The sequence below is a fragment of the Nocardia arthritidis NBRC 100137 genome (assembly GCF_001612765.1).
Classification (GTDB): domain Bacteria; phylum Actinomycetota; class Actinomycetes; order Mycobacteriales; family Mycobacteriaceae; genus Nocardia; species Nocardia arthritidis.
Genome location: NZ_BDBB01000007.1, coordinates 1 through 56683, shown reverse-complemented (window position 1 = coordinate 56683; position 56683 = coordinate 1). Strand labels below are relative to the sequence as shown.

The 56683-nt window shown below is 69.1% G+C and carries 56 protein-coding genes (1 of these 56 cut by a window edge); 36 read left to right on the top strand and 20 right to left on the bottom strand.

Going from position 1 to position 56683, the window contains the following annotated elements:
• On the top strand, positions 1 to 591 hold the 3' portion of the coding sequence (locus NA8_RS06925) for a TetR/AcrR family transcriptional regulator (protein WP_063049671.1). It extends 192 nt beyond the left edge of the window; the window shows 591 of its 783 coding nt (coding positions 193-783); its start codon lies beyond the left edge, outside the window; the stop codon is at positions 589 to 591.
• On the opposite strand, the gene NA8_RS06920 is transcribed toward NA8_RS06925, so the two are convergent.
• Positions 588 to 1121 carry a carboxymuconolactone decarboxylase family protein gene (locus NA8_RS06920; RefSeq protein ID WP_084466593.1) on the bottom strand — a complete coding sequence of 178 codons (534 nt, stop codon included), beginning with the start codon at positions 1119 to 1121 and terminating at the stop codon, positions 588 to 590. The two genes, NA8_RS06925 and NA8_RS06920, sit on opposite strands and share 4 nt — an antisense overlap.
• A 227-nt stretch (positions 1122 to 1348) precedes the next feature.
• Between NA8_RS06920 and NA8_RS06915 the strand changes: the two genes are divergently transcribed.
• Positions 1349 to 2221, top strand: coding sequence for a hypothetical protein (locus NA8_RS06915; RefSeq protein WP_063049516.1), 873 nt, complete (start codon positions 1349 to 1351; stop codon positions 2219 to 2221).
• A gap of 4 nt (positions 2222 to 2225) precedes the next feature.
• Here the strand turns inward: NA8_RS06915 and NA8_RS06910 are convergent, their stop codons facing one another.
• The 6 genes from NA8_RS06910 to urtA all read right to left on the bottom strand — a co-directional run bounded on the left by NA8_RS06910 (position 2226) and on the right by urtA (position 7958).
• Positions 2226 to 2927, bottom strand: coding sequence for a GntR family transcriptional regulator (locus NA8_RS06910; RefSeq protein ID WP_063049515.1), 702 nt, complete (start codon positions 2925 to 2927; stop codon positions 2226 to 2228).
• Between the two features lie 5 nt (positions 2928 to 2932).
• Positions 2933 to 3625: an urea ABC transporter ATP-binding subunit UrtE gene (urtE, locus tag NA8_RS06905; RefSeq protein ID WP_063049514.1), complete on the bottom strand. Its 693-nt coding sequence runs from the start codon at positions 3623 to 3625 to the stop codon at positions 2933 to 2935.
• The gene (gene urtD / locus NA8_RS06900) at positions 3618 to 4472 is read right to left on the bottom strand and encodes an urea ABC transporter ATP-binding protein UrtD (protein ID WP_063049513.1); all 855 of its coding nucleotides are present in this window, start codon (positions 4470 to 4472) and stop codon (positions 3618 to 3620) included. The genes urtE and urtD overlap by 8 nt, the downstream gene beginning before the upstream one ends.
• A complete protein-coding gene (gene urtC, locus NA8_RS06895; protein ID WP_063049512.1) occupies positions 4469 to 5614 on the bottom strand; it encodes an urea ABC transporter permease subunit UrtC in 1146 nt (381 codons plus the stop codon). The genes urtD and urtC overlap by 4 nt, the downstream gene beginning before the upstream one ends.
• Entirely contained in the window at positions 5611 to 6495 is an 885-nt protein-coding gene (gene urtB / locus NA8_RS06890; protein WP_063049511.1) for an urea ABC transporter permease subunit UrtB, read from the bottom strand. The genes urtC and urtB overlap by 4 nt, the downstream gene beginning before the upstream one ends.
• 188 nt (positions 6496 to 6683) lie before the next feature.
• Positions 6684 to 7958, bottom strand: a complete 1275-nt coding sequence (gene urtA / locus NA8_RS06885) for an urea ABC transporter substrate-binding protein (protein WP_063049510.1) — start codon at positions 7956 to 7958, stop codon at positions 6684 to 6686.
• Positions 7959 to 8332: 374 nt separating this feature from the next.
• On the opposite strand from urtA, the gene NA8_RS06880 reads away from it, so the two are divergent.
• Positions 8333 to 10162 carry an acyl-CoA dehydrogenase gene (locus NA8_RS06880; RefSeq protein ID WP_063049509.1) on the top strand — a complete coding sequence of 610 codons (1830 nt, stop codon included), beginning with the start codon at positions 8333 to 8335 and terminating at the stop codon, positions 10160 to 10162.
• Between the two features lie 308 nt (positions 10163 to 10470).
• Here NA8_RS06880 and NA8_RS06875 read toward each other — a convergent pair whose 3' ends face one another.
• Positions 10471 to 11316 carry a TetR/AcrR family transcriptional regulator gene (locus NA8_RS06875; protein ID WP_245663696.1) on the bottom strand — a complete coding sequence of 282 codons (846 nt, stop codon included), beginning with the start codon at positions 11314 to 11316 and terminating at the stop codon, positions 10471 to 10473.
• 74 nt (positions 11317 to 11390) lie between these two features.
• Here NA8_RS06875 and NA8_RS06870 point away from each other — a divergent pair, with 74 nt between their 5' ends.
• Entirely contained in the window at positions 11391 to 12617 is a 1227-nt protein-coding gene (locus NA8_RS06870) for an MFS transporter (protein WP_063049508.1), read from the top strand.
• Positions 12618 to 12835: 218 nt separating this feature from the next.
• On the opposite strand, the gene ramB is transcribed toward NA8_RS06870, so the two are convergent.
• Positions 12836 to 14242 (bottom strand): acetate metabolism transcriptional regulator RamB, encoded by a 1407-nt coding sequence (ramB, locus tag NA8_RS06865; RefSeq protein ID WP_063049507.1) that lies wholly within the window; start codon positions 14240 to 14242, stop codon positions 12836 to 12838.
• Between the two features lie 93 nt (positions 14243 to 14335).
• On the opposite strand from ramB, the gene NA8_RS06860 reads away from it, so the two are divergent.
• From NA8_RS06860 to NA8_RS06835, 6 genes are all read left to right on the top strand, one after another.
• Positions 14336 to 15853: an ATP-dependent DNA ligase gene (locus NA8_RS06860; protein WP_063049506.1), complete on the top strand. Its 1518-nt coding sequence runs from the start codon at positions 14336 to 14338 to the stop codon at positions 15851 to 15853.
• A gap of 164 nt (positions 15854 to 16017) precedes the next feature.
• Positions 16018 to 17271 (top strand): lipase family protein, encoded by a 1254-nt coding sequence (locus NA8_RS06855; RefSeq protein WP_063049505.1) that lies wholly within the window; start codon positions 16018 to 16020, stop codon positions 17269 to 17271.
• A gap of 90 nt (positions 17272 to 17361) precedes the next feature.
• On the top strand, positions 17362 to 18564 hold the full coding sequence (locus NA8_RS06850; protein WP_063049668.1) for an inorganic phosphate transporter: 1203 nt from the start codon (positions 17362 to 17364) through the stop codon (positions 18562 to 18564).
• 11 nt (positions 18565 to 18575) lie between these two features.
• On the top strand, positions 18576 to 18860 hold the full coding sequence (locus NA8_RS06845; protein WP_063049504.1) for a hypothetical protein: 285 nt from the start codon (positions 18576 to 18578) through the stop codon (positions 18858 to 18860).
• Between the two features lie 11 nt (positions 18861 to 18871).
• Positions 18872 to 19207 (top strand): DUF3349 domain-containing protein, encoded by a 336-nt coding sequence (locus NA8_RS06840; protein ID WP_063049503.1) that lies wholly within the window; start codon positions 18872 to 18874, stop codon positions 19205 to 19207.
• A 14-nt stretch (positions 19208 to 19221) separates the two neighbouring features.
• Entirely contained in the window at positions 19222 to 19524 is a 303-nt protein-coding gene (locus NA8_RS06835) for a DUF3349 domain-containing protein (protein ID WP_063049502.1), read from the top strand.
• Here NA8_RS06835 and NA8_RS06830 read toward each other — a convergent pair.
• Positions 19515 to 19955: a DUF4254 domain-containing protein gene (locus NA8_RS06830; protein WP_063049501.1), complete on the bottom strand. Its 441-nt coding sequence runs from the start codon at positions 19953 to 19955 to the stop codon at positions 19515 to 19517. The two genes, NA8_RS06835 and NA8_RS06830, sit on opposite strands and share 10 nt — an antisense overlap.
• A 56-nt stretch (positions 19956 to 20011) precedes the next feature.
• Positions 20012 to 20314: a hypothetical protein gene (locus tag NA8_RS06825; protein ID WP_063049500.1), complete on the bottom strand. Its 303-nt coding sequence runs from the start codon at positions 20312 to 20314 to the stop codon at positions 20012 to 20014.
• A gap of 181 nt (positions 20315 to 20495) precedes the next feature.
• Between NA8_RS06825 and NA8_RS06820 the strand changes: the two genes are divergently transcribed.
• Both NA8_RS06820 and NA8_RS06815 read left to right on the top strand, forming a co-directional pair.
• Positions 20496 to 21356, top strand: a complete 861-nt coding sequence (locus NA8_RS06820) for a helix-turn-helix domain-containing protein (protein WP_063049499.1) — start codon at positions 20496 to 20498, stop codon at positions 21354 to 21356.
• Positions 21357 to 21366: 10 nt separating this feature from the next.
• A complete protein-coding gene (locus tag NA8_RS06815) occupies positions 21367 to 21564 on the top strand; it encodes a DUF397 domain-containing protein (protein WP_063049667.1) in 198 nt (65 codons plus the stop codon).
• A gap of 196 nt (positions 21565 to 21760) precedes the next feature.
• Here NA8_RS06815 and NA8_RS06810 read toward each other — a convergent pair whose 3' ends face one another.
• From NA8_RS06810 to NA8_RS06795, 4 genes are all read right to left on the bottom strand, one after another.
• The gene (locus tag NA8_RS06810) at positions 21761 to 22726 is read right to left on the bottom strand and encodes a class II fructose-bisphosphate aldolase (RefSeq protein ID WP_245663695.1); all 966 of its coding nucleotides are present in this window, start codon (positions 22724 to 22726) and stop codon (positions 21761 to 21763) included.
• 127 nt (positions 22727 to 22853) lie between these two features.
• Positions 22854 to 23795 (bottom strand): hexose kinase, encoded by a 942-nt coding sequence (locus NA8_RS06805; RefSeq protein WP_281198974.1) that lies wholly within the window; start codon positions 23793 to 23795, stop codon positions 22854 to 22856.
• An 8-nt stretch (positions 23796 to 23803) separates the two neighbouring features.
• Entirely contained in the window at positions 23804 to 24955 is a 1152-nt protein-coding gene (locus tag NA8_RS06800) for an N-acetylglucosamine-6-phosphate deacetylase (protein WP_245663694.1), read from the bottom strand.
• Positions 24956 to 25256: 301 nt separating this feature from the next.
• Positions 25257 to 26333 carry an ROK family protein gene (locus NA8_RS06795; RefSeq protein ID WP_084466581.1) on the bottom strand — a complete coding sequence of 359 codons (1077 nt, stop codon included), beginning with the start codon at positions 26331 to 26333 and terminating at the stop codon, positions 25257 to 25259.
• A 187-nt stretch (positions 26334 to 26520) separates the two neighbouring features.
• On the opposite strand from NA8_RS06795, the gene NA8_RS33520 reads away from it, so the two are divergent.
• Positions 26521 to 26673: a hypothetical protein gene (locus NA8_RS33520; protein WP_157106563.1), complete on the top strand. Its 153-nt coding sequence runs from the start codon at positions 26521 to 26523 to the stop codon at positions 26671 to 26673.
• Positions 26674 to 26717: 44 nt separating this feature from the next.
• On the opposite strand, the gene NA8_RS06790 is transcribed toward NA8_RS33520, so the two are convergent.
• A complete protein-coding gene (locus tag NA8_RS06790) occupies positions 26718 to 27626 on the bottom strand; it encodes an SIS domain-containing protein (protein WP_245663693.1) in 909 nt (302 codons plus the stop codon).
• Between the two features lie 159 nt (positions 27627 to 27785).
• Between NA8_RS06790 and NA8_RS06785 the strand changes: the two genes are divergently transcribed.
• From NA8_RS06785 to NA8_RS06765, 5 genes are all read left to right on the top strand, one after another.
• The gene (locus tag NA8_RS06785) at positions 27786 to 29036 is read left to right on the top strand and encodes an extracellular solute-binding protein (protein WP_245663692.1); all 1251 of its coding nucleotides are present in this window, start codon (positions 27786 to 27788) and stop codon (positions 29034 to 29036) included.
• Between the two features lies 1 nt (position 29037).
• The gene (locus NA8_RS06780; protein WP_063049495.1) at positions 29038 to 29919 is read left to right on the top strand and encodes a carbohydrate ABC transporter permease; all 882 of its coding nucleotides are present in this window, start codon (positions 29038 to 29040) and stop codon (positions 29917 to 29919) included.
• The gene (locus NA8_RS06775; RefSeq protein ID WP_084466580.1) at positions 29916 to 30791 is read left to right on the top strand and encodes a carbohydrate ABC transporter permease; all 876 of its coding nucleotides are present in this window, start codon (positions 29916 to 29918) and stop codon (positions 30789 to 30791) included. The genes NA8_RS06780 and NA8_RS06775 overlap by 4 nt, the downstream gene beginning before the upstream one ends.
• A 92-nt stretch (positions 30792 to 30883) precedes the next feature.
• Positions 30884 to 31621: a TetR/AcrR family transcriptional regulator gene (locus tag NA8_RS06770; protein WP_084466579.1), complete on the top strand. Its 738-nt coding sequence runs from the start codon at positions 30884 to 30886 to the stop codon at positions 31619 to 31621.
• A gap of 108 nt (positions 31622 to 31729) precedes the next feature.
• Positions 31730 to 32521, top strand: a complete 792-nt coding sequence (locus NA8_RS06765) for a DeoR/GlpR family DNA-binding transcription regulator (RefSeq protein ID WP_063049494.1) — start codon at positions 31730 to 31732, stop codon at positions 32519 to 32521.
• Positions 32522 to 32528: 7 nt separating this feature from the next.
• Here NA8_RS06765 and pnuC read toward each other — a convergent pair whose 3' ends face one another.
• A complete protein-coding gene (pnuC, locus tag NA8_RS06760) occupies positions 32529 to 33218 on the bottom strand; it encodes a nicotinamide riboside transporter PnuC (protein ID WP_174550053.1) in 690 nt (229 codons plus the stop codon).
• A 154-nt stretch (positions 33219 to 33372) separates the two neighbouring features.
• Between pnuC and NA8_RS06755 the strand changes: the two genes are divergently transcribed.
• The 4 genes from NA8_RS06755 (at position 33373) to NA8_RS06740 (ending at position 37058) form a co-directional block, all read left to right on the top strand.
• Complete coding sequence (locus NA8_RS06755; RefSeq protein ID WP_063049662.1) at positions 33373 to 34176, top strand: ABC transporter ATP-binding protein; 804 nt, start codon at positions 33373 to 33375, stop codon at positions 34174 to 34176.
• A 124-nt stretch (positions 34177 to 34300) separates the two neighbouring features.
• The gene (locus NA8_RS06750) at positions 34301 to 35047 is read left to right on the top strand and encodes an ABC transporter permease (RefSeq protein WP_063049492.1); all 747 of its coding nucleotides are present in this window, start codon (positions 34301 to 34303) and stop codon (positions 35045 to 35047) included.
• 34 nt (positions 35048 to 35081) lie between these two features.
• Complete coding sequence (locus NA8_RS06745) at positions 35082 to 35879, top strand: ABC transporter permease (protein WP_063049491.1); 798 nt, start codon at positions 35082 to 35084, stop codon at positions 35877 to 35879.
• A 90-nt stretch (positions 35880 to 35969) separates the two neighbouring features.
• Positions 35970 to 37058 carry an ABC transporter substrate-binding protein gene (locus tag NA8_RS06740; protein WP_157106562.1) on the top strand — a complete coding sequence of 363 codons (1089 nt, stop codon included), beginning with the start codon at positions 35970 to 35972 and terminating at the stop codon, positions 37056 to 37058.
• Here the strand turns inward: NA8_RS06740 and NA8_RS06735 are convergent, their stop codons facing one another.
• Together NA8_RS06735 and NA8_RS06730 are read right to left on the bottom strand one after the other, a co-directional pair.
• Complete coding sequence (locus tag NA8_RS06735; protein ID WP_063049489.1) at positions 37059 to 38090, bottom strand: XdhC family protein; 1032 nt, start codon at positions 38088 to 38090, stop codon at positions 37059 to 37061.
• Positions 38091 to 38103: 13 nt separating this feature from the next.
• Positions 38104 to 38700, bottom strand: a complete 597-nt coding sequence (locus tag NA8_RS06730) for a nucleotidyltransferase family protein (protein ID WP_063049488.1) — start codon at positions 38698 to 38700, stop codon at positions 38104 to 38106.
• A gap of 140 nt (positions 38701 to 38840) precedes the next feature.
• Between NA8_RS06730 and uraD the strand changes: the two genes are divergently transcribed.
• From uraD to puuE, 9 genes are all read left to right on the top strand, one after another.
• A complete protein-coding gene (gene uraD / locus NA8_RS06725; RefSeq protein WP_157106568.1) occupies positions 38841 to 39341 on the top strand; it encodes a 2-oxo-4-hydroxy-4-carboxy-5-ureidoimidazoline decarboxylase in 501 nt (166 codons plus the stop codon).
• A 76-nt stretch (positions 39342 to 39417) separates the two neighbouring features.
• Positions 39418 to 39735, top strand: a complete 318-nt coding sequence (uraH, locus tag NA8_RS06720; RefSeq protein ID WP_063049487.1) for a hydroxyisourate hydrolase — start codon at positions 39418 to 39420, stop codon at positions 39733 to 39735.
• 7 nt (positions 39736 to 39742) lie between these two features.
• Complete coding sequence (gene pucL / locus NA8_RS06715) at positions 39743 to 40648, top strand: factor-independent urate hydroxylase (RefSeq protein WP_063049486.1); 906 nt, start codon at positions 39743 to 39745, stop codon at positions 40646 to 40648.
• Positions 40636 to 41994, top strand: coding sequence for an 8-oxoguanine deaminase (locus NA8_RS06710; RefSeq protein WP_063049485.1), 1359 nt, complete (start codon positions 40636 to 40638; stop codon positions 41992 to 41994). Before pucL ends, NA8_RS06710 begins: the two co-directional genes overlap by 13 nt.
• 423 nt (positions 41995 to 42417) lie before the next feature.
• Entirely contained in the window at positions 42418 to 43260 is an 843-nt protein-coding gene (locus tag NA8_RS06705) for an FAD binding domain-containing protein (protein ID WP_063049484.1), read from the top strand.
• On the top strand, positions 43260 to 46175 hold the full coding sequence (locus NA8_RS06700) for a molybdopterin-dependent oxidoreductase (RefSeq protein ID WP_063049483.1): 2916 nt from the start codon (positions 43260 to 43262) through the stop codon (positions 46173 to 46175). The genes NA8_RS06705 and NA8_RS06700 overlap by 1 nt, the downstream gene beginning before the upstream one ends.
• Positions 46172 to 47389 (top strand): DUF6986 family protein, encoded by a 1218-nt coding sequence (locus NA8_RS06695; protein ID WP_245663691.1) that lies wholly within the window; start codon positions 46172 to 46174, stop codon positions 47387 to 47389. The genes NA8_RS06700 and NA8_RS06695 overlap by 4 nt, the downstream gene beginning before the upstream one ends.
• Positions 47390 to 47433: 44 nt before the next feature.
• Positions 47434 to 48405: an allantoicase gene (gene alc / locus NA8_RS06690; RefSeq protein ID WP_063049659.1), complete on the top strand. Its 972-nt coding sequence runs from the start codon at positions 47434 to 47436 to the stop codon at positions 48403 to 48405.
• Positions 48406 to 48595: 190 nt separating this feature from the next.
• Positions 48596 to 49513 carry an allantoinase PuuE gene (gene puuE / locus NA8_RS06685; RefSeq protein WP_063049482.1) on the top strand — a complete coding sequence of 306 codons (918 nt, stop codon included), beginning with the start codon at positions 48596 to 48598 and terminating at the stop codon, positions 49511 to 49513.
• 76 nt (positions 49514 to 49589) lie between these two features.
• On the opposite strand, the gene NA8_RS06680 is transcribed toward puuE, so the two are convergent.
• Positions 49590 to 50030 carry a MarR family winged helix-turn-helix transcriptional regulator gene (locus tag NA8_RS06680; RefSeq protein WP_218019412.1) on the bottom strand — a complete coding sequence of 147 codons (441 nt, stop codon included), beginning with the start codon at positions 50028 to 50030 and terminating at the stop codon, positions 49590 to 49592.
• 72 nt (positions 50031 to 50102) lie between these two features.
• Between NA8_RS06680 and NA8_RS06675 the strand changes: the two genes are divergently transcribed.
• From NA8_RS06675 to NA8_RS32500, 5 genes are all read left to right on the top strand, one after another.
• Positions 50103 to 50939, top strand: a complete 837-nt coding sequence (locus NA8_RS06675) for an alpha/beta fold hydrolase (protein ID WP_218019411.1) — start codon at positions 50103 to 50105, stop codon at positions 50937 to 50939.
• Between the two features lie 435 nt (positions 50940 to 51374).
• Positions 51375 to 52664, top strand: coding sequence for an isocitrate lyase (aceA, locus tag NA8_RS06670; RefSeq protein ID WP_062968103.1), 1290 nt, complete (start codon positions 51375 to 51377; stop codon positions 52662 to 52664).
• Between the two features lie 273 nt (positions 52665 to 52937).
• Complete coding sequence (locus NA8_RS06665) at positions 52938 to 53807, top strand: 3-hydroxybutyryl-CoA dehydrogenase (RefSeq protein WP_063049481.1); 870 nt, start codon at positions 52938 to 52940, stop codon at positions 53805 to 53807.
• Between the two features lie 227 nt (positions 53808 to 54034).
• On the top strand, positions 54035 to 56341 hold the full coding sequence (gene metE, locus NA8_RS06660) for a 5-methyltetrahydropteroyltriglutamate--homocysteine S-methyltransferase (RefSeq protein ID WP_063049480.1): 2307 nt from the start codon (positions 54035 to 54037) through the stop codon (positions 56339 to 56341).
• Positions 56342 to 56404: 63 nt separating this feature from the next.
• Positions 56405 to 56608, top strand: a complete 204-nt coding sequence (locus NA8_RS32500; RefSeq protein ID WP_084466578.1) for a TetR-like C-terminal domain-containing protein — start codon at positions 56405 to 56407, stop codon at positions 56606 to 56608.
• The last annotated feature ends 75 nt before the right edge of the window (positions 56609 to 56683 follow it).

Genomic DNA, 56683 nt, shown 5'->3' with positions numbered 1-56683 from the left:
AACCGGCTCGGCCTGACCCCCATGGCCACCTACACCTACGTGCCGGGCAAAGCCGAGCTGATCGACTTGATGCTGGATACGGTGTACGCGCGGATGGAGCGCGCGGACCTCACCGGTCTGCCCTGGCGCGAGCGGGTCGTCCGGATCGCGGCCGAGAACCACGCCATGCTGGCCCGCCATCCGTGGGTGGCGTATCTGCCGACCACCCGGCCGCCACTCGGACCTGGCCTCGCCGCCAAGTACGACCACGAGCTGAGGGCCTTCGCGGACCTCGGACTCGACGACGTCGCGATGGACGCCGCGCTGACGTTCGTGCTCGGGTTCGTCACCTCCGTCGCCCGTATCGCCATCGACAGCGCGCGGGCGGCGGCGGACAGCGCGCTGTCCGACGGGCAGTGGTGGGAACGGGCCGCGCCCGTGCTGGCGCAGGTGTTCGACGCGGAGCGCTACCCGCTCGCCGCCCGCGTCGGCACGGCCGCGGGCCAGGCGCACGACGCCGCCTACAGCGCCGACCATGCCTACGAGTTCGGGCTGACGCTGGTGCTCGACGGCCTGGCGCGCCGCATCGAGGGGCCGCCCGCGGGGGCCTAGACGCCGTCGCGCTGGATGCGCAGGGCGGCGATCGTCACGGCCAGGCCGTCGTATTGGTTGATCAGCAGCACGATTTCGATGAGGCTGCGCTCGTCGTAGTGCTTGGCGAGCTCGGCCCATGTGTCGTCGTCGAGGTCGCGCGTCTCGACCAACCGGTCCACCGCGGCCAGCAGCGCGCGGTGCTTGTCCGACCAACCTGCCGCTTCGGGGCCCTTGCGCAGCCGATCGAGGATTTCGGTCGTCACCCCCGCGCGGCGACCGAGCCGGATGTGATGATCCATCTCGTATTCGCAGCCGCGCAGATGCGCGACCCGGATGATCACCAGCTCCGACTCGTGGCGCGGTAGCCGCCCGCCCGGCATGAGTTTGCCCGAGTAGTGCAGCCAGCCGCGGAACAGTCCGCGGGTGCGGCCGAGGGTGCTGAACAAGTGGGCGTCACCGGTGCCCGCGGCGCGGGAAAGCACCTGCCAGACAACCCAGTTGAGCGGGCCGAGTTCCCGCAGCCGTCCGGGCGAGATGCGTGGTTGCAGCGCTGAAACCATCGTGGTTGCCACCTCCGCGTGGTCTGTGCGGCCGGCGTCGGTGCCGACCGAGAAAAAGCCTACTCGGCAGTATCCCGCGCAACGCCCGCCATTCTTTTGCTTTCGGAGTGGTTTTCGGCCGGGTACCCCGTCATCATCAGTACCGGTGCGGGTCACCGCGGCCGCAGTGAGTTGGCGCGGCGTCAGGTGTGGACAACAGGTCGGCAGGGGAACAGATGCTGGTGAGGATCAGGCCCGGAGCGGAGCTTTCCGGCGCCGAGCGGGAATTCGTCGCGTGCCTTCGGTCGTATCCGACCACCGGTTTCGCCGTGATCGATCTCGAGGCGGACAACCGGCGCGTCGACGCGGTGGTGTGCACCCCGCGGGGCCTGACCGTGCTCGAGGTGCACGGATTCCAGCGCAGGCAGAGCGGCATTCTGAGCACACCGGCCGAAGGGCCGTGGAAGATCAGCGACGCGCCGGTGGAACTGGACGACCCGGAATCCGGGAGCCCCGCCGAGCGCGTGGAACACGGCATCTACGCGGTCAAGCACATGCTCCAGCGGGCGCTGCAGGACCCGGGGCACATCAGCGGCGCCGTGGTGCTCGTCCCGTTCCGCGGTGCCGTGGTGCGTCCGGCGCGCACGAATCTGCGCCCGGGGTTGGACGTGGTGGTCGGCAACGTCACCGACGCGACCGAGCTGCGCATCTACCTGGAGGGATTCTCCGCGGGTCCGCGCGACTGGACCGCGGACCGGGTGATCGGCGCGTGCGGTGCGCTCGGGCTGGCGGAGATCGCACCGACCCGTGCGGAACTTCTCGAAGCGGGCTTCGAGGAGAACGCGCCGGAACCGGTCACGACCGTTCCGCGCACACCGAAACCGCGAGTCGAGCCGAAGCCCGGCGCCGCGACGAAGAGCCAGGCCTATGCGGGCTGGTCGGTCGTCGTGATCGCCGTGGTCGGGGTCCTGTTCGTGCTCGGCGTGATCGCCACCGCGCTGGCGCACGACTCGGCGCAACCGATTCCGGCGACCGGTACGACGAGCCCGACTCCCTCGCCGCCGTCGCACCGGCCCGCCGAATGCTTCCCCTTCCAGCAGAACTGCTGATCCCTCAATCCCGCACGGCGCGGCCCAGTTTGGTCAGGCGCAGTGCGTGCTGCGCGCGGGCCAGCACGTGCGTTCGGGAGGTGTCGATATGGGCGGTGAGGGTCTGCGCCGCCGCGTCCACCGCACCGGACACCAGGAGTTCGGCGACCGCGATGTGCTCGGCGGTCATGGTGGCGATCCGCTGCGGAGTCGGCATGTCCAGCGTGCGCACCGGGCGCACCCGGATGTGCACGGCGGTGAGCGCCTCGGCGAGTGCGGCGTTGCCCGCGGCGGCGAGCAAGCTGGTGTGGAACCGTTCGTCGGCGGCCACCAGCGCCGGTCCAGGTTCGGGCGGGTCGTCGCGCAGCGCACGCCAGGCGTCGAGTTCCGCGCGCACGAGATCCAGATTGTGCGCGGGCGCCTCACCGGGCGCGCGCACGCGTTGCATGCCCCTGGCTTCCAGCACCAGCCGCAACTCGTAGAGGTGATCGAGTTCGTCGAGCCGGGGCCGGTACGGGTAGAGGCCGTCGGCGAGCCGCTCGACCAGGCCGTCGGCCTGTAACCGGGCCAGCGCCTCGCGCACCGGGGTGCGCGACACCCCGTATGCCTCGGCGAGGCGTTCCTCGCCGAGCCGTTCGGTCGGCACGATCGCTCCGGTGGCCAGATCCCGCCGCAGCGAGTCGTACACCTGCTCGCGCAATGGAATCCGACCCCTGTCGCGGGTCATGGCGCTCAGATCGCCATCGCCGAGCGGACTTCGCTCTCGGCGCCCGCGCCACCCGCGCCCGTGGAGGTCACCCGGCCGGATCGCAGCACGTAGTAACGCTGCGCCGCCTGCAGCGCGAAGCCGATGTGCTGCTCGACCAGCAGCACGCTCAGTCCGCCGCGGCGGGTGAGATCGATGATGGTGCGCTCGATCTCGGCGACCACCGACGGCTGGATGCCCTCGGTCGGCTCGTCCAGGATGAGCAGCTTCGGCTCGGTGATCAGCGCCCGCGCGATGGCCAGTTGCTGGCGCTGGCCGCCGGACAGCAGGCCCGCCTTCCGCGCGAGCAGTTCGCGCAGCGCGGGAAACAGATCGAGTGATTCGTCGATCAGCGCCTTGCCGCGTTTGCGGCCGTCCGCGACCACCTGCAGATTCTCCGCGGTGGTCAGTTGGGGGAAACTCTGCTGTCCCTGCGGCACGTAGGCGATCCCGCGGCGCACCCGCCGCGAGGGCGACAGTTCGGTGATGGTCTCCCCGTCGAACTCGATCCGGCCCGACTTCGTGCCGATCAGGCCGACTGCCGTGCGCAGCAGCGTGGTCTTCCCCGCGCCGTTGTGCCCCATGACGGCGACCACGCTGTCGTCCGGGACGGTCACCGAGACTCCGTGGATGACTTCGGTGCGGCCGTAACCGGAGCGGATATCGGTGAGTTCAAGCATCGCTGTCCCCTTTCCGGGGTGAGTCCGGGCTCGGCGCGGTCGAGGCGTCCTCCAGTTCGGTGCCGACGGCCGCGGCGGTGCCGAGGTAGACCTCCTGGACTTTCGGGTCCGCCTGTACCTGTTCGACGGTCCCCTCGCTGAGCACCTTGCCGCCCGCGAGAACGGTGACCGAGGTGGCGAAGGCGCGCATGAAATCCATGTCGTGCTCGACCACCACGACCACCCGGTCGCCGCCGATGCGGCGCAACAGGTTTCCGGTCTCCTCACGTTCCTCGGCGCTCATGCCGGCCACCGGCTCGTCCAGCAGCAGCACCGACGCGTTCTGCACCAGGAGCATGCCGATCTCGAGCCATTGCTTCTGCCCGTGCGCGAGTACCCCGGCGGGCTCGTCGCGCAGGCCGGTCAGACCGGTGGTCTCCAGCGCCTCCTCGATCGCGGGGAGCACCGATTTGCGGCGGCGCAGCATGGTGAGCGCCGAGCGGCCGGCGCCCGCGGCGATGTCGAGATTTTGCAGCACGCTGAGCTGCTCGAACACGCTCGCGGTCTGGAACGTCCTTCCGACGCCGAGCCGGGCGATCCGGTGCACCTTCTTGCCGAGCAGTTCCACGCCGGTCTTCTGCGCGGACCCGGTCGCCGGGACCAGACCGGTGATCGCGTCGATGAGCGTCGTCTTGCCCGCGCCGTTGGGACCGATGAGGAAGCGCAGATCGCCCTGCAACACCGTCAGATCGACATCGGTGACGGCCTTGAAACCGTCGAAACTCACCGACAGGCCACGGATCTCCAGGTACTCGCTGGACATTCCCGCGTTGCCGCCGAGCTTCGGTTCGTGCGTCGTCTCGGTCATCGCGATTGCACCTTCTCCGTCGCGGGTTGCGGCAGCGCCTCGACCACCACGGCCGCAGGCGGGTCCGCGGGCCGCCGGGACCGGTTGCCCAGCAGACCTTGCAGCAAGGGCCACAATCCGGCGATGCCCGCGGGCACGAAACCGACCACCACGATGAACAGCACGCCTTGCAGGTACGTCCACCCCGAGGGGAACTGCTCGGACAGCGCCGTCTGCGCCCACGCCACGCCGATCGCGCCGAGCACCGGCCCGAGCAAGGTGGTCCGGCCGCCGATCGCGACGCCGATGAGAAACGCGATGGACGGAACGACGCCGATGTCGGCGGGGGAGATGATGCCGACGATCGGAGTGAACAGCGCACCGGCGACGCCGGCGAAGAACGCCGCGACCACGTAGGCGACGATCTTCACGTTCGCCGGGTCGTATCCCAGGAAACGCACCCGCTCCTCCTGGTCGCGCACCGCGACGAGCAACTCGCCGTATCTGCTGTGCATCAGCTGCCGCACCAGCGCGACCACCACCAGCAGCGTGCCCGCCGCGATGAAGAACAGCATCTGCCGGTTGACCGGGTCGGACAGCTTGAACCCGAAGAACGCGCGGAAATCCGACAGACCGGTGAATCCGCCGATGGCCTGCTGGCCGGTCAGCAGGATGGCCAGCGCTGCGGCGAGCGCCTGACTGAGGATGGCGAAATACGCGCCCTTCACGCGGCGCTTGAACACGCCGTAACCGAGCGCCGCCGCGATCAGCGCGGGCAGCACGAGGATGCCGAGCAGCGCCACCGGAGCCGACGCGAACGGCGTCCAGAACGACGGCAGTTCGCGGATGCCCGCGATCTCCATGAACTCCGGCACGTCGTTGCCGAGCCGGGCGGCGTCGGCCATCTGCAGATGCATGGCCATGATGTAGGCGCCGATGCCGAAGAACACGCCCTGCCCGAGGGTGAGCATTCCGCCTCGTCCCCAGGCCAACCCGATGCCCACCGCGACGATCGCGAAGCACAAGAACTTCGCCAGCAGGTTGAGCCGGAAATCGCTGAGCACCGCGGGCGCGACCGCGAACAACAGGACGGCGGCGACGGCGAACCCGGCCAACGCGGTGAGCGAGGAATGCGCGCGCCACCGTTGTACGAGTGTGGTCATGCCAAACTCCTTGTCCGGACGGTGAACAGGCCCTGTGGACGGACCTGCAGGAAGATCACGATGACGACGAAGACGACGACTTTCGCGATGGACGCGGTGGTCGAGTATTCGATGTAGGAATTGAGCAGGCCCAGCGCGAAAGCCGCGATCACCGTGCCCTTGATCTGGCCCAGCCCGCCGATGACCACCACGAGGAACGCATCGATCAAGTAGCTCTGGCCGATGGTCGGGCTGGTCGAGCCGATCAGGGTGAGCGCGACACCGGCCACGCCCGCCAGACCCGAGCCGATGAAGAACGTGCTGATGTCGGTGAAACGGCTGGACACGCCCGAGGTTTCGGCCAGGCCGCGGTTCTGCACGACCGCGCGGATACGGCGGCCCAGCGGAGTCGCCTGGAGCACCGCGGCCAGTGCGATCACCGCGACCACCGCCAAGACGAGGATGAAGATGCGCGTCTTCGGCACCACCGCGCCCAGGATCGTGACGCCGCCGCTGAGCCACTCCGGCGCGATGACGTTCTTGGCGGGGGCGCCGAAGATGTCGCGGGCCAGCTGTTGCAGCACCAGCCCGACGCCGAAGGTGACCAGCAACGTGTCCAGCGGCCGGTCGTACATCCAGCGGATCAGGCCCATCTCCAGCGCGGCGCCGAGCAGGCCCCCGACCAGAAAACCGATCAGCAGGGAGACGACGAGCGAGACGCCCGCCGACGAGATGACCTTCTGCACAACGTAGGTCGTGTAACAACCGGCCATGATGAACTCGCCGTGCGCCATGTTGATCACGCCCATCTGCCCGAAGGTCAGTGAGAGGCCGAGCGCGGCGAGCAAGAGAATCGATCCCAGACTCAGCCCGGTGAAGAGCTGTCCGATCACAACGTCCATGCGAGCTCCTGTGTTCGATTTGCTCGGTCTCGCTTCGCTCGAAACCGGGAGTTGAGCGCTCGGGGGCGCGTCGGGTGCCTTGATGTCCGGTGCTGTCCGCGGCCCCCCTCATTACGCGCTCCGCGTGCTCGCCGCGGCGACTGGGTCGCCGGGCGGGCACCGGTAGCTGGGCCGCGGACAGCCGCGGACTACTTCAGGCCCTTGGCCCAGTCGTAGGACTTCAGGTAGGGGTCCGGCGTCACGGCCTTGCCGGAGTCCCACACGGTGTAGATGAGTCCGTCGGGACGGATCTCGCCGATGCGGGCGGTCTTGGTGATGTGGTGGTTGGAGCCGTCGATGGTGACCAGGCCCTCTGGCGCCTCGAAGCTGACGCCGTCGGCGGCGGCCTGGATGTCCTCCACCTTGAACGACTTCGCCTTCTCGACGGTGTTCTTCCACAGGTAGACCGACGCGTAGGCGGCTTCCATCGGGTCCGAGGTCGGCTTGTCGGCGCCGAAGGCGGCCTTGTAGTCGGCGACGAACTTCTTGTTCACCGGGGTGTCCACGGTCTGGTAGTAGTTCCACGCGGTGAGCTGCCCGGCGATGTGCTGCGCGCCGATGCCCGCGACCTCTTCCTCGGCGATGGACACCGAGATCACCGGCATTTCGGCGGCTTTGAGGCCCGCGTTGCTGTACTCGCGGAAGAACGCGACGTTGGAGTCGCCGTTGAGGGTGTTGAACACCGCGCCCGCCTTGGCCGAGCGGACCTTGTTCACGATGGTGGAGAAGTCGGTGGAGCCGAGCGGGGTGTAGTCCTCGCCCTTGATCTCGATGCCGTTGGCGGCGGCGTACGCCTTGATCTCGCGATTGGCGGTCTGCGGGAAGACGTAGTCGCTGCCGACCAGGTAGAGGGAGGTGATGCCCTTCTGCTTCAGGTAGTCCAGTGCCGGAACGATCTGCTGGTTGGTGGTCGCGCCGGTGTAGAAGATGTTCTTGCTGTCCTCCAGGCCCTCGTACTGGACCGGGTAGTAGAGCAGCGAGTTCAGGCTCTCGAACTTCGGCTTCATGGCCTTGCGGCTCGACGAGGTCCAGCCGCCGAACACCGCGGCGACACAGTCGGAGCTGATCAGCTTCTCCGCCTTCTCCGCGAAGGTCTTCGGGTCCGAGGCGCCGTCCTCGAGCACCAGATCGATCTTCTTGCCGAGCACGCCGCCCGCGGCGTTGATCTGGTCGACGGCCAGCTTGGTCGAGTTGGCGACGGTGACCTCGGAGATGGCCATCGTGCCGGACAGCGAGTGCAGCGAACCGACCTTGATCGTGTCCTTCGAGGTGTCGACGCAGGAGGCGGCGCCGGAGCCGGTGGTCGAGGCGTCGTCCTTGGCGCCGCAGGCGGTCAGCAACAGGCCGGCGAGCGCGACCGCGGTGGGCACCGCCACCGCTCGGACCAACCGCCTGGAGTGATAGGTGGCACGGGAATCTGGCATGGGGCGAACCCTCTCCTCATCAGGTGTTGCCGCGGCGTCGGCAGGGCGCCGCATCGAATACCGCCGTCTTCGCCCCGCTCACGGCTGTAGACGGGGCTGTATACAACGGCTGTATTCGTGATGCGAACGGTAGACAGAACTTGTTGCGCCGGAATATCTCTCGATGACAAGTCCGTTTCGTCTGTTTCGCTCGTGTGAACCTTTCCCGTAACCGGATGGTGAACGGTTGTGAGATCCGGGCAAACCCGCTGGCCGGGGCGGATGTGGCTACGGTTGCGTAGCGTCGCCGCGATGCGGCACGCTTCGATTCGTACGACATCTGAACCGTCCCAAGCCGCGGCGGCGGGCCGCGGACTCGAGTCGAGGAGGACCAGATGGGCCACTACAAGGCGAACTTGCGGGACATCGAGTTCAACCTGTTCGAAGTGCTCGAGCTGGACAAACTCCTCGATACCGGCGCCTACGGCGACCTCGATTCCGACACCGCCCGGGAGATCCTCTCGGAGGTTCGGCGACTGGCCGAGGGGCCGGTGGCGGACTCCTTCGCGGCGGCCGATCGCGATCCGGTGACCTATGACGCGACCACCTTCTCGGTCTCTGTTCCGGAGCCGCTCCGTAGGACCGTCGCCGCGGTGCGCGACGCGGGCTGGAGCAGGCTGGGCATGCCGGAGGGCATGGGCGGTACCCCGGCGCCCGCGGCGCTGGTCTGGGCCGTCGCCGAGATGATCACCTGCGCCAACCCCTCGGCGTCGTTCTTCGCCATGGGGCCGGTCATGGCGTCCGTGCTGTACAACGTCGGCACCGAGCAGCAGCGGCACTGGGCCACGCTCGGCTTCGAGAAGGGCTGGCAGGGCACCATGGTGCTGACCGAGCCCGACGCCGGATCCGACGTCGGCGCGGGACGTACCAAGGCGATCGCGCAAGAAGACGGCTCCTGGCACATCGAGGGCGTCAAGCGGTTCATCTCCGGCGCGGAGGTCGGCGACACCGCCGAGAACGTCTTCCACCTGGTGCTGGCGCGGCCGGAGGGCGCCGGACCGGGTACCAAGGGCCTGTCGCTGTTCTACGTGCCGAAGTTCCTCTTCGACCCCGAGACCTTGGAACTCGGCGAGCGCAACGGCGTGTACGTCACCGGGGTCGAGCACAAGATGGGCCTGAAATCCTCGCCCACCTGCGAGCTGACCTTCGGCGGCCACGGCGTCCCGGCCAAGGGTTGGCTGGTCGGCGACGTGCACAACGGCATCGCGCAGATGTTCCAGGTAATCGAGAACGCGCGCATGATGGTCGGCGTCAAATCCTCCGGCACCTTGTCGACCGGTTATCTCAACGCGCTCGACTACGCCAGAGAACGTGTCCAGGGCGCGGATCTGACTCAGATGACCGACAAGGCCGCGCCCCGCGTGTCCATCACCCGGCATCCGGACGTGCGCCGTTCACTGGCGATGCAGAAGGCGTACGCCGAGGGCCTGCGCGCGGTGTACCTGTACACCGCCGCCCACCAGAACGCCGATGTGGCCCAGCTCGTTTCGGGCGCCGACGCCGATCTGGCGCACCGGGTGGATGATCTGCTGCTGCCGATCGTCAAAGGGGTCGGTTCCGAGCGGGCCTACCAGTACCTGACCGAGTCGTTACAGACCTTGGGCGGTTCCGGATATCTGCAGGACTACCCGGTCGAGCAATACATCCGCGACGCGAAGATCGACTCGCTCTACGAAGGCACCACCGCCATCCAGGCGCAGGACTTCTTCTTCCGCAAGATCATTCGCGACAAAGGTGCGGCGCTCGGTCACGTCAGCGCGCGGATCGCGGCATTCCTCGACGCGAAGACCGGACGGTTCGACACCGAGCGCGACCTGCTGCGCACGGCCGCGGAGGACGTGCAGGCGATGGCCGCCTCGCTCACCGGCTTCCTGATGGCCGCGCAGCAGAAACCCACCGAGCTGTACAAGGTCGGGCTCGGCTCGGTGCGCTTCCTGCTCGCCGTCGGCGACCTGCTCATCGGCTGGCGCCTGCTGGTGCAGGCGGAGATCGCGGCCGCCGCACTGGCCACCGACGCGCCGGAGAAGGATCGCGCCTTCTACGCCGGAAAGGTCGCCGTAGCAAGCTTCTTCGCCAAGAACGTGCTGCCGACTCTTGCCGCGGTGCGCGGGATAATCGCCGCACTCGACGACGACATCATGAACCTGGACGAAGGCGCGTTTTGAGTCCGATTGCCGCGACGTCCTATTGCCGCGACTTCGTCGCGAACGGCGCGTGCTCGGTCTCGCTTCGCTCGAAAGACGTGGTGGCGGTGCGCCGGGCGCTTCGGCCTTCGAGGTCCGGATGAAGTGCGCGCGCCCTGGCGGATGAAGGTCGACTCGACCGGTAGCGAGCGCGGGGCGGATGGTTGTGTGCCGCGTGTGCCGCCTGCTCTCGACCGCGTGCAACGCTGACTATCCGGGTTGATGGTTGCGGTGACAGGTGGTCGGCGGCCGATTCGAGTGACGTTGCCGCGCCACGTGCGGTCGTCGTCTCAGCTCTCGGACTGGGAGAGCAGTTTGAGCACGACCGGGCGGGACAGGGTGCCCGATACCTGTCTGGCGAGCTGGTTGGCGCTCGTGCCTGCGGCGTGGGCGGCCTTCAGGGCGGTGGCGAGTTCGGCGCGGGCGGCTTCGGCGGCGGCTTGGGCGTCGCGGAGTCGCTGGGCCGCGCGGTCCACGTCGAGCTGCTCGGCATTGGTGGTCAATTCGTTGACCAGTTCGAGCTCCGGGAGGTGGGTTTCCTGCTCGCCCGAGGCCGTATCGCGCCGCATCGCCGCCCTGGCGAACTCCATCAGGAACGCGCGGGTGGCGTCCTTGTCCTCCGCGGCGGCCTCGCCGAGCAGCAGTCTGGTGGTCTGCGGGACGGCATGGGTCCAGTTGGCCAGGCCGCACAGGGCCAGCAGCAGGCGGCCCGCGTTCGCGGAGTCCACGTCGAACTGTTCTTGGGCGCGGTCGAATTTGCGCACGTAATGCGCGGCGCGCCAGCCGTCGATGTCGTGCGCGTCGGCGCCGCGGTGCAACGCCTCCCAGAGCATCAGTCGCAGCAGTTGCGGGTTGTCCCGGTGATAGTCGAACAGCTTGCCGACGTAGGCCCCCGGTTCGGTGTCGGCCAGCGGTTGCACCACGTCGATGAACTCGCGCAGCGTGTCGATCAGGATGACGTCGAACAGCTTGTCCTTGCTGCCGAACAGCCCGTAGATGCGCTCCTTGTTGACGCCCGCCGCCTCGGCGATCCGGTCCACCCGCGCGCCGGCCAGCCCGTACTGCGCGAATTCATCGCGGGCGGCGCGCAACAGGGCCTGCTTGGTCGCGTCACTGCGTTTGATCGTGGCCGTCATAACCGACACTTTACCATCTCATTAAACCAACTATTTGGTTGACAAGCCGCTTGTTGCAGGCCTACCTTCGAGCCATGGCAATGTCCACCTTCCAGTCCGCGGCTCCGGCCCGGACGCGCGGCCGAGACACCTCGGCGCGAGCCCACACCGGGCGCACCCTGCCTTTCTTCGTCCTCGCCGCACTGCTGGCCACCGGCCAGATGTACGTTCCCATTCCGCTTTTCACCGCCATGCAGGCCGAGTGGGGCGTCGGCTCGGCGGCGATGACCTGGATCATCAGCGCGTTCGCCTTCGGTTACGCGGGCGGCTTCGTTCTGTTCGGGCCGCTGTCGGATCGCTACGGTCACCGCCGGGTGCTGGTCACCGGCATGCTGGCGGCCGCAGTGGTCACCATGTTGACCGGCTTGGCGATCAGCGCCCCGCTGGCCGTCGCCCTGCGGGTGGCCCAGGGCTTGGTGGTGGGCTCGATCCCGCCCGCGATCATGGCTTATGTGGCGACCCGCGTCGCTCCCGAGCACCGCGCCGTTGCCACCATGTCCGTGGCCACGTCGTTTCTCGCTGCGACGGTGGTGGCGCAGATCGTGTCACAGTGGATGGTCGGCGCGTTCCCGTGGCGCGCGGTGTTCGTCGCCTCCTCGATCGTGTTCGCCGCCCTTGCGCTGGCGTTGCGGTCGGCGTTGCTGACCGACGCGCCCACCGGCCGGGACAAGCCGCTGCGGCACAGCTACGCCGCGATTCCCGCGGTGCTGCGCATTCGGGCGCTGGTGCCGATGCTGATCGCGGGCGCGATGAGCATGGCGGTGATGGTCGGGGTGTACACCGGTCTGGAACTGACCGGGGTGGTGCGCGGCTCGGGCGAACTGCTCGCGTTGCGGGCGGGCGCGCTGCCGGTGATGATCGCGCTGCCCCTGCTCGCGGTGCCGCTCGCCCGGCTGTCCAAGCACGGCCAGATCGTGCTCGGCGTGCTCATCGCCACGACGGCGATGGTGGTCGCGACCTTCGAGGGAACCCATCCGCTCGTGCTGGCCGTCCTGCTGGCCGTGCTGGTCGGCGGACTCGGCATCATCGCTCCGGCCGTGCTGCAGAGCGCGGGCGAACTGGGCGGGGAATCCCGCGCCGCCGCCATGTCGGTGGCGATGTTCTCCTTCTATGTGGGCGCGACCATCGGCCCGCTGGTCGCCGCCGCCGCCGCGCCGCACGGCTTCGCGGTCCTCGCCTGGACGTTGGCGCTGTTGCTCGTCGCCGCACTGGGTATGACTGTGGCCGGTCTGCGGATGCAGCGAAAGGCGCAAGCCGCCTGACCGACACGACGTCCGGCCGGGTATCGGTGTTCGGCGTGACCTCGATCCTGGCGACGCTCGGCACTGCCGCACTTGCGCTGAACCTCAACTGAGACGCCAAACCTTGCCGGCCGTGCCGAACCAGGTGTACCGGTGGTGCCGACGAACCTGCCACTCGCGCCGGTCCTCCTCGCGAATCGCACGTCATGGCGGGAGTCCGCCGGTCGGCCGCGACGCGATTACTTCAGCACGTACGGCGAAACCGAGCTGCGGTGCTCACTGATGTCGAGCACCTTGCCCAACGGCGGGAACGCGCGCTGCGGGCAGTTGGCCCGCTCGCAGACTCGGCAACCCGCACCGATCGGCGTCGGCTGCACTTCGTCGAGGTCGATGCCGTCGGCATAGATCACCCGGGCCGCGTGCCGCAGTTCGCAGCCGAGCCCGATGGCGAAGGTCTTGCTCGGCTGGCCGAAACGGGTGGCGCGGCGTTCGACCGTGCGAGCCACCCATAGGTATTTGCGGCCGTCGGGCATCTGGGCGATCTGCGTCATGATCTTGCCGGGATAGGCGAAGGTCTCGTAGACGTTCCACAGCGGGCAGGTCCCGCCGCTGGCGGAGAAGTGGAAACCGGTGGCGGACTGGCGCTTGGACATGTTGCCCGCGCGGTCGACCCGTACGAACGAGAACGGCACGCCGCGCAGCGATGGTCGTTGCAGCGTGGATAGCCGGTGACAGATGGTCTCGTAGCTCTGCGTGAAGAACGCCGAGAGCCGCTCGATGTCGTAGCGGAAGTCCTCGGCCACCTCGTGGAAATGCGTGTACGGCAGCACCGTCGCCGCGGCGAAGTAATTGGCCAACCCGAGCATGGCCAGCTTGCGGGCGTCCTCGGACGCGAAATTGCCCTCCTCCACCAGTTTCTCCAGCAACTCTCCGCATTCGAAGTAGGCCAGCTCGGCGGCCAGTTTGAAGGTGCGCTGCCCACCGGAGAGATGCGGCGCGATCTCCAGGTTGCGGGTCTGCGGGTCGTAACGGTGCAGCACGCCTTCGCCGAGATCGATGCGCTCGATGATCCGCACGTCGTGCGCGCGCAGGATCCTGGCGATCTCGCTGTTCACGTCGCCGCCGTGGAAACGGATGCGCGCGGTGAGCTCCTCCGCGGCGGTGTCCAGCTCGTGGATGTAGTTCTGGCGCTGGTAGAAGTAGTCGCGCACTTCCTCGTGCGGCTTGCTGATCGCACCGCTGCCCGCGCTGTCGGCGAACCGGTCCTCGGTGGCCGCCGCCAGCTGGGCGGAGGTGTTGCGGTAGCGGTTGTGCATGTTGACCAGCGCGCGGGCCATGCTCGGATGCGCCGAGACCATGTCCGCGATCTCCTGGGCGTCGGCCTCGATGCCCAGCTCCTGGTCCATCACGACCTCTTGGAGTTCCGCGATGAGCCGGGTGTCGTCCTGCGCGGAGAAGAAGGTCGCGTCGACGCCGAATACGTCGCTGATCTTCAGCAGCACCGGGACGGTGAGCGGGCGCACGTCGTGCTCGATCTGGTTGAGGTAACTCGCCGAGATCTCCAGCTGCTGGGCCAGCGCGATCTGGCTCAGTCCGCGTTCGGTCCGCAGCTGACGCAGCCGAGCGCCGACGTAAGTCTTGGCCATGCGACCAGCTTATGGCCGGGTTCGCATCCGTGCCAATTACGGATTAACACTCCTCGCAGACATGTGTCGTACCCGACGGCTACCGTCGGCAGGGTGTTGTTCTCGGATGTCGTCCTGGCCTCGGAGACCGTGCGCGCGACCAGGTCACGCAAGACGAAGATCGCCACGCTGGCCGGGCTGCTGAGCTCGGCCGCCGCGGACGAGCTCGCGCCCGTCGTCGCCTGGGCGTCCGGCGAGCTACCGCAGGGGCGGATCGGCACGGGGTGGCGCACGCTCACCACGCTCGACAGCCCGCCGGCGCCGGTGGCGACGCTGACCGTCGCGGCGGTGCACGCCGCGCTGAGCGAGCTGGCCGGTACCTCCGGCGCCGGGTCCGCCGCCCGGCGCAAGGAGCTGCTCGAGGCGCTGTGGTCCGCGGCGACGGCGGACGAGCAGAGGTTCCTGGTTCGCCTGCTCACCGGGGAACTGCGCCAAGGAGCGCTCACCGCCGTGGTCGCCGAAGCGGTGGCCGTCGCCGCGGGCGTGCCGCCCGATCTGGTGCGCCGGGCGTACATGCTCTCGGGCCGATTGCCGGTCACCGCCGTCGCGGCGCTGACCGGCGGCGCCGCCGCACTCGCGGAGTTCCGGCTGGAAGTCGGCCGCCCGATCCAGCCCATGCTCGCCTCGCCCGGTGCGACGTTGGACGAGGCGCTGATCGAGTTCGAGGGCGAGGTGAGCGTCGAGCACAAGCTGGACGGCGCCCGCATCCAGGTGCACCGGGACGGCGACCGGGTCCGGATCTTCACCAGGACGCTGCGCGATATCACCGCGGGCGTGCCCGAACTGGTCGAGCTGGTCGCCGGCCTGGATTGCGCGAGCGTCGTGCTGGACGGGGAGACGCTGGCGCTCACCGACGCCGGACGGCCACGTCCGTTCCAGGAGACCATGAGCCGCTTCGCCGAAGTGAGCTCCACCCGAGAGTTGCTGCTGCATCCTTACTTCTTCGACTGTCTGCACCTGGACGGCCGGGACCTGCTCGACGCTCCGCTGTCCGAGCGGCGCGCCGCGCTGACGAAGGTGGCGGGCACGCACACCATTCCCGCGTTGCTGCGGCCGGACGCCGAAGCGGCCGCCGAATATTTCGACGGCGCGCTGGCGGCGGGCCACGAGGGCGTCATGATCAAGTCGTTGACCGCGCCGTACGCGGCGGGCAGGCGGGGCAGGGCCTGGCAGAAAATCAAGCCGACGCACACCCTCGACCTGATCGTGCTCGGCGCGGAATGGGGCTACGGCCGTCGCACGGGCTACCTGTCGAACCTGCATCTCGGCGCACGGGACCCGGACAGCGGCGAGCCGGTCATGGTGGGCAAGACCTTCAAGGGACTCACCGACGCGCTGTTGCAGTGGCAGACCACCGAATTTCCCCGCCACGAGAGCTCGCGCGATCAGCACACCGTGTATCTATGGCCACGATTCGTTGTCGAGATCGCTTTGGACGGCGTGCAGGTCAGTCCGCGCTATCCCGGCGGGGTCGCGTTGCGTTTCGCTCGGGTGGTTCGCTATCGCCCCGACAAAGAACCCGCCGACGCGGACACCATCGACACCGTCCGCGCGTTACTGCCGGGACCGTAGCCGAGATGTGAAGCGCGCTTGCTCCCGCGCCGGGTGCGTGTCGGGCGTGCGTGGCGAATCGAGCCACTGTAAGTATGGCAGCGCAAGGTTCCGGATGGCCGCCACACTGCAATGGTCCGGCCGGTTCGTACCTCCGGACAAGGAATCGGCGGGCGGGTGGGACGATGCGAATTGTGCTGTGCGGACGCTATGTCCGGCTGGTAGCGGCGCTGCTGGGCGCCTTTGCGGTGAGTGCGGTCGGCACGCCCGCGCAGGCGAATCCGATCGAGCAGTTCCTCACGCCTTCGCGTGAATACTCCGGGATCCTGCCCACGCCGCTGGGCGACCCGTTCTACACCCCGCCGCCGGAATTCGAGAACACACCGCCGGGAACGGTTCTCGCGTCCCGTCCGGGCGGCACCGGCCTGACCGCGTTCCCGTTGCACTCGACCGAACTGCTGATCCGGTCCACCGATTCCAAGGATCGCCCGGTCCCCGTGGTCGCGACGTTGCTCGTGCCGCGCACGCCGTGGACCGGGCCGGGGCCGCGACCGGTGCTGTCGCTCAATCACGCGATCGACTCGCTCGGGCATCGATGCGCACCGTCCTACGAGCTCAAGAACCCGTTGTGGCCCGAGATGTGGGCCGCCCAGATTCCGTTGTCCAAGGGATACGCCGTGCTCGTGCCCGACCATCAGGGCCCGCGGCAGGCGTACGGGGCGGGACTGATGGCCGGGCACGCGGTGCTCGACTCGATCCGGGCCGCGGTCCGAACGCCGGAACTCGGATTGCGACCGGACGCTCCGACGCTGGTCACCGGATACTCCGGCGGCGCCATCGCCAGCGGATGGGCCGCCCAGCTGGCCCCCGGGTACGCGCCCGAGCTGAATCTGGTGGGTGCGGCGTTCGGCGGTGTTCCCGCCGACTTCGGCATGCTGCTGTCCACCATGAACGGCCGCAACGCCGCGTCCGGAGTCTTCTTGGCCGCGACGCTCGGATTGGCGCGGGAGTATCCCGAGCTGCTGGGCCTGATGAACGACGACGGCTGGCGACTGGCCCAGATCGGCAAGGACATGTGCATGACCGCGGAGGAGTTCGGCGGGGTCGTGGCGCCGATTCCGGTGCAGGCGCTCACCCATGCCGCCGCGCCCACCGAACTGCCGATGGTCAAGGAGATCCTGGCCGCCAATCGGCTGGGCGCGAGCGCGCCGACGGTGCCGGTGTTCCTCTATCACGCGACGCACGACCCGTGGGTGCCGTTGGCCGGGGCGGAGAAGTTGTACGCGGACTGGTGCGGCGCCGGGACACCGGTGGACTTCCAGGTCTATCTCGGCGAACACTTCCTGGTCGGCCTCAGCGGCATCCCCGGCGCGAACTCGTGGATCGATGATCGGTTCGCAGGCCGTCCGGTCGCTGTGCGGTGCACCCGATCCGGCTGAACAGGGCGAATCAGACTAGTCCACGTCGGTCGGCGGAACTTCGGGTGACCGACCTGGCCCTGCCATCCGGGGGTGCAGCACACTGGAGGCGTGACCGTCGAATTACTGGTTCTCCTGATCGTCATCGTCACGGCGCTCGCATTCGATTTCACGAACGGCTTCCACGACACCGCCAACGCGATGGCGACCTCGATCGCCACCGGTGCGCTGCGGCCGCGGGTAGCGGTCGCGCTCTCGGCGGTGCTGAACCTGGTCGGCGCCTTCCTGTCGGTGGCCGTCGCCGCCACCGTGGCCAAGGGCATCGTGCGGCTCGACGCCGTGGGCGGCCAGGACCTGATCGTCATCGTGTTCGCCGGTCTGGTCGGCGGGATCCTGTGGAACCTGCTCACCTGGCTTTTCGGTCTGCCGTCGAGTTCGTCGCACGCGCTGTTCGGCGGTCTGATCGGGGCGACGCTGGCCGCGCTGGGCTGGAGCGGGGTGATCTGGGCGTCCGGATCGGACGGCGTGATCACCAAGATCATTCTTCCCGCCGTGCTCGCGCCCATCGTCGCCGCGCTGGTCTCGGCGATCGGCACCTGGCTGGTGTACCGGATCACGCGCGGCGCCGACGAAGGGAAGGTCACCGAGGGCTTCCGGTGGGGGCAGATCGGCTCCGCCTCGCTGGTCTCGCTGGCGCACGGCACGAACGACGCGCAGAAGACGATGGGCGTGATCTTCCTGGCGCTCGTCGCGCACGGGACGCTCACCAAGGACGACGACCTGCCGCTCTGGGTGATGGCCGCGTGCGCCGTGGCCATCGCGGCGGGCACCTACCTCGGCGGCTGGCGGATCATCCGGACGCTGGGCAAGGGCCTCGTCGAGATCGACTCGCCGCAGGGCCTCGCGGCGGAATCCGCCTCCGCCGCCATCATCTTGACCTCGGCACATTTCGGGTTGCCGCTGTCCACCACGCAGACCGCCACCGGCGCGATCCTCGGCACCGGCCTCGGCAAGGGCGCCGAGGTGCGCTGGGCCGTGATGGGGCGGATGGTGGTCGCATGGTTGCTCACGCTGCCGCTGGCCGCGGTGGCGGGAGCGATCTGCTGGGCCATCGCCCACGTCATCGGCGGGCTGGCCGGGGTGCTTGTGGTCTTCGGCATCTTGATCGGCCTGTCGGCGCTGATGTACCTGCGGTCGCGGCGTGATCCGGTGCACACCGGCAACGTCAACGAGTGGCCGGGCGACGGGGCCGATCCGTCCACCGCCGCGCCGCCTGCCACGTCGGCGGACAAGAACCGATCGGCCCAGGTGTAGGAGGACCAGGCGTGCACACTCTCGTCACGAACCTGAATGCGCTGTGGAAAGTCGTCGCGGCCGGCCTGGTACTCGGCGCGGGCCTGCCGATGATCTTCGCGGTCGGGGTGCGGTTCTGGTCGACGACCGTGACGACCGACGCGGGTACGGGCGCGGTGCGGCGCAATTATCCCGTCCTCGCGGTCGCGGTGGCGTGCTTCGCTCTGGTCGTGGTGGCAATCGTCAGCGGCATCCTGTACACGGCGAAAGCGTTCATCGCCGCCAGATTCGGCATCCATTTGTTCGGGCAGGCGTGAGGAGTGCCAGCGTGACCGATCCAGTGAACCCAGCTCCGCTCCGGCCGAAACTGCTCGGCAAAGTCGTTGGCTGGCTGCGCGCGGGATATCCACAGGGCGTTCCGCAGTCGGATTATGTGGCCCTGTTCGCCGTGCTGCACCGGCACCTCACCGACTACGAGGTGGTCGCGATCGCCGAGGAGTTGGTCGCTTCGAATCCGGACAGCACGATCACCCACGCCGAGATCGAGCAGGCCATCGCCCGGTTCGCCAAGGAGCAGCCGGCCGAGGGCGACGTCGCTCGCGTCGCCTCCCATCTGGCCGCGGGCGGCTGGCCGCTGGCCGATCCGCCCGCCGATTCCGACTGACCGAGCCGCCGCCGATGCCACCCTTCCTGCACGCGATCATCGGCTGGCTGCGGGTCGGATACCCGGACGGCGTGCCGGAGTCCGACTACATCCCGCTGCTCGCTCTGCTGCGCCGTCGCCTGTCCGACGAAGAGGTGGCCCGGATCGCCGCCGAGCTGACCGGCTTCGGCGGGGCGGACATCGACCAGGCCGACATCCAGGTGATGATCACCAAGATCACCAACGACATGCCCTCCGAAGCCGACGTGGCCCGGGTGCGCGCCCGGGTCGAGGCCAATGCCTGGCCGGATCCGGACGTCGACTCCAGTCACGGCTGATCGCGCGGGCCGCTGAGGTAGGGCAGGCGGCGCATGCCCGCCGCGACCTCGTAGGCGAGATCCTCATAGCCGAGCGCGAGTTCGGAGAGGCGCTCCCAGGCATTGTGCACGGCCCATTCCGGTGCGCCGGAGAGGATCTCGTGGGCGCAGGCGGAGAACTGAGCGAGCCGGTCGACCACCATGCCCACGGTTTCGGTGTGCATGTGCGCGCCGCCGTGTGGCAGCGGCGCCTCGGTGGCGACCCAGCGGTCGATCGCGAGGACGAGGCGGGCGCGGTGCCCGTCGATGTCGTTCGTCCCGCCCAGACCACGGCGCAGGCGACGTTGATGTAATCCCGCGAGTAGGTGTGCCGATTCCAGGATCGGGTGTGCGCGGCGGGGCGCGGTGCGGCAGGCATGCAGGACGAGCTCTTTGGTCGGCAGTTGTTCCACTGCGATAACCCCCTGGATCGAATGGTTGCGGCGGGCGTCACGCGAGACGCGAAGGGTCATCGACGATGCCGCCCGCCCGGACGCGGCAATCGGTACCGCTTGCGCAATGGCCCGGTTTCCCACGGAGATTCGAGGACGACGAGGCCGACGGCCTCCAGCGGCGTGAGTCCGATGCGGCGTACCAGCTCCTCCGTCAGCGCGACCATCTCCGCCGCTTGGATAGCCGCCGTCGCCTGCTCCGTGGAGACCATCCGGCCACGCAGATAGGACACCACCCACGCGTCGTCACTGACCCGCCGCGCCTGATGCGGCGTCTGATCACTCACGATCCACATCCGGTCGACGACATGCACCGACATCGGAGCCCCCTTCATCCCCGCCGAGCGGGCTGTTTCACCAGCCCCGCTGTGATGCGCAACACAAGAAGGGTAGGTGCGCGACCGCAGACAAGTCAACTTGACCAGTCAATTCGACAAATTCGCCTCGCTGTGGATGCGGGTACGGTCATCTGCACGAACAGCCGGAAGGACTCCTCGGACGATGGCACCACTCTCGCCCACGGTCGCGCGCTGGGAGCTCATGCTCCGAATCAAACGCCGCCGCACCGAGTTCGACGTGTCCGCCTCCGTCATCGCCAAGGAACTGGGCTTCACGCTGTCGTACTGGTCGAAGGTGGAGAAAGAACGCGTCCTGGCCGAGGACAAACTGCGGAATCTGATGAGCCTGCTCGAATTCGACCCGGCGGAACGCGAGGCGATGTTGCGGCTGCGCGACATCGCGAAGCAGCGCGGGTGGTGGTCGGAGTACGCGGAATTGTTGTCGGACGAGGTGATACGCCTCTATGGATTGGAGCACGGGGCGCGCAGCGTCCGTAGTTACACGAGCATCTTGATTCCCGGTCTTTTGCAGACCGCGGACTACGCGCGGGCGGTGATCGCCAACGACCGGGCGCGGGTGCGGCAAGTGGAAATCGAGCGCTGGGTCGAAGTTCGCATGCGACGTCAGCAGCGGCTCACCGGATCGGAGCCGCTTCAGGTCACCGCGATCGTCAACGAGGCCGCGCTGACCCAGCGCACCGGGGGTGTGGCGGTCCTGAAAGATCAGCTTTCACACCTGCTGTCGATTACCGAGACGCACGCCGACACAGTCGACGTCCGGGTCGTGCCCTTCGACGCGCCAGGTGGTGTACTGCTGACCGGTGCGTCGTTCCACCTGCTCGGGTTCGACAGCGCACTTCTTCCCGACGTGGCGTGGACCGAGACGCTGGTCCATCTGGGAGTGATCGAGGAGAGCGAACCGGTGCGTCACCTCGCCACCATGTTCGCCACCACTCTCGCCGAGCACGCGCTTCCACGGAAAGAGTCGATCACGTTGATCGAACGCAGACTCGCCGCGCTGTAGCGTGATCGGTATGGGGAGCGCGGACGGCTGGTTCAAGTCATCACATTCGAACGACAGCACCGCCTGCGTAGAGGTGTGCTTCGACGGTGGTCGGGTCCTGGTTCGGGACAGCAAGTTTCATGGAGTGCCGGACGCATCGCCGGTCCTGGCGTTCACGCCGACCCAGTGGGCAGCATTCACCACGGTGATCCGCGCCGAACTCGCCTGACCCATCTCCCAGCCGACTCTCAGCTTCACTACACCGAGCACTCAGCTCCACCGGCAAGAGTGTCCCCGTCGATGCGAAGCAGCGGCCGCGTCTGTCGCGGAGGTGGCTCAGCCTTCGACGCCGGATGGCCGGTGACGGCGCTCCGCAGGGGTGCGGGGGCGAAGGGGCCGGAACAGTCGACTTCGGCATGTCGAAGTCAATCTCCGGGGGTGCTGAAGCCGGCGAGGAGGTGGAGGAAGTGTTCGACTTCCGATTGGACGGCTGCTCGGGCGGGGATGAGGTACTTGCGTGGGTCGGAGAGGCCGGGGTCGTTGGTGAGGTGATCGCGGATGGCGGAGGTCATGCGGATGTTGAGGCGGGTGGCGATGTTGATCTTCGTCATGCCGTGTTCGACGGCGGCGCGCAGGCCGTGATCGGGGACGCCGGAGGAGCCGTGCAGCACCAAGGGGACGGGCACCTTCGCGGCCAAGTGGGCGATCAGGTCGTTGTCGAGCTCGGCTGTGCGAGTGTGCATGGCGTGTGAGGAGCCGACCGCGACCGCGAGCGCGTCGACGCCGGTGGCGCGCACGAACTCCACCGCCTCGTCGGGATCGGTGCGCGCGCCGGGCGCGTGGGCGCCGTCCTTGCCGCCGACCGCACCGAGTTCGGCTTCGATGTGCACGCCGCGCTCGTGACACCACGCGGAGATCGCGGTGGTAGCGGCGACGTTGTCGGCGTAGTCGAGGGCCGAGCCGTCGTACATGACCGAGCGGATGCCGAGATCGACCGCTTTGTGGATCAATTCGGCGGTGGTGGCATGGTCGAGATGGACGGCGATCGCGGCGTCGCTGTCGGCGGCGATGCGCAGGCAAGCGAGGGCGAGCGGGGCGATGCCACGGTGATAGATCGCGGTGTTCTCCGACAGTTGCACAACCACCGGCCGTTTCGCCGATTCCGCGGCGGCCGCGATCGCCTCGGCGTGCTCGAGGGTGATGACGTTGAACGCGCCCAGTCCGCCCGGACGTGCCCCGGCGATCAGGTCGGGGATCGAGGTCAGCGGCACAGCGCGGGCCTTCGCGAGACCACCGGCCACGACTGCGGCGGTACCTGCGCGGTCGTACCGCTCGTAGCCGGCTTGCCGCAGGCTGTGACCGTGCTCGCCGGAGTGTCGATGCTGCGCCACGCGAACCGCGCTCGTGACCGCGGGGTCGGGATCCCGCAGTTCGGCCGCGCCGCCCGAGCACCCCGCTCGCCCGCGCGCTCTGTCGGCTCGCAAGGCCGGTAGCCGGCCGGATCGGTGTACTGGGTGGTCACGAGGCAGCCTCCTGCGGTGCTGGTAGATCCAGTTCTCGAATCCGGACGGTCGGGGTGAGGCGGGTGCGCATACCACGGTCGATCTCGCCGGCCACCGGAACGACCACGGCGGCCGCCGAGGTCGCGACCGCGTCGGCGAGCAGAGCGGGCCAGTCGGTGCGCGAGTCGGACGAGAGGGCGGCGATCACGGCCGCCACCGCGGCATCGCCCGCGCCGGTGGGATTTCCGGCGAGCGGTTCGGCGAGCGCCGCCGACCACGCGCCGTCGGCGGTCACGGCGGTGATCCCCTCGGGGCCGCGGGTCGCGGTCACGGCGCGCACGCCGTGCGCGATCAGCGGTTGCACGGCGCTGACGATGTCGTCGGCGGTCGTGGGCTCCACGCCGGTGAGACGCTGTAGTTCGCTCTCGTTCGGGGTGAGCACGATGCCGGGCACCTGCGCGGCCAAGCGCAGCGCCTCGCCGTCGACGTCGCAGATGGTGGGCACGTCGGCCGCGATGGCGGTGCGTGCGATCTCGGCGGGCAGCGAGGGGTCGATGCCGCCCGGCAGCGACCCGGAGATGACCAACCCGGCGATATCGGGGAGCAGGCCCGCCACCCGGACGGCCAGCTGCTCGGCGGCGTGCGGATTGGAGACCCGGGCGCCCGGCTCCCACAGCGCGGTGGCGGTGCCGTCCTCGGACTCGCTGATCACCACCGTGCGGCGCACCCAGGGCAGCGCGTGCACGAAGTCGACCGGCAGCTCCAGTTCGGCGGCCGCCGCGAACGCGTGATCGGAGAACCCGGTGGCCCTGGCGTATTTGCCCAGTTGATTCAGCACCCGCGTCACATTGATGCCCTTGCCGCCGATGCGTTGTTCCACCGACCGGACCCGGTGGGCCTGCCCGCGTTCGAAACGTTCGACGCGATAGGTCATGTCGTACGCGGGATTCATTGTCACGGTGAGGATCACCTCAACCACTGTCCACGTCTGAGCACCCCGCGCAAGTGGAGATTGTCACTGACTGTCAATATGTCGGCGAATTGGCCGGGGCGCAGGTCACCGACGTCGTCGAGCCCGAGCGCGGCGGCCGGAACCGAGGTGGCCGCGAGTACCGCGTCCCGCAGCGGGACACCCGATTCGCGCACGGCGCGCGCGAGGCATTCCAGCAGGGTGCTGACGCCGCCCGCGATGGATCCGCCCGCGACGCGCGCGACCCCCTCTCGCACCGTCACCGGCTGTGGGCCGAGCTGGTATTCGCCGTCTCCGAGGCCCGCGGCCTGCATGGCATCGGTGACCAGCGCGACGCGTCCCGGCGCGGCCGCGAACACCAGCGCGGCGAAGCCCGGGTCGACGTGCACGCCGTCGCCGATCAACTCCACGATCGCGTCCCCGGCCGCCGCGGCCACCAGTGCCGCGGCGACCGGGCCCGGGTGGCGATGGTGCAGCGGCGGCATGCCGTTCGCCAGATGGGTCACTACGCTCGCCGATCCATTCGGCCGCAGAGCATTGCGAAAGGACGCGTAGTCGGTGTCGCTGTGGCCGAGTGCGACCACCACGCCGTTGTCGGCGAGGCGCCGTGCGACGGCCGCGTAGCCGGGGCGCTCCGGGGCGAGGGTCATCGCGCGCAGATGCCCGCCGCCCGCGGCAAGCAGCCGGTCGGTCAGTCCCGGATCGGGGTCGCACAGGAATCGCGGGTCCTGGGCTCCGCAGCGCGCCTCGGACAGGAACGGGCCCTCGACGTGGACACCGCCGAGCACGCCTTCCTCGGCGAGCTCGCGCAAGGCGGCGGTCTGCGCCACCATCTCCTCGGCAGGACCGGTGACCACGCTCGCCACCACCGTGGTCGAGCCGTGCGCCTGGTGCGATCGCGCCGCCGTCCGCGCGTGCGCGCCGTCCACGGTATCGAACCGGTACCCGAATCCACCGTGGTTGTGAATATCCACAAGCCCCGGCAGCACGGTGCCAGAAAATGGCGGCTCAGGTAAATCGCGATGCGCCGCGCGCCACTGCGCGAATGACCGCACCGCCTCGATCCGGTCCCCGGAGATCATCACCACGCCGTCGTCCAGCGCGACGCTCGCCGAGACGATGCGGCCCCGGATCATCAGCTCTGTCACGTCGGTCCCCCTCGGGTCGCGATTCGGATGGTCGCCACGAGCGTTGTCACGCCGGGCCGCTCCGCTGAATACCGAGACCAGTAGGCGAACGCGCGGAGCTGTGGCGCCCCCGAGGCGTCCTGCGGACGGATGCGCGAAATCAACCCGGTACTCGACGTCGCCGCGAGGCCATCGGCGTGCGGCGCGCTTGCCGATACGAACCGGCGCCGATTCGTCGGCTCCGAACGTGGCGTCGTGTCGACGTGCCGCGTTGGGGGAACAGGGCTGCGGGATTCGCCGATGGTCGGCTCCGAACGCGGCGTCATGTCAATGCTCCGCGTCGCGCGAAGAGGGCGGCGCCCGCGAGGCCCGCGCGAGCGCCGAACTCGCCGAGCACCACTCGGGGCGCGGGGACCAAGCGGAGCCGGTCGGACAGTGCCCGGTGCAGTGGTTCGGTGAGCGCCGCGCCGGCTCCGGCGACCCCGCCGCCGAGGACGATCAGTTCGGGGCAGGCCGCGTGCACGATGCCGACCAGTCCGTCGGCGAGCGCGTCGACCGCGTCCTCGACCACGGCGGCCGCGTCAGGGTCGGTGGACATCAGCGCGAAGACGCGCGCAGCACCGCCGATCCGGCGTCCGGTGCGCCGGGTGTAGGCCCGTGCGATGGCCGCGCCCGAGGCTACGGTCTCGACGCAGCCGGTATTGCCGCAGGGGCAGGGCAATCCGCCCACGCGTCGCACCGGCACGTGCCCGTACTCGCCGACCTGCCCGTAGCCGCTGCGCACCAACCGTCCGCCGACCGAAAGCGTCCCGGAGATGCCGGTGCCGAGGATGACGACGCACACGTTCTCGTAGCCCTGCCCGGCGCCGTACCGCCATTCCGCCCAACCGGCCACGGCCACATCGTGTTCGATCAGCGTCGGCATACCCCAGAGCTTGGAGAAGCGGTCGCCCACGTGCACGTCCCGCCAGCCGACGTTGCTGCTGAACACCGCGACCGACCGGGCGGTGTCCACGATGCCGGGCAGCACGACAGCCGCCCGGCGCAGCCGGCGGCGGTCGGCTTCCGGCAGTTGCGCCAGCAACCGCTCGCCCAGTTCGCCCATCGCGTCGAAGGCAGCCGGACCGCGCGGCGTGGCGACCGCGCCCACGGCCAGGGCTGTGCCCTCGGCGTCGGTCACCTCGCCTTTGATGGTGGTGCCGCCGACATCCAATCCGAGGACGAGCGCGTCGTCCGGCAGCGCAGCTGTATCAGCCGCGGTGCCCAGCACAGCAGTGGGCTGCGCGGCCGAGCCCTGACGTGTGGTCGGCCGATCGTCGGGATACGCGCGATCCGCCTCCGCGGCGCGCGTCCCGGAAACGGACTCGGCCGCCGGCATCTGCGGCTGATCGGTACCCATTCTCGGCACAGTAGTTCGTGCCGCCTCCCGCGCCGGTGCACATGCGGCCCGCGACGACGTCGTGCCATGGTCAGCGCCCCCGTCGGCGGTGACCTGCGCATCGGGCTGCGGATGTGCCTCGCCGCACCCATCGAAGAGACAGACATGTTCGACAGATCCCGGGGCTCCCGCCGTCTCCGGTGAGGCCATGGGATCGGATCGACCCACGGGTGGTGGCGTGATCGCGGGCTGTCGCGGTTCGATGGTCCGGGGCGGCGTGGTGGTGCGCGCGGCCGCGAGCGGCTGGAGCATCACGTTCGGCGGGACGGGTTGCGTCGTGGCGGGTGCGCCACCTGCGTGATCCGCGGGGCCCGCCCCCGGTCGACGTTCACCGCAGGCCTCCGATCATGAGTTCAGGACCACGGAGCGATTCAGGCCGCGGGGGTGGTCGGGGTCGAGTCCGAGGTCGGCGGAGCGCAGGAGGCAGAGCCGGTGTACCCGGACCAGGTCCGCCATCGGGTCGATGTCACGGTGTTCCAGATGGGCGCCGGTTGCGGTGACGTCGGCGGCGAAGCCGGACTCCAGCGCCCCGAAGGCCCAGACCGCGCGGCCGGGCGCGGAGATGGCGATCGGGCCGTGGCGGTACTCGGTTGCCGGGTACGCCTCCGTCCAGGACTGGCAGGATTCGCGCAGCTTGAGCGCCGCCTCGTCGGCGATGGCCGCCGCGAATCCCATGCCGACGAAGGTGACCTGCTCGGCGCCGCGCACCCCGGCCAGCGATTCGGCGGGATCCTCGGCGAGCACCGCCCGAGCTTGGGCGATCACCGGCGTCAGATCCTCGCCCAGGTGGCTGCGCAGGATGGCGAGGGCGGTCGTCGCGAAACGCGTCTGCACCACCGACCGCTCGTCGACCTGGTCGATCAGGATCGGGTCACCCAGTTCGAGGACGGGTGTGCCGGGACTGGAGCAGATCACCGCGCGGGGGGTGTGCGCCGGGATCTCCCGCATGGCGCGCACCACCTCGGTGGTCGTGCCGGAGCGGCAGATCACCAGGTAGCGGTCGTAGTCGCGGGCGCGGACCGCGCTGGCGGGCCAGGCGTCGGTGACGCCCGCGCCCGACCCCTCTCGTAATGCCGCGATCGCGCGTGACATGAAATACGAGGTGCCGCAACCGATCACCGCGACGCGCTCGCCCGGCCTCGGTAGCGCGGCGTGGTGATCGGAGGCGACGGTCGCGGCGTGCGTCCAGTCGTCCGGCTGGGTGGCCACCTCGGTGGCCAGATGCGGCTGCGGCGTGCGGGCAGGCGTAGGCACCAGAACAGCCTCATGCCTGTGATCGTTTATGTCAAATTTACAACCAAATCGGTCACATATGATCACGATTCGGGCTAGATTGACGTGCACGGACCGTGTGTCCTCCCATCATCGGCGGCTCCGCTGGCGCCGGGTGGGTAAATCTGAAAGGTTCTGCTCGTGAAAAGACCATTTCGTCGCGTGCTTGCCGGAGTCGCGATGGTCACCGGCGTCGCGCTGACCCTCTCGTCCTGCGGGTTCGGTTCGAAAGACGCCGCGGACTCCGCCACCACGATCAATTTCCTCGCACCCGCCTACAGCGACGGCGCCACGGGCACCAAGGCGCTGTGGGACGGCATCATCGCCGAATTCCAGAAGCAGAACCCGGGTGTCACCGTCAACTTGCAGATGGAGTCGTGGAACTCGATCAACGACGTGGTACGCACCAAGCTCCAGTCGCCGTCGACCACTCCGGACCTGCTCAACATCGACGCCTACGCCAGCTTCGCGGGCGACGGCCTGCTCTACCCGGCCACCGACATCGTCTCCGCGCCGGTGCTGGCCGACATCCAACCGGCTTTCGCCCAGAACGCGGCACTCGACGGCACGCAGTACGCGCTGCCGCTGTTCGCCTCCACCCGCACACTGTTCTACAACGCCGAATTGTTCGAAAAGGCGGGCATCGCCCGGCCGCCGAAGACCTGGGCCGAGCTGACCGACGCGGCGAAGAAGATCCAGGCGCTCGGCGGCGGCGTCTCCGGGTACGGGCTTCCGCTGGGCAGCGAGGAGGCGCAGGGCGAGACCTCCATCTGGACCTTCGGCGCGGGCGGGTCCTGGGCCGACGGCGACCGGATCACCGTCGACACCCCCGAGAACCTGGAGGGTGTGCGGGCCATGCGTGACCTCATCGATGCCGGTGCGACCCAGCCGAATCCGGGCGCGACCGACCGCAAGGACGTGATCAACGCCTTCATCCAGGGCAAGATCGGCATGATCGAGGCGCTGCCGCCCACCATCGGCCAGATCCTCGCGAAGAACCCCGGCCTGCGGTACGCGACCGCGCCCTCGCCGACCAAGACCGGCACGCCGGTGACGCTCGGTGTGGCCGATCACCTGATGGCCTTCAAGAAGGACGGCGCCAAGGCCGAGTCGATCAAGAAGTTCCTCGACTTCTTCTACTCGGCCGCGGTGTACGCGGACTTCGTCAAGCACGAGGGCTTCATCCCGATCACCCACAGCGCCGCGACCGCGCTCGCCGACGACCCGGTGACCAAGGCATTCGCCGCCACGCTTCCGGTGGCGCGGTTCTATCCGAGCAACAATCCGAAATGGGCCGCGGCCCAAGGCGCCATCCGCCAGCAGATGGGCACCATCGGGCAGGGCGCCGACCCGGCTCAGGTCCTGCGCCGGATCCAGGAAGCCGCGAACTGACGTGCGACGCAGAGGAATAGCGGCGGCGTTACCGTGGATCGGGCCTTCGCTGGTCCTGATCGCGGCCGTCGTCGCCTTCCCCGCCTGCTACATGGTGTGGACCAGCACCAGGGACCTCAGCGCCTACGGCCAGGACCGCGGCAACGCCGGACTGGCCAACTACCGGACCCTGTTCGGGATCTCCGAACTCGGCTCGGTGCTGGCTCACACGGTGGTCTGGGTGGTCGGCGTCGTGCTGATCACCCTGGTGCTGTCCGCGGCGCTGGCCCAGTTCCTGAACAAGGATTTCCCCGGACGCACCGCGGTGCGGATGGCGATCCTGGTGCCGTGGGCGGCGTCTGTGGTTATGACGACGACGATCTTCTACTACCTGCTCGACCCGGACGTCGGCATCGCGAACCGGTTCCTGGTCGACATCGGGCTGCTCGACCGCGGTTACGGTTTCACCAAGCAGCCGGCGCAGGCGTTCCTGGTGGCGATGGGCGTGGCGGTGTTCGTCTCCGTGCCGTTCACGACCTACACGATTCTGGCCGGGCTGCAGTCGATTCCGGCGGAGATAGACGAGGCGGGACGGGTCGACGGCGCGGGCGCGTGGCAGCGCTACCGCTACCTCACCCTGCCGCAGCTGCGTCCGGCGATCGCGGTGGCGACCATCATCAATATCATCAACGTGTTCAACTCGCTGCCGATCCTGCAAGTGATCACCGGCAGCATCGCCGGTTTCTCGGCGGACACCACCACGACACTGACGTTCAAGCTGATCCGGCAGAACCAGCAGATCGACACCGCCGCGGCGATGAGCGTGCTGAACTTCGCGCTGATCATCGTCGTCATCGCGATCTACGTTCGGCTGGTCCGCCCGACCCGGGAGATCGACCGATGACGGCGCAGGCCGAGGCCGTCGAGCAGGCAGGCCCGGCGGGCACCCGCGCCGGACGACGCCGCTGGGAGCTCACCGCGGTCGGCGCGGTACTCGCCGTGGTGTTCCTGCTGCCATTCGTCGTGATGGTGCTCGGTTCGCTGAAGAGCAGGGCCGAGATCCTGCGCATCCCGCCGACGTATCTGCCGCAGTCCTGGCATCCGGACAACTACGCGACGATGTGGGACACCCCGGAGACGCCGTTGCCGTTCAACCTGGCCAGCACGATCATCATCGCGGTCTGTGCCACCGCGCTGGTGCTGGCCGTGGCGATTCCGGCGGGGTACTACACGGCGAGGCACCGCTTTCCGGGGCGCGCGGTGTTTCTCGGCGTGGTGCTGGTGACCCAGATGTTGCAGCCGACGGTGCTGGTCACCGGATTGATCCGGGAGTTCTTCGCGCTCGGCATCAACGACACCTGGCTGGCGATGATCCTGGTGAACGCGGCGTTCAACCTTTCCTTCGCGGTGTGGATCCTGCACAGTTTCTTCGCCGCGATCCCGGTGGAGATCGAGGAGGCCGCGATGCTCGACGGACTCGGCCGCGCGCAGACGCTGCTGCGGGTGAGCCTGCCGCTGGTCTGGCCCGGCGTCGTCACGGCGACGATCTTCGTGGTGGTGGCGTGCTGGAACGAATTCGCCGCCAGCCTGGTCGTGCTGACCACGCCGCAGAACCAGCCGCTGTCGGTGGCGCTGACCAAGTTCGTCGGCCAGTACGACACCGCGTGGCAGTACGTGTTCGCGATTTCCACCGTCGGCATCATTCCGGTGGTGCTGCTGTTCGCGCTCATCGAGAAGCGTCTGGTGGCGGGACTGACCGCGGGCAGCGTGAAATAGCGTGCGTGCGCCGGACCGCGCGGACGACGGAATCGCCACGGCACCAGCGCTCGACGCGCTGAGGGGAGGTAGCCGCGCGGTAGCATCGAACGGTGACACGGCGGGATCACGGACCCAAGGACAGTCGCAGCTACGGCGGGCTGTCCAAGGAGCAGCGGGTTGCCCAGCGGCAGACCCGCCTGATCGATGCCGCCCTCGAACTATTCGGCACCCAGGGTTACGCGGCCACCTCGATCGAACGACTCTGTGCCCTGGCGAACGTCTCTACGCGCAGTTTCTACGAGGACATGGGCAGCCGGGAGGCTCTGCTCATCGCCTTGGCGAATCGCATCACCTCCCGTGCGCTGGAATACGCGCTCGCGGCCCTGGCGGCGACCGAGCACGAGCCCTTACCCGCACGCGTGGTGGCGAGTTTCCGCGCGTACCTGGGTGTCACCTGTGCCGATGCCCGGTGCGCGCGAGTGTGTTATGTCGAAGTGGTCGGTGTGAGCGCCGCGGTGGAGGAGTGGCGCAGGCAGCAGCGCCGGCTGCTGTCGGCATTGCTGATCAACGAGGCCGAGCGCGCCGTGGGCCGCGGCGAGACCGGCCCGCGGCGTTTCGATCTCTTCGCGCTGGCCGTGATCGGCGCGGTCACCTCGCTCGCCCAGGAATTGGTGCACAGCACCGCGCCGGAGGCGACGGTGAGCCTGGACGAAATCTGCGCGGAGATCGCCTACTTCGTGAATTCCGGCCTCTCCGGCACGCGGGTCGATCCGTCCACGGAAGACGGGGCCGGACGAGTTCCCGTCGCGCTGCGCGAGCGGCCCACAGTCGAGGCCGATGTGTCCTGAGCCGGTCCGCCTCGGTCGTGGGAGATCGCTCCGGGCACGCTCGTGTGGTCATATTGTTCGCGTGCTCGCCGAAACAGCAGGTTTCCCGCGCGATCGGGGCGGTGTGAGATGACCGGACCGACGGATCGGCCGCAACGGTGGAACCGGTTGCTGGAACTGCTCGCCGAATCCGGGCGGCTCTCGGTGGAGGAGGCCGCCGATCGGCTCGGCGTATCCGCCGCGACGGTGCGCCGGGACTTCACCGCGCTCGCCGAACAACAGCTGGCCACCAGGACGCACGGCGGCGTGGTGGCGACCACGGTGGCCTACGACCTGCCCGCGCGGTACCGGCAGAGTGCGGGCGAGGCCAAGCAGCGCATCGCCGAACACGCGGCGTCCCTGGTCGATCCGCACGCGGTGGTGGGGATGAACGGCGGCACCACCACCACGGCGGTGGCCAGGGCACTGGCCGGGCGCACGGATCTCGGGTCGGCCGGGGACGAGCGGCTGACCCTCGTCACCAATGCGCTGAACATCGCGGGGGAGATGGTACTGCGGCCGCACATGCGTACGATCGTCCTCGGCGGGGTGGCCCGGCGGGAGTCCTACGAATTGCACGGGCCGCTGGCCGAACGGGCGCTGGCCGAATTGCGGCTCGACGAACTCGTGCTCGGCGTGAACGCGATCTCCGTCGCGGGCGGCGCCCAGTGCAGGCATATCGATGAGGCCGGGGTGACCACCGAGATGGTGCGGCGTTCCGGCCGGGTGATGGTGGTGGCCACCGGCGAAAAGCTCGAGCGCACCGCGCTGGCCCGCATCTGCGGCATCGAGCAAGTGCAGGTGCTGGTCACCGACACCGACGCGAATCCGGCGGCGGTGGAGGCGATCCGCGCGGCGGGCGTGCGGGTCGACGTGGTGTAAGGCGGATCTACTTCGCGGTGACCGGCGCCGGGGGCCGCGAAACCTCGGCGGCGGGGCGGATGCTGCGCCGCCAGACCAGGAACCCCCAGGCCACGAAGCCCGCGTAGACGAGATAGAGGGCGGCCGAAGGGTAGTAGCCCGCTCGAACCAGCAGCGGAATGCCGACCAGGTCTACCGCGATCCAGATCAACCAGAATTCGGCCAGCCCCCGGGCCATGCCGTAGGTGGCGAGCACCGAGCCGGTGAAGATCCACGCCTCGGCCCACGGGCCGTACGAATCCAGCCACGCGAACAGCTGCGCGAACACCGCCGTGCCCGCGAGCATCGCTGCCACCAGGGCGAACCGTTCGCGCCCGCCCGCCCAGCGCGGGTCGACGCCGCGGTGCTCGAGCCCGGTCTCGCGCGCCGCGTGCCGGTGCCAGCTCCACCAGCCGTACACGCTGACCGCGACGAACATCAGCTGACGGCCGGCCTGCCCGGCCATATTCAGTTGCTGCGGGGTGTGGAACACCCCGCCCACGAACACGGTGAACAGCAGAGCGTTCCCGGCGATGCCGACCGGCCAGGCCCATACGCGCCGCCGCATGCCGCCGATCGCGGAGGCCAAGCCGAAGCCGTTGCCGATCACTTCGCGCCAGAGGATCTCCGAGCCCGCGATGTGCAGCTTGGCGTCGAGCAGCGCGAGGATCGGGTTCACCTGTCGTGTAACCCGCGGCGGGGCGTATCTCATCCGATCGGCTCGCCCCGATTCGAAATCCACCCGCCGCGCTCGGTGCGGACCGTAACGATTGCGCAATCCGGCGACGCGATTCGCAATGTCCGTGCAATGAGGTGCTCTTATCGTGGCCGTCATGAGCACGGAGAGCGGTACCGCCGGGGGGACCGGAATTCATCTCAGCGGATTGACCAAGTCCTTCCGGGTCGGGCGGAAAACCGTGCAGGCGTTGGCGAGCGTCGATCTGCACACCGAGCAGGGCACGTTCCTGTCGCTGCTCGGCCCGTCCGGCTGCGGCAAGTCGACGGTGTTGCGCATCCTCGCCGGCCTGGAGACGCCGACCGCGGGCACGGCGCTGATCGATGGCATGACGCCCGCGCAACTGCGCGGCAGGCACGGGCTCGGCATCGCGTTCCAGGATTCGGCGCTGCTGCCGTGGCGGTCGGTGGCCTCGAATATCGCGCTGCCGTTGCAGGTCGCGGGCATCAAGCCGGAGCATGGGCAGATCGATGACCTGATCCGCCTGGTCGGACTGGACGGCTTCGAGAAGGCCAAGCCCGCGCAGCTGTCGGGCGGTATGCGCCAGCGCGTCTCGATCGCGCGGGCGCTGGTGGTGAAGCCCACCGTGCTGCTGCTGGACGAACCGTTCGGGGCGCTCGATGACATGACCAGGCAGCGGCTCAATCTGGAGTTGCTGCGGATCTGGACCGAGAAGCCCGCGACGACGCTGATGGTCACCCACGGCATCGCGGAGGCGGTGTTCCTGTCCGATGTGGTGGCCGTGCTGAGCCCGCGGCCGGGGCGGGTGCTGGAGCTGGTCGAGATCGATCTGCCGCGCCCGCGGCTGCCGGAGATGATGCGAACACCGGAGTTCCACAAGCTGCACGACTATCTGTCGGAGCTGCTGTTCGGGAAGTCGGGTAAGGGAGGAGTCGCGTGAACGCACCGCAACCGGATCGCTGTGTGCGGTACGGCAAGCCGGGCCCGTGGCGGTCCGGCGCACATACCCGGCCGGCCCGCCCGCATCCGCTCGCGCCCCGCATCCGTCGAACGGACGGTGCGGCATGAAGCGCTTCGCAGGCGTGCTCGGCGTACTCGGACTGGTCGCGGTGTGGTGGACTCTCGCGGCGTTCGGAGTCGCGGGCGGCACCATACCCAGTCCCTGGCAGGTGCTGCACACCATGTACACCGACGGATGGGACCTGTACGGTCCCAATTTTCGGATCACCGCGCTCGGCGCGCTGCGGGGATTCGTCTGGGGCAACGGCCTGGCAATCGCGCTGGCCGTCCTGATCGTGCTGGTCCCGCCGATCGAGTCGCTGGCGACCCAGCTGGCTATCCTGAGCTATTGCACGCCGCTGCTCGCGCTGGGCCCGATCATCCTGGTGGTCTTCGGCGGACGCACCCCGACGGTGTTCCTCGCCGCGATGTACTGCTTCTTCACCACGATGGTCGGCACCGTCGCCGGGTTGCGCTCGGCCGACCGGACCAGCCTGGACCTGGTGCGCGCCTACGGTGGCGGGCGCTGGCAGCAGCTGTACCGGGTGCAGGCGATCGCGGCGCTGCCGAGCACGTTCGCGGCGTTGAAGATCGCCGCGCCGTCGGCCGTGCTCGGCGCGATCATCGGCGAATACCTCGGCGGCGTGGACAGTGGAATCGGGGTGGCGCTGACCGCCGCGCAGACCTCCTACAACGTGCCACGCACCTGGGGCATGGCGCTGGCCGCCGCGGCGCTGGCCGGACTCGGCTACGCGCTGGTGGCGCTGGCCGCCCGGCTGGCCGCGCCCTGGACCGGGCGGGAGGCACGATGAACCCTCGGCCGCACCGGGTTGCGGAGGACGCCCGATGAACCTCCTGCGACGGATCGGGATCTTCCTGTTACCGCTGGGCACCTCGCTGTTGCTGATGCTGGCGATCTGGTACGTCTTCCTGCGGGCGTTTCCGCAGGTCGGTCCGCGAGTCGGCAAGACACCCGGTGATATCTGGACCTACTTGGTGACGGCGCCCCATGCCGCCACCGCGCGGCAGGCGATCCTGGACGACCTGCAGATCACGTTGCGCGACGCGGCCATCGGGTTCGGTGCGGGGATGCTCGCCGCGCTGGTGGTCGCGGCGCTGTTCGTGTCGTTCGCCGCGGTGGAGCAGACCTTCCTCCCGGTGGCGATGCTGCTGCGCTCGGTGCCGCTGGTGGCGCTCACGCCGATCATCGTGCTGGTGTTCGGCCGTGGCCTGGCCGGGGTCGCGGTGCTCGCCGCGATCGTGGTGTTCTTCCCCGCTTTGGTCATGATCACGGCGGGGTTGCGCGGCGCGCCGCGGCAGGCGCTGGAGTTGGTTGCCGCGTACGGCGGTTCCCGCTGGACCGGGTTGCGCATGGTGGCCGTGCCCGCGGCGCTGCCTTCGGTGTTCGCCGCGGCGCGGATCTCGGTGCCGGGCGCGCTGATCGGCGCGTTGCTGGGGGAGTGGCTCGGCAGCGGCACCGGTCTGGGCGCCAGTCTGATCCGGGCGATCCCGACGTTCCAGTACAGCAAGTTGTGGGCCTCGATCGTCGTCGTCACGCTGGTCTCGGTGGTGCTCTACGCGATCGTCGGCGTCATCGAGAACCTCGTTCTCGCAAGGTTCGGGCCGGAAGCGGGACGACTCTGACCGAACGACCCGGCCGGCGATACTCAGGCGAATTCTCGCTCGGAACGCCAAAGTAAAGAAAATGAAACGCGCTACACCTAGATTCGGCCCATGACACCCGCGCAACGCTTTATGTTCGGGCACCTGAACCGACGCTCGTTTCTCCGTTACTCCGCGTTCGCCGGCGCCGCGCTCGGCGGTGCGGGGGCGCTGGCCGCCTGCGGCGGGAATTCCGGCGGCTCGTCGGGCGGCACCACCGAGGACGGCTCGAAGTACGGCAGCGTCGCGGTGCAGCTGTCCTGGCTGAAGAACATCGAATTCGCCGGCGAATACTTCGCCGACTCGAAAGGCTATTTCAAGGAAGCCGGTTTCGGCTCGGTCGACCTCGTCGCGGGCGGCGCGGCCAGCACGTCGGTGGAGGCCGGATTGGACACCGGGAAGGTGTGGCTGGGACTGTCCGCGCCGCAGACCACCGCACCGGCGATCCTGGAGGGCCTGCCCGCCAAGATCGTCGCCACCACCTACCAGAAGAATCCGTTCGCGATCGTGTCCGCCGCCGCGAGACCGCTCGAGTCGCCGCAGGACATGAAGGGCCGCAAGATCGGTGTGCAGGACACCAACCAGCTGATCTTCAACGCGCTGCTCACCGCCAACGGGATGAAGCCCGGCGATGTCACCGTCGTACCCGCGCAATATGATCCGACCCCGCTGGCCAACGGTGAGGTCGACGGATGGGTCAGCTACGTGACCAATGAGCCGATCACGCTGGCGGCGAAGGGCTTCCAGAACACGCACTTCTTGTTCGCGGACTTCGACCTGCCGCTGGTCGCGGAGACGCTCACGGTCGCGCAGTCCACCATCGACAAGGAGCGCGACAAGCTGAAGGCATTCCTGGCCGCCGAGATCAAGGGCTGGAAGGACGCGGTGGCGGACCCGGCCGAATCGGCTCGGCTCGCGGTCGAGGTGTACGGCAAGGATCAGAAGCTCGATCTCGCCGAGCAGACGAAGGAGGCGAGCGCTCAGAACGAGCTGGTGGTCTCGGCGGACACGGCCGCCAATGGTCTGCTCTCCATGACCGACGCGCTGATCGAGCAGAATATCGCCGCGCTGCGCGCCGCGAAGATCGATATCAAGGCCGCCCAGCTGTTCGACCTGTCCGTACTGCGCGAAGTGTATGCCGAGAACCCCGGCTTGAAATGATCAGATGCCCACAGCGGTCCTCGACGGGATAGGGAACTCGCCGCTGTACGGGTCGGCCGCTCGCACCGGTTGGGCGGCGCGGGCGGCCAGCAGTTCGGCGGCGATCGCCACGGCCATCTCGGGGGCGGTGCGCGCGCCGATGTCCAATCCGGCGGGCGAGTGCAGCCGTGCGAGGGTATCCGCGCCGAAACCGCCTGCCTGCAAATCCTCGATCCGACGGATGTGCACTTGGCGGGAGCCCATCGCGCCGAGATACCCGAGCTCGGGTAGTCGTAGCGCCACGGTGAGCAGCGGGATGTCGAACGTGGGATCGTGCGATAGCACGACTATGGCTGTGCTGCTGTCGATCTCGCCGGCCGCGGACAGCGTGTTGAGGTAGCGGTGCGGCCAGTCGACCACCACTTCGGCGCCGGGAAACGATTCCGGCGTAGCGAAATTGGGGCGCGAATCGCAGATCGTCACCCGGTAGCCGAGCAACTCGGCTTGCACGGTGAGAGCGGCGGCGAAGGAATTGGCGCCGAAGATGAGCAGGCGCGGCGGCGGGGCGAACGAGGAGACGAAGACGTCCGAATCCGGTAGCGCGACCAGTTCGGTGGCGTGTTTCTTGTCGGTGATCAGGTGCTGGCCGATGAGGTCGGAATCGGAGTTCCAGACCACCGTGAAGACGGTGACCCTGCGGTGGGCCGCGATCTCGGCGGCGACGTCCGGGAACTCCGGGAAGTGTCTTCGCGAGAACGGCTCGGTGAAGACGTCCATCATCCCCTCGCCGTTCCCGCCCGCCTCCAGGCCGCCGGCCACGCCGAAGCGGTGCATCGCGCGACGGCCGGTGCGCGCCGCCTGGAGCACCGCCTCGTACGCGATCTCCTCCAGCCCGCCCGCGGCCACCGATCCGTAGACGCCCCCGTCGGGAGCGACCAGCATCGCCGAGCCCACCGGTAACGGGGCGGCGCCCACGGTGCGCACGATGGTGCCGAGTCCGCCGGTCCGGCCCGAGTGCCACACCCGCAACAGGTCGTCGACGATGTCCCGCATCAGCTAGCTCCGATCACCGTGCGGTCGTGGCCGGGAAGTCACGATCGACGCCCGTCGCCAAATCGTCGCACGTGACGCACACCATATCGTTTCTGCCGGTCAAATAGGTGCGGGCGCCGGAATCTCCTGCCGACGTCCTACAAACCGCATTCCAGTGCTTGTGGGCTATGACAACGGGGTGTCCCGGTGTGTTGTGGAACACAGCGCGCGCCAGACCGCTGGGAGACGCCAGCGCGGCGGCGAGCACCCGGGCGACTACATCGGCGCCGACATCGGGGGTGTCCACGGGCATGATCGCGGCGTAGCGCGCGGGGGTGCCCGCGGCGGCGATCAGGCCCGCCCGCAGTGATGCGCTCATACCGGTGGCCCAGTCCGCGGCCCACACGGGCCGCACGCCCGGCGGCAGATCGACGATCCGCGGCGTCGGGCCGGTCACGCCGAGAACCACGATGACCGGGTCGCAGCCACCGTCACGCAGCGCGGCGACGGTCGCTCGCAGCCAGGCGCCGTCCTCTGCGAGCACCTTGGGTTTTCCGTAGCGGGTTCCGGCGCCCGCGGCGAGCACGACGCCGGCGCAGGCCGCGACGGCGGGACGATCAGGGTCGGCCATGGCTAAACGGTAATACCGCGCGGTTTGCGCCGCATGAGGTGAAGCCGGTGCCGGGACGCGCCGCCGCGAGCGACACGCCGAGGGTGATCCATCCCTTTCCGGTGGCGGCCCGCGTGGTCGTATCCGATGCTGGTCCGATGATGGATCAGCATCCCGGGATCGCGGCGTTCGACGCGCTGTCCGGCGACGCGGCCTACCGGGCCGTGCTCGGCTGCTGCTCGTCGCCGAGCTTCGCGCGGTCGCTGGTCGCGGGCCGTCCGTACCCCAGCGTGGAGGCGCTGCTCGACGCCGCGGACGAGGTGCTGGCCGGGCTGCCGGAGTCCGAACTCGACATGGCTTTGGCAGGGCATCCGAGAATCGGGGAGCGGCCGCATTCCGCGGCTTCGACGCGGGAGCAGGCCGGGGTGTCGGGAGCCGCCGACGCGGTACGCGCGGCGCTCGCCGAGGGCAACCGCGCTTACGAGGAACGGTTCGGGCACATCTATCTGGTGTGCGCGAGCGGAAAGTCGGGCGAGGAGCTGCTCGCGCTGCTCACCGCCCGGCTGGGCAATGATCCCGAGACCGAAAGGCGATTTGTGCGAACAGAATTGGGCAAGATCAACCGGATCCGGCTGCGCGCGCTGCTGGCGGAGCGGTCGTGAGTGAGCGGAGCGAGCGAACGGTCGGCACAGCCACGTTCGTGGTCATGGCGGAGCCGAGCGCCGGCGCGGCGCGGTCATGAGCACGCTGAGCACGCACGTGCTGGACGCGGTGCGCGGCGCGCCCGCCGCGGGCGTCACCGTGACGTTGTACCAGGAGGATCGGCAGCTGGATTCGGGCGAAACGGATGTCGATGGGCGGATCGGGGCGCTGGGCGAAGCGCTCGAACCCGGGACCTATCGGCTGGTGTTCGATACCGGCGCGTACTTCGCGCGGCGGGAGGTCGAAGCCTTCTATCCCGAGGTGAGCATCGCGTTCGCCGTGACCGAGGAGCGGCACTATCACATCCCATTGCTGTTGTCGCCCTTCGCCTTTTCCACCTATCGAGGGAGCTGAGCCGAGCATGGAACTGACCGGGCCGATCGTGCTGACCGACCACCGATACGGCAAGGCGGAGAACCGGATCGTCCGGATCCACCGGCGGACCGCACGTCATGAGATCCGCGACGTGAACGTGTCCACGGTGCTGCGCGGCGACTTCGCCGACGCGTACGTCGCGGGCGACCAGGCGAAGGTGCTGCCCACCGACTCGCAGAAGCAGACCGCCTACGCCTTCGCGAAGCAGCCGGGTCTGCGGGCCATCGAGGACTACGCGCTCGCGCTGGCCGATCATTTCGTCGCCGAGATCGAACCGGTGCGCAGCGCGCGCGTCGAGGTCGACGAATACGCCTGGCAGCGCGTCTCGGTCGGCGGCGTGGAGCACGACCACACCTGGGTGCGGCAAGGCCCCGAAGTGCGCACCGCGGCGGTCACCGTGGCCGGAAGCGGCGCCGAGCGGCGGGCTTGGGTAGTGGGCGGGGTGAAGGACCTGACCATCCTGAAGTCGACCGGGTCGGAGTTCGCGGACTTCCTGACCGACGACTTCACCGTGCTCGCGCCGACCCACGATCGGATGCTGGCCACCGCACTGATCGCCGAGTGGCGGTTCGCCGACAGCGCGGGCGTCGACTGGGACGAGGTCTACACCGGCGTGCGGGCGCGGTTGGTGGAGACCTTCGCGACGCTGCACTCGAAGGCCCTGCAACAGACGCTGTTCGAGATGGGCAAGGCCGCGCTGACCGCGTACCCGGTGCTGGCCGAGATCCGGCTCGCGGCCCCGAACAAGCATCACTTCGACTACGACCTGCGCCGCTTCGGCATCGAGAATCGCGGCGAGGTGTACCACGCCGACGATCGGCCCTACGGGTTGATCCACGCCACCGTGGCCCGCGCCGACGCGCCGGAAGCGGGGCCCGCGTGGACCAGGTGACCGTCATCGCGGACTGCGCCGTCGCGACGGTCGACGCGCAGGGGGCCGAGTACCCCCGCGGCCACGTCGTCGTGCGCGGCAACCGGATCGACGCGGTCGGCGCTGGGGACCCACCGGAAGTCCCGGATGCCCGGCGCATCGACGGGCGCGGCTGCCTGCTGACCCCCGGGCTGGTGAATACCCACCACCACCTCTATCAATGGATCAGCCGCGGCCTGGCCACCGACCACACGCTGTTCGAATGGCTGAGCACGCTCTACCCCGTCTGGGCGGGTATCGATGAGGACGCGGTGCGGGTGGCGGCCACGGGTGCGCTCGCGGCCCTCGCGCGCACGGGGTGCACCACCACTACCGACCACCACTACGTGTTCCCGCGCGACGGCGGTGACCCGCTCGCGGCCGAGATCACCGCGGCGGCGCAGGTCGGCCTGCGGTTCCACCCCTGTCGCGGCTCGATGGATCTGGGGGCGAGCGCGGGCGGGTTGCCGCCCGACCACTTGGTGGAGAGCCTGGACGACATCCTCGCCGCGAGCGCGGCGGCCGTCGCGCGCTGGCACGACCCGTCGTCCGATGCCATGCTGCGGATCGCCCTGGCGCCGTGCTCGCCGTTCTCGGTCACACCGGACCTGCTGCGCGAGTCGGCGGCGCTGGCCCGCGCCACCGGCGTCCGGTTGCACACCCACCTCGCCGAGACCCTCGACGAACAGGACTACTGCGCCGAGACCTTCGGCTGCACGCCCGCGCAGTACATGGAGCGGCTCGGCTGGTTCGGTTCGGATGTCTGGTACGCGCACGCCGTCCACCTCGACGACGCCGCGATCGGCGCCATGGCGGCGACCGGCACCGGCGTGGCGCATTGCCCCACGTCGAACGCGCGGCTCGGCGCGGGCGTCGCCCGCGCCGCCGACCTGGTGGGTGCGGGCGTCCCGGTGGGCCTCGGCGTCGACGGAGCCGCGAGCAACGAGGCCGGTTCGATGATCGAGGAGCCGCGCCACGCGTTGCTGTGGGCGCGCAACCGGGGCGGCCCGCGGGCGATGACCGTGCGTACCGCGCTGGAATTGGCCACCATGGGCGGCGCGCGAGTGCTGGGCCGGGCCGCCGAGATCGGTTCGATCGAGGTGGGCAAGCTGGCGGACCTGGCGCTGTGGCGCCTGGACACGGCCGCGCACGCCGGGATCGCGGATCCGGTGACCGCGCTGGTGCTCGGCTCGGCCCCGCCGCTGGCCGCGCTGCTGGTGAACGGACGCGAGGTGGTGCGCGACGGCGAGGTGCGCACGGTGGACACGGATGTGGTCGCGGGCGAGGTGGCGCGGGCGCAGGCGGCGTTGGTCGCGAAGGCGGGTTGATCGGCTCGCCCCTCTCCTCGCGCGCGTGGCGCCCAGCGCCGGTGCCGGGCGACGCGGTCGTCGGCGGCGATGACGGGACGAGGCGGCCGGCACATCGGGATGTCGCCGTGCGGGCCGATCCCGGTCGCCGACGCAATCTGTTCGATCCATCCGGACCGAGATCGCATCGCGGATCTGGGCGAGGTGCCGTGCCTGGTCAGGCGGGACGAGCAATACTGAAGCAGGGTCGGCTCCGACGCCCCGCCGAGGCGGGCGGAGCTGTGTTGTTGTGGACGGCCACGCCCGCTCGGCCAAGGGTGATTACCGGCCGCGGGTGGCCGTCGTGCGGCAAGGTAACGGCCGCGCAATCTGGCGGGCGTCGCAGGCAATATGGCGGCAACCGACTGGCTCTACGGTGACGGAGAGGCAGGAACGAGGTGAGAGGTGGACCTGGACACGATCCGCGAGGTGGTGATCGCCAGCGAGCGGGAAGACCTGGCCGTGCTCGGCGCTTCGACCGCGGTGCTCGCCGGAGGGACGTTTCTGTTCTCCGAACCGCAGGATCAGCTGGTGCGCCTGGTCGACATCACCGGCCTGGGTTGGCCCGCGTTCGAGATCGGGGACGACGGACTGGAGATCGCCGCGACCTGCACCCTGGCCGAGTTCGCCGGCGCCGCGCCGGGACGTGAGCTGGGGATGCCGGTGTTGCACGAGCCGTGGCCGGGGACCGCGCTGTTCGCCCGATCCTGCCGGGCGCTGCTGGCCTCGCACAAGATCTGGCGCACCGCCACCGTCGGCGGCAACGTCTGCCTCGCGCTGCCCGCGGGCGCGGTGCTCGGCGCGCTGGTCGCGCTCGACGGGACGGCGGTGGTGTGGACGACGAACGGCGGCGATCGGTGTATCCCGTTGCGGGAGTTCGTGCTCGGTCCGGGACGCACAGTGTTGCGATCCGGTGAGGTGCTGCGCTCGATCCGCCTGCCGCGGTCGAGTCTGCTGGCGCGCACCAGCTTCCGGAAGATCGCGCTCGCTCCGCTCGGCCGGTCCGGCGCCGTGGTGATGGGGCGGCGGGAGCGCGACGGCCGCAGCGCGGTGACCATCACCGCCGCCACGACCAGGCCTGTCGTCCTGGATTTCGCCGCACCGCCCACCGACGGTGCGATACGCGACGCGCTGGGCACGATCGATCCCGCGCTGTGGTTCGACGATCCGCACGGGTCGCCGGAGTGGCGCGGGCACGTCGCGGGAGTGCTCGCGCGCGAGGTCGCCGCGGAATTGCGGGAACACTGATGCGGTTCGAGGTGGACGGCAGGATTGTCGACATCACGGCACGGCCGGGCCAGTGCCTGCGAACGGTGCTGCGCGAGAGCGGCGCCCTGGCGGTGAAGAAGGGATGTGACACCGGCGATTGCGGGGCCTGCTCGGTACTCGTCGACGGAATGACGGTGCACTCCTGCGTCTTTCCCGCCTATCGCGCCGCCGGACGGTCCGTCACCACCGCCGCCGGGCTGGGAACGCCAGAGTACCCGCACCCCGTGCAGCGCCGGTTCGTCGACAACGCCGCGTTCCAATGTGGTTTCTGCACCGCTGGCATGGTGGTCACGGCCGCGGGGCTGGGGTGTGGGGACGACGAGCGGGCCGCCGTGCCGAGCGACGAACTCGCCGAATTGATGAAGGGAAATCTGTGCCGCTGCACGGGCTACCGCGCCATCCGCGCCGCGCTGGGCGATGGGCTCGATCCTGGCGACCCGGCTTCCTTCGCCTCGGATCGAACCGCGACGACCACCGGAGGCGCTGAAGTCGGTGCGTCGACCGGACCGCACGTCGTCTCGGGCGGCGAGCCGCGTGCTTCTGGTGACTCTGCCGCTTGCGCTCCCGAGCGGCCGGTAAGGACCAGTGGAGCGGATGCCGGAATCGGCGCGTTGGCCGGGCCGCGCATCGTCTCCGGGAGCGAGCCGTTCACGCTGGATCTGCCGCAAGCAGGCTCCCCCGCGGAGGACCGGGCGCGAACGAGCGATGCCGCCACCGCGCCGCCGACCGCTCCGCTGCACATCGCCGTGTTGACCAGCCCATATTCCCACGCGCGCATCCGCTCGATCGAAACCGCCGCTGCCGAGGAACTGCCCGGTGTGCACGTCGTATTGACGTCTGCCGACGCACCGGACGTGCCGTTCTCCACCGCGCGGCACGAACTGCGCACGGACGATCCCGACGATACCTACGTGCTCGACCGGACCGTTCGGTTCGTAGGGCAGCGGGTGGCCGCGGTGGTGGCCGACAGCGTCGCGATCGCCCGGGATGCCTGCCGCCTGCTGGAAGTCGACTACGAGGTCCTGCCCGCGGTGTTCGATCCGCGCGACGCGCTGCGCGCCGAGGCGCCGAAACTACACGGGGACAAACCGGCTTCGGCCCGGATCGCCGATCCCGGCCGCAACCTCGTCGCCGAACTGCACGGCGAGGTGGGCGACGTCGCGGCGGGACTGGCCGCCGCGGCCCACGTCGTGCGCGGCGTCTGGCATTCGCCGCGTGGTCAGCACGTGCACCTGGAGACGCACGGTGGGGTCGGCTGGCTGGATGACGCCGGGCGGCTCGTCATCCGGTGCAGCACCCAGGTCCCGTTCCTGGTCCGCGATGAACTGTGCCGCCTGTTCGGGCTGTCGACCGCGCAGGTGCGGGTGTTCGCGGCCAGGGTCGGCGGCGGATTCGGCGCGAAACAGGAAATGCTGGCCGAGGACCTGATCGCGCTGGCCGTGCTGCGGACCGGCAGGCCGGTGCAGTACGAGTTCACCCGCGCCGACGAGTTCACCTCCGCGACGTGCCGCCACCCGATGCGAGTCGAGGTGACCGCCGGCGCCGACGCCCACGGGGTGCTCACCGCCTTGGCCGTCGACGTGCTCGCCGACACCGGCGCCTACGGCAATCACAGCGGCGGGGTGATGTACCACGGCGTCGGCGAGTCGGTGGAGCTGTATCGCTGCGCCAACAAGCGGGTCGACGCGCGGGCGGTGTATACCAACAACGTCCCTTCCGGCGCGTTCCGCGGTTACGGCCTCGGCCAGGTGATCTTCGCGGTGGAGTCGGCGTTGGACGAGCTCGCGCACGCGCTCGGCATGGACCCGTTCCAACTGCGCCGCCGCAACGTGGTGGTGCCCGGCGACCCGTTCGTCGGCGCCGCGGTGAACGAGAGCGACCTCGTGTTCGGCAGCTACGGTCTGGACCAGTGCCTGGACCTCGCCGAACGGGCGCTGCTGCGCGGCAACGATGTGCACGCGCCCGGCCCGCAGTGGCGGGTGGGCACCGGCATGGCCGCCGCGATGATCGCGACCGTCCCGCCACGGGGCCACCGGTCGACGGCGACGGTCTCGCTGCTGCCCGACGGCCGCTACGAGATCAGGGTCGGCACGGCGGAATTCGGCAACGGCACCACGACGGTGCACGCGCAGCTCGCGGCCACAGCGCTGGACACCGAGGTCACCCGCATCGTGATCCGGCAGGCCGACACCGATCTGGTCGAGTACGACACCGGCGCGTTCGGCTCCACCGGCATCGTGGTCGCGGGCAAGGCGGTGTACGAGGCGGCGTGCGCGTTGCGCGGGCTCATGCTGGCCAGGGCGGCCGAACTGACGGGAGTTCCGGAGCGGGACTGCGTGCTCGGCACCGGCGGCGTGCACTGCGCGGACCGGCTGCTCACCGCGGCCGAACTGCTGACCGGCGGCGATCTCACCGCGCACGCCGAGCACGGGGGCAGCCCACGGTCGGTGAGTTTCAACGTGCACGCCTTCCGCGTCGCCGTGCATCCCGGCACCGGGGCGGTGCGCATCCTCCAGTCGATCCAGACCGCCGACGCGGGCACCGTGCTCAATCCGGTGCAGTGTCGTGGGCAGGTCGAGGGCGGTGCGGCGCAGGCCGTCGGCACGGCGCTGTACGAGGACATGCGCAGTGCGGATGGAGTAGTGGGCGCCCAGACCCTGCGGCACTACCACGTGCCGCAGTTCGCCGACGTGCCGCGCACGGAGGTCTACTTCGCCCGGACTTCCGACGCGCTCGGCCCGCTGGGCGCCAAGTCGATGAGTGAGTCGCCGTACAACCCGGTCGCCCCCGCGCTGGCCAACGCGATCCGCGATGCGGTCGGCGTGCGGCTGTGCCGGCTGCCGATGACCGCGGACCGGGTATGGGCCGCGCTGCGGGAGAAGGGATCACGATGACGAAGGTGCCGGAGAACGTGCGCGGGCGGATCGAGTCGATGCTCGACGCGGTCGATACCGAGCTGCGCCGCAGGTATCCCGGATCCAACGGCCGCTCGCAACCGATCCACACCGTGTACGTCCCGGCCGATCGGGTCGTCGAGGAGACTCCCGGTGAGTGGGGCGCGGCCGCGGTCGGACTGCTCGACCGTCACCGCGATCTGCTGGCCACGCTCGACACGACCGGCTCGCTGCCCGACGTGCGCAAACGACTGGAAGCGGACCCGGTCCAAGATCTGCGCATCGACTTCGAGGACGGCTACGGCCTGCGCGCCGACGCCGAGGAGGACCGGGCGGCCACGGCGGCGGGTGCGGTGCTCGCGGCCTGGGCGCGGCGCTCCGGCGGCCCGGCGAACAGCGGCATCCGGATGAAGGGCTTGGGCGGCGCAGAGCGTCGTCGTGCGCTGCGCACGCTGGATCTCGTGTTGGAGGGCGTGGGGGGCGTACCCGCGGGCTTCGTCTTCACGGTGCCGAAAATTCGTGCGGTGCAGCAAGTTTCGGCGCTGGTGCAGCTGTGTGTCGGGCTGGAGCGCGCGTACGGCATCGCCGAAGGCAGCCTGCGTTTCGAACTGCAGATCGAGAGCCCACAGGCGATTCTGGCGTCGGATGGCACCGCCCCCGTGGCCGCCATGCTCACCCTCTCCGAAGGGCGTTGCACCGCATTGCATTTCGGTACCTACGACTACACCGCGGCACTCGGCGTCGCCGCGCCGGACCAAGCGCTCGACCACCCGGCCGCCGATTACGCCAAGGCGGTCATGCAGGTCGCGGCCGCGCAGACCGGGGCGTGGGTGTGCGATGGTTCCACCCAGATCGTGCCCGACGCAGACCCGGAGGCCGCGCTGCGCAACCATCACCGCCTGGTCGCCCGGTCGTTGCGGCGGGGGTACTACCAAGGCTGGGACATGCATCCGGGCCACCTGGTCACACGCTGGCTGGCCACCTACGACTTCTTCCGCCAGGCGATCGATGTCGCGGTGCCGCGCCTGCGCGACTATCTGGCCCGGCGCGGCGGCGACATCGTCGACGAGCCCGCCACCGCCGAAGCGCTGGCCACCACCGTGCTGCGCGGCATCGAGTGCGGCGCTCGGCCGGACGCGGGGGCTGCGGAGCTCACCGAGACGGTCCTGCGCGCGCTGGCGGCCCGCGCGCCGATCCCGGCGGAGGCGACGTGATCGGCCATCCGGACGGGGCGGTCCCGAGGGACACAGCAGACGCGATGCGGGGCGACGACGAAGGGATCACGCTGCTGCCGGATCTGGCGGTCCGGCCGCTCGGCGGCTCGGTGATCTGGGCGAACGACGAGTTCTTCGCCGAGAAGGAAAATTTGATCAGCCCCGGTCCCGCGCGGTACCAGCCGTCCAGCTTCGGTCACAAGGGCCAGATCTACGACGGATGGGAGACCCGCAGGCACCGCGGTCGGCCCGGCGACGACTGCGCGATCGTGCGGCTCGGCGTGCCGGGCGTGATCCGCGGGATCGTCGTGGACACCGCGTGGTTCAAGGGCAACTACCCGCCCGCCGTCTCGGTGTCGGCGCTGGAGATCGAGGACTACCCGCCCGCGGAGACCATTGCCGCGCGCGATGATTGGGTGTCGCTGGTCGATCGCTCTCCGGTGACGGGCGACAGCCGCAACCTTTTCGCGGTCGATAACGAGAAGCGCTGGACGCACGTGAAACTCACCATGCATCCCGACGGCGGCGTGGCCAGGCTGCGGGTGCACGGCGAGGGGCGGCCCGATCCGCGCCTGCTCGGGCTCGGCCCGCTGGATCTGGCCGCGCTGGAGAACGGCGCGTTGGTGCGGGACTGCTCCAACCGCTTCTACAGCTCGCCCAACCAGCTGCTGTATCCCGGCCGGGCCCGGTCCATGGGCGAGGGCTGGGAGACCGCCCGCCGCCGGGACGACGGCAACGACTGGGTGCGCATCCGCCTGGCCGGACCGGGACTGATCCGGCTCGCCGAACTCGACACCTCCTACTTCCTCGGCAACAGCCCGGGCGCTGCCCGGCTCACCGGCCGCACCAACGACGGCACCGAGCTGGAGTTGTTGCCACGCACAGCATTGCAACCCGACACCAGGCATCGGTTCCCGATCGCGCCGATGGCCGCGTCCGTAGAAGAGGTGCGCCTGGACATCTACCCGGACGGCGGGTTGGCGCGGCTGCGCCTGTACGGCGAGCTCGGCGCATGAGCATGCGGAAGTCGACACCGCGCGTCGCGCCTGCCGGAGCGGAGCGCCGACCGGGCGCGGTCGTGAGGCAGGGCCGAGGGGCGGTGGAGCGTCGACGAGGGCCGGTCGTGAGCGGCCCGGCACGAAGGCGGCGACCACGCGCCGACGAGGCGCAGTCGTGAGCAAGCAGGACCGAGGGCGGGAGCGGAGCATGACGGCCGGGGGCGTAAGGGATTTCGTCGGTTACGGCCCGAACCCGCCGGACCCGCGATGGCCGGGCGAGGCGCGGATCGCGGTCCAATTCGTGCTCAACTACGAAGAGGGCGGGGAGAACAACGTCCTCGATGGTGACGAACACTCCGAAACGTTCCTATCGGAGATGACGCCCGCGCAAGCGTTCCCGAACCGCCATATGAGCATGGAGTCGCTCTACGAATACGGCTCCCGCGCCGGGCTGTGGCGGGTGCTGCGCGTCTTCGAACGACGCGGGCTGCCGCTGACGATCTTCGCGGTCGCTCGTGCCATGCAACGCAATCCGGAAGCGGTGGCGGCCTTCCGGGAACTGGGCCACGAGATCGCCTGTCATGGTCTGCGCTGGAAGTCCTACCAGCTCACCGACCGCGACACCGAACGGGCGCACCTGGCCGAGGCGGTGCGCGTCCTGACCGACCTGACCGGCGCGGCGCCCCTGGGCTGGTACACCGGCCGCGATTCGCCGCACACCAGGGAATTGGTCGTCGAGCACGGCGGATTCCGCTACGATGCGGACTCCTACGCCGACGACCTGCCCTATTGGGTGCGCGTACACGGCAGCGGCCATTTGGTGGTGCCCTACACGCTGGACACCAACGACATGCGCTTCGCCTCACCCGCAGGCTTCCCCACCGGTGAGCAGTTCTTCGCCCACGTACGCGACGCCTTCGACGTCCTCTACCGCGAAGGCGCCGAAGGCAGCCCGAAAATGCTCTCCATCGGCCTGCACTGCCGTCTCATCGGCCGCCCCGCCCGCACGGCCGCTCTGGAACGCCTACTCGACCACATCCAGTCCAACGAGCAGGTCTGGATCACCCGCCGCATCGACATCGCCGAACACTGGCACGCGACCCACCCCGCGCCCGCCTCCGCCTGAGCGGCCGAACCGTTCACGACGACGAGCGGATGGCTGTGGCGAAACGCGAGTAGGGCCCTCGCTGATGTGCCACTCGTCAGCCGAGGGAGCGGGGTTGGCGAGGCCGTAGGTGGCGAGTCAGCGTGGCGAGCGCGTCGAGCACCTCGCGTACGGCGGCCGGGTCGTCGTCGGCCAGCGCTGCTGCCACCGCGTCGTCTACGGGTGTTGCCCGCACTTCGGCGACTCGTGGCGTAGCCTCCGCGGCCGCGCGGACCAGGGTGCGCCTGCGGTCGCGTGGGTCGACCGTCGAGGTGACCGACCCGGCCTCTTTGAGGCGGGCCACCGCGGTGGACACCGCGCTTTGCGGGAGACCGGTGCGGGTGGCGATCTCGCCGACGGTGCTGTCGGGATGTTCGAGGATGTCGCTCGACACGATGAGCACGAGTCGGTGGCCACCGCCGAGTCCCCCCGTAGGCAAGGCGTCCTCGCCGATCTTCATCAGCATCCGGCCCAAGAGGAACAGTTCGACTCCGTCCACGAAGCGCATAATACATCAATAAAGATGTATCACTATTGATGTATCAGATTTGATGTATTACTGTCCGGTGACATGAGCATGATTTCCACCGGCACCCTCGAGGTCTCCGGCGCAGACCTGTACTACGAAGTTCGCGGCAGCGGCCCGATATTGCTGATCGCGCAGAGCGGGGAGGGGGATGCGCGCCGCAGCGAGGATCTGGTCGCACACCTCGAGCGGCGCTTCACCGTCGTCACCTACGACCGGCGTGGGCTGTCGCGCAGCGTGCTGCGTGATTCCGTAGGGCCCGCCTCGGTGGCGACGCACGCCGACGATGTGTTCTGCCTGCTCTCGGCATTGACCGACGAGCCGGTGCGCATGCTCGGCTGCAGCATGGGAGCGGCCATCGGCCTGCACCTCGCGGTTCGGCATCCGGATCGGCTGCACACCCTCATCGCGCACGAGCCCGTCACGCCGTGGCTGCTCGCCGCCGCCGACCACGCCGATCAGCTCGCTGAACTCGAACACTGCCAGCGGGTATTCGCCGAGCGCGGCTGGCAAGCGGCGCTCGCGCCGATGGTGCGGACGCTGGGGATAGATCCGCGGAACCAGGATCGGGAACCCGGCGTCACCGTGCCTGCGATCGGACCGGAGCGCGCCGCGAACTTCGAGTACTTCCTCGAGCACGACTTCACCGCGATCCGTGCCGACCATCTCGATGTCGCGCAGCTGCGGCGGTCGCCGGTGCGCATCGTTCCGGCCTGCGGGCGCACCACACCCCGGCAGGTCTTCGACTACAAGGCCGCACAGGAACTCGCGGCCCTGTGCGGCGACCCGGTGGTGGAATTCCCCGGCGGGCACAACGGGAACCTGACCCACCCGGCCGCGTACGCCGCCAGGGTGTCCGAGGTCCTCGCGGCGCCGGAGTAGACGTTCGGGAACGCCTCGCGGGCGGCCCTGCGACGCATCGGGCCCGCTCGTCGATGGGTGGCCTGGCCCACACGAAAGGCGCCCGCCAGGACTTGTGAAGGTGCTCACAGTGCGGGATGCCGCCCCCTCTAGGGGGAGGGCCGCCCGTCGATCGCTAACAGTACGAGCGTTACGCTAAAACCGCACGTCAGCACTACCGGCCAGTAGATTGCACCTTTGCAATTTAGTGGCAAATTTTGCAGAGTTAGCAAAGGTGTCGGAAAACCTAGCTGAGATTCACACTAACAACAGGTAGACGCCCATTTCTTCGTGTGCCATCGTGTGGAAGTACACCCCAAGGGCCTAGCAAGCCTGCAAATTGCCGCTCCAGCAGTACGAGCTGCCTCGTAGCTCGGGACCGGGCGGCATGGACCGAACGAAGAAGTGGAGTCACAGATGTCGACCACCGGCACCCCGAGGACCGCCGCGGAAATCCAGCAGGATTGGGACACCAACCCCCGCTGGAAGGGCGTCACCCGTAACTACACCGCGGAGCAGGTGTCGAAGCTCCAGGGCACCGTCGTCGAGGAGGCCACCCTCGCCCGCCGCGGTTCGGAGATCCTCTGGGATCTCGTCAACAACGAGGACTACATCAACTCCCTCGGCGCCCTGACCGGCAACCAGGCGGTCCAGCAGGTCCGCGCCGGTCTGAAGGCCATCTACCTGTCGGGCTGGCAGGTCGCCGGTGACGCGAACCTGTCCGGCCACACCTACCCCGACCAGTCGCTGTACCCGGCCAACTCGGTTCCGTCCGTGGTCCGCCGCATCAACAACGCGCTGCTGCGCGCCGACGAGATCGCCAAGGTCGAGGGCGACACCTCCGTGTCCAACTGGCTGGCCCCGATCGTCGCCGACGCCGAGGCCGGCTTCGGTGGCGCGCTGAACGCCTACGAGCTGCAGAAGGCCATGATCGCCGCCGGCGCCGCCGGTGTGCACTGGGAAGACCAGCTGGCCTCCGAGAAGAAGTGCGGCCACCTGGGCGGCAAGGTGCTGATCCCGACCCAGCAGCACATCCGCACCCTGACCTCCGCGCGTCTGGCCGCCGACGTCGCCGACGTGCCGTCGGTGATCATCGCCCGTACCGACGCCGAGGCCGCCACCCTGATCACCTCGGACGTGGACGAGCGCGACCGTGAGTTCCTGGACGGCACCCGCACCCCGGAGGGCTTCTTCGGTGTGAAGAACGGCATCGAGCCCTGCATCGCGCGTGCCAAGGCCTACGCTCCCTACGCCGACCTCATCTGGATGGAGACCGGCGTGCCGGACCTCGAGGTCGCGCGCAAGTTCGCCGAGGCCGTCCGTGGCGAGTTCCCGGACCAGCTGCTGGCCTACAACTGCTCGCCGTCCTTCAACTGGAAGGCCCACCTGGACGACGCGACCATCGCGAAGTTCCAGCGTGAGCTCGGCGCGATGGGCTTCAAGTTCCAGTTCATCACCCTGGCCGGCTTCCACTCGCTCAACTACGGCATGTTCGACCTGGCCTACGGCTACGCCCGCGAGGGCATGACCGCCTTCGTCGACCTGCAGGAGCGCGAGTTCAAGGCCGCCGCCGAGCGTGGCTTCACCGCCATCAAGCACCAGCGTGAGGTCGGCGCGGGCTACTTCGACACCATCGCCACCACCGTGGACCCGAACACCTCCACCGCGGCGCTCAAGGGCTCCACCGAAGAGGGTCAGTTCCACTGAGAACGGCGCTCGATGGCCTCGCGCGTGGGCGGTCGCGTAAGCAGCCGAACTCACGAACGGATGCCTACCACTGGTGCTCGCCAGGGAAGTGAGGTTCCCGACGTGAAAACCGCCAATCCTCTACTCCGGTAGGGGTGTACTGCCCTCCCCGCTGAACAGCCCCGGCGGGGAGGGCATCCCTATACCTTGGACCATCGAAGGACGCGCTCACACCGGAGCGACACCTTCGCAGACCAGCCACCCCAGAGCCAGACAACCCAGCAGGAGCGGGACGTGAGCAGCGAAAAGATCCAACGCGTCGGCATTATCGGCGCCGGCCAGATGGGCGCAGGAATCGCGGAGGTGTGTGCCAGGGCGCACGTCGACGTGCTGGTGTACGAGCAGACGCGAGAACTGGCCGCCGCGGGCCGCGCCCGCATCCTGCGTTCTCTCGATCGCGGCGTGAGCAGCGGCAAGATCACCGAGCGCGAGCGCGAACAGGCCGCCTGGCGTCTGCGGTTCACCTCCGACCTCGGCGACTTCGCCGACCGCCAGCTGGTGGTCGAGGCGGTGCTCGAGGACGAGAAGGTCAAGACGAGCATCTTCGCCGAGCTCGACAAGGTCGTCACCGACCCCTCGGCCGTGCTGGCCTCCAACACTTCGTCCATCCCGATCATGAAGATCGCGGTCGCCACGGCGAACCCCGAGCGCGTGGTCGGCATGCACTTCTTCAACCCGGTCCCGGTGCTGCCGCTCGTCGAGCTGGTCACCACGCTCAAGACCAGCGAGTCGGTCTCCACGCGGGCCGAGGCCTTCGCGGGCGAGGTGCTCGGCAAGCAGGTCGTGCGCTCGGCCGACCGCTCCGGCTTCGTGGTGAACGCGCTGCTGGTGCCGTACCTGCTGTCGGCGATCCGCATGGTCGAGTCCGGCTTCGCCACCAAGGAAGACGTCGACAAGGCGATGGTGCTCGGCTGCGCCCACCCGATGGGCCCGCTGGCGCTGACCGACTTGGTGGGCCTGGACACGGTCAAGTCCATCGCCGACTCCATGTACGGCGAGTTCAAGGAGCCGCTGTACTCGGCTCCGCCGCTGCTCATGCGCATGGTCGAGGCGGGACTGCTCGGCAAGAAGACCGGCGCGGGCTTCTACCAGTACAGGGCCTGATTTGCAGCGCCTGCGGCGCGCTGCGCGACTGGTGAGAAACGACACCGGCACACCTCGATGCGGAGTCGACCAGAAGTTGGTGTTGCCGAGCCGGTGACGGCAATCGGCATAAGCTGCACAACAGCCGGGCCATGTCGACGGCTCGGCTGGGTATCCAGAGCGCAGCGCTGGATCGTCCCGTCGATCTCGGCGGGCCGCGCAGGTGATCGAAAGGGGTTGTCCCGCTCATGGTGAACGTGACCGACGGCTACGGGTCGAGCATTCTCGGCTATCCCAGGATCGGGCCGCACCGCGAGCTCAAGCGGGCGCTTGAGGCCTACTGGCACGGTTCGCTCGACCGCGAAGAACTGCTGGCGGTGGGTCGCGAGATCCAGGAGACCCAGTTCAACGAACTGGCCGCTACCGGCCTGACCCAGGTGCCGGGCAACACCTTCTCCTTCTACGACCACGTGCTGGACAACGCGCTGCTGTTCGGTGCGGTGCCCAGGCGGTTCGAGCCCTACCGCGACGGACTGCACCCGCTGGACTTCTACTTCCTGATGGCGCGCGGCCGCCCGGATCTGCCGCCGCTCGAGCTGGTCCGGTTCTTCGGCACGAACTACCACTACCGCCAGCCGGAAGTGGACGCGGGCACCGAGTTCTCGCTGCACCCCGAGGCGCTGCTCGACGAATTCGACCGCGCGAAGGCGGCCGGCATCGAACTGCGGCCGGTGGTCCTCGGCCCGGTGTCGCTGCTGCTGCTGTCCAAGGCCGGGCACATCCCCGGTGATTCCGGCGGATTCGACACCCTCAGCCTGCTGGACAAGCTGCTACCGGTCTACGAGGAACTGTTCGAGATCCTCGCCAAGCGCGGCGCCACCTGCGTGCAGCTGGACGAGCCCGCGTTCACCAGCGAGCGCAGGCCCGCCGAACTGGCCGCGTTCGAGGCCGTCTATCACCGCTTGGGCAAGGCCCCGCTGCGCCCGCGCATCCTGGTCACCGGACAGTACGGCGATTTCGGCGAGGCGCTGACCATCCTGGCGGGTACCAATATCGAGGCGATCGGTCTCGACCTGGCCAGCTACCGGATGCGCCCGGAGGATCTCGCCAAGGTGCCGGGCATCCGCCGTAAGCGTCTGTACGCGGGTGTGATCAGCGGCCGCAACGTGTGGCGCGCGGACCGCTACGTCACGCTGGAATACCTCAACGAACTGGCCCAGGTGTGCCCGGACCTGGTCGTCTCGACCGGGACCACGCTGCTGCACGTGCCCTACGACCTGCTGATCGAATACGACATCGAGGGGCACGTCGCCGATCGGCTCGCGTTCGCGAAACAGAAGGTGGGCGAGGTGGTCTCGCTCGCGAAGGCGCTCACCGAAGGCCCGTCGGACAAGTGGCGCAAGCGCCCCACCGAGGTGCACTTCAAGCAGAAGCACGCAGTGCGGCAGCGGGTCTACGCGGTCACCCCGGACATGCGCTCGCGGGAGCCCTACGAGGTGCGCCGCGAAGCCCAGCAGCGCAAGCTGAACCTGCCGCCGGTGCCCGCGACCACGCTCGGTTCCTTCCCGCAGACCGCCCGCATCCGTCAGGCGCGCTACGAACTCGGTGAGGGCCGGTTGTCCTACGAGGAGTACCGCAAGCGGATCGAGGCCGAGATCGAGGCGACGATCCGGTTGCAGGAGGACATCGGCCTCGATGTGCTGGTGCACGGCGAACACGAGCGCAACGACATGATCCAGTACTTCGCCGAGCTGCTCGACGGCTTCGCGACCACCCGCTTCGGCTGGGTGCAGGTGTACGGATCCCGTTGTGTGCGGCCGCCGATCATCTACGGCGACGTGTCGCGACCGGCGCCGATGTCGGTGGAGTGGATCAGCTACGCGCAGTCGCTGACCGACAAACCGGTCAAGGGCATGGTCACCGGGCCGGTCACCATGATCGCCCGATCCTTCGTCCGGCAGGACCAGCCGCTGCACGAGACCGCCGACCAGGTGGCGCTGGCCATCCGCGACGAGGTGGTGGACCTGGAGAAGGCGGGCATCGCGATCATCCAGGTCGACGAACCGGCGATCCGGGAGATGCTGCCGCTGCGCCCGGAAGGTCGCGCCGAATATCTGCGCTGGGCGATCGGCGCGTTCCGCCTGGCCACCTCCGGGGTGCGGGCCGAGACGCAGATCCACACGCACATCGGATATTCCGGCCGCGCCGAGGTGGTGGAGGCGATCGACGAACTCGACGCCGACGTCACCGCCATCGTGGCGACCCGCTCGATCGAGTGGGTGCTGCGGGCGCTGAAGGAGGACTGCGCCTCCGGGCACGGGCTCAGTCACGGCGTCGGCCCCGGCGTGTACGAGAGCCGGTCCGCGCGCATCCCGGACATCGACGAGCTGGACGAACTGCTCACCGCGGCAGCCGAAGCGGTGACGCCGCAGCGCTTGTGGGCCAATCCGGACGGCGGTCTGAAGACCCGGCACTACTGGCAGCTCGAGCCGTCGTTGCGCAATATGGTCGCCGCGGCGCGCCGCATCCGCAGGCGGGTGGAGTCCACCGACTGAGGAAGAACCGGACATCGAGGGCCGTCTTCGTTCGACCGAACGGGACGGCCCTCGGTTTTTCTCATCGAACCGCGGCGGCGGACCACGGCGACGGTCCTGCGCTCGGCCATCGCGCGCGGTGAAGTGGCTCCCGGCATCGATCTGGATTTCGTGCTGGACTCGGTCGCCGCGCCGATCTACTACCGCGCGCTGTTCGGACACCTGCCGCTGACGGACGAACTCGCCGAGCAGTCGGTCGCGGCGGTGCTCAGCGCGATCGCCCGCTGACGGCGGGCAGCGCGCTCAACGTAGCGAGCAGGTCGGTGGCGGCATCGGCCACCGCGTCGGCCTCGGCGACGGCCA

Bases quoted from the DNA above. Each gene is read 5' to 3' on its own strand.
- NA8_RS06915 (WP_063049516.1), top strand. From the start codon at position 1,349: ATGCTGGTGAGGATCAGGCCCGGAGCGGAGCTTTCCGGCGCCGAGCGG.
- NA8_RS06910 (WP_063049515.1), bottom strand. From the start codon at position 2,927: ATGACCCGCGACAGGGGTCGGATTCCATTGCGCGAGCAGGTGTACGAC.
- urtE (WP_063049514.1), bottom strand. From the start codon at position 3,625: ATGCTTGAACTCACCGATATCCGCTCCGGTTACGGCCGCACCGAAGTC.
- urtD (WP_063049513.1), bottom strand. From the start codon at position 4,472: ATGACCGAGACGACGCACGAACCGAAGCTCGGCGGCAACGCGGGAATG.
- urtC (WP_063049512.1), bottom strand. From the start codon at position 5,614: ATGACCACACTCGTACAACGGTGGCGCGCGCATTCCTCGCTCACCGCG.
- urtB (WP_063049511.1), bottom strand. From the start codon at position 6,495: ATGGACGTTGTGATCGGACAGCTCTTCACCGGGCTGAGTCTGGGATCG.
- urtA (WP_063049510.1), bottom strand. From the start codon at position 7,958: ATGCCAGATTCCCGTGCCACCTATCACTCCAGGCGGTTGGTCCGAGCG.
- NA8_RS06880 (WP_063049509.1), top strand. From the start codon at position 8,333: ATGGGCCACTACAAGGCGAACTTGCGGGACATCGAGTTCAACCTGTTC.
- NA8_RS06875 (WP_245663696.1), bottom strand. From the start codon at position 11,316: ATGACGGCCACGATCAAACGCAGTGACGCGACCAAGCAGGCCCTGTTG.
- NA8_RS06870 (WP_063049508.1), top strand. From the start codon at position 11,391: ATGGCAATGTCCACCTTCCAGTCCGCGGCTCCGGCCCGGACGCGCGGC.
- ramB (WP_063049507.1), bottom strand. From the start codon at position 14,242: ATGGCCAAGACTTACGTCGGCGCTCGGCTGCGTCAGCTGCGGACCGAA.
- NA8_RS06855 (WP_063049505.1), top strand. From the start codon at position 16,018: ATGCGAATTGTGCTGTGCGGACGCTATGTCCGGCTGGTAGCGGCGCTG.
- NA8_RS06835 (WP_063049502.1), top strand. From the start codon at position 19,222: ATGCCACCCTTCCTGCACGCGATCATCGGCTGGCTGCGGGTCGGATAC.
- NA8_RS06825 (WP_063049500.1), bottom strand. From the start codon at position 20,314: ATGTCGGTGCATGTCGTCGACCGGATGTGGATCGTGAGTGATCAGACG.
- NA8_RS06820 (WP_063049499.1), top strand. From the start codon at position 20,496: ATGGCACCACTCTCGCCCACGGTCGCGCGCTGGGAGCTCATGCTCCGA.
- NA8_RS06815 (WP_063049667.1), top strand. From the start codon at position 21,367: ATGGGGAGCGCGGACGGCTGGTTCAAGTCATCACATTCGAACGACAGC.
- NA8_RS06795 (WP_084466581.1), bottom strand. From the start codon at position 26,333: ATGGGTACCGATCAGCCGCAGATGCCGGCGGCCGAGTCCGTTTCCGGG.
- NA8_RS33520 (WP_157106563.1), top strand. From the start codon at position 26,521: ATGGGATCGGATCGACCCACGGGTGGTGGCGTGATCGCGGGCTGTCGC.
- NA8_RS06775 (WP_084466580.1), top strand. From the start codon at position 29,916: ATGACGGCGCAGGCCGAGGCCGTCGAGCAGGCAGGCCCGGCGGGCACC.
- NA8_RS06765 (WP_063049494.1), top strand. From the start codon at position 31,730: ATGACCGGACCGACGGATCGGCCGCAACGGTGGAACCGGTTGCTGGAA.
- NA8_RS06755 (WP_063049662.1), top strand. From the start codon at position 33,373: ATGAGCACGGAGAGCGGTACCGCCGGGGGGACCGGAATTCATCTCAGC.
- NA8_RS06750 (WP_063049492.1), top strand. From the start codon at position 34,301: ATGAAGCGCTTCGCAGGCGTGCTCGGCGTACTCGGACTGGTCGCGGTG.
- NA8_RS06745 (WP_063049491.1), top strand. From the start codon at position 35,082: ATGAACCTCCTGCGACGGATCGGGATCTTCCTGTTACCGCTGGGCACC.
- NA8_RS06740 (WP_157106562.1), top strand. From the start codon at position 35,970: ATGACACCCGCGCAACGCTTTATGTTCGGGCACCTGAACCGACGCTCG.
- NA8_RS06735 (WP_063049489.1), bottom strand. From the start codon at position 38,090: ATGCGGGACATCGTCGACGACCTGTTGCGGGTGTGGCACTCGGGCCGG.
- NA8_RS06730 (WP_063049488.1), bottom strand. From the start codon at position 38,700: ATGGCCGACCCTGATCGTCCCGCCGTCGCGGCCTGCGCCGGCGTCGTG.
- uraD (WP_157106568.1), top strand. From the start codon at position 38,841: ATGGATCAGCATCCCGGGATCGCGGCGTTCGACGCGCTGTCCGGCGAC.
- uraH (WP_063049487.1), top strand. From the start codon at position 39,418: ATGAGCACGCTGAGCACGCACGTGCTGGACGCGGTGCGCGGCGCGCCC.
- pucL (WP_063049486.1), top strand. From the start codon at position 39,743: ATGGAACTGACCGGGCCGATCGTGCTGACCGACCACCGATACGGCAAG.
- NA8_RS06700 (WP_063049483.1), top strand. From the start codon at position 43,260: ATGCGGTTCGAGGTGGACGGCAGGATTGTCGACATCACGGCACGGCCG.
- NA8_RS06695 (WP_245663691.1), top strand. From the start codon at position 46,172: ATGACGAAGGTGCCGGAGAACGTGCGCGGGCGGATCGAGTCGATGCTC.
- alc (WP_063049659.1), top strand. From the start codon at position 47,434: ATGCGGGGCGACGACGAAGGGATCACGCTGCTGCCGGATCTGGCGGTC.
- puuE (WP_063049482.1), top strand. From the start codon at position 48,596: ATGACGGCCGGGGGCGTAAGGGATTTCGTCGGTTACGGCCCGAACCCG.
- NA8_RS06675 (WP_218019411.1), top strand. From the start codon at position 50,103: ATGAGCATGATTTCCACCGGCACCCTCGAGGTCTCCGGCGCAGACCTG.
- aceA (WP_062968103.1), top strand. From the start codon at position 51,375: ATGTCGACCACCGGCACCCCGAGGACCGCCGCGGAAATCCAGCAGGAT.
- metE (WP_063049480.1), top strand. From the start codon at position 54,035: ATGGTGAACGTGACCGACGGCTACGGGTCGAGCATTCTCGGCTATCCC.